General features: G+C 39.2%; 70 protein-coding genes, 1 pseudogene and 1 riboswitch (1 of these 72 cut by a window edge). Of the genes and pseudogenes, 8 read left to right on the top strand and 63 right to left on the bottom strand.

What is annotated here, in order from left to right; translation table 11 throughout:
- Positions 1-26: 26 nt before the first annotated feature.
- On the top strand, positions 27-1796 hold the full coding sequence (locus DHBDCA_RS00895) for an IS1634 family transposase (protein WP_015042137.1): 1770 nt from the start codon (positions 27-29) through the stop codon (positions 1794-1796).
- A gap of 186 nt (positions 1797-1982) precedes the next feature.
- On the opposite strand, the gene DHBDCA_RS00890 is transcribed toward DHBDCA_RS00895, so the two are convergent.
- The 24 genes and pseudogenes from DHBDCA_RS00890 to DHBDCA_RS00770 all read right to left on the bottom strand — a co-directional run bounded on the left by DHBDCA_RS00890 (position 1983) and on the right by DHBDCA_RS00770 (position 19774).
- Positions 1983-2306 carry a carboxymuconolactone decarboxylase family protein gene (locus DHBDCA_RS00890; protein WP_015042248.1) on the bottom strand — a complete coding sequence of 108 codons (324 nt, stop codon included), beginning with the start codon at positions 2304-2306 and terminating at the stop codon, positions 1983-1985.
- Positions 2307-2390: 84 nt separating this feature from the next.
- Entirely contained in the window at positions 2391-3566 is a 1176-nt protein-coding gene (locus tag DHBDCA_RS00885; RefSeq protein WP_015042247.1) for an MFS transporter, read from the bottom strand.
- Positions 3567-3924: 358 nt separating this feature from the next.
- Positions 3925-5295 (bottom strand): radical SAM protein, encoded by a 1371-nt coding sequence (locus DHBDCA_RS00880; protein WP_015042246.1) that lies wholly within the window; start codon positions 5293-5295, stop codon positions 3925-3927.
- A 363-nt stretch (positions 5296-5658) separates the two neighbouring features.
- The gene (locus tag DHBDCA_RS00870; RefSeq protein WP_015042244.1) at positions 5659-6651 is read right to left on the bottom strand and encodes a lipoate--protein ligase; all 993 of its coding nucleotides are present in this window, start codon (positions 6649-6651) and stop codon (positions 5659-5661) included.
- Between the two features lies 1 nt (position 6652).
- Positions 6653-6922 carry a biotin/lipoyl-containing protein gene (locus DHBDCA_RS00865; RefSeq protein ID WP_015042243.1) on the bottom strand — a complete coding sequence of 90 codons (270 nt, stop codon included), beginning with the start codon at positions 6920-6922 and terminating at the stop codon, positions 6653-6655.
- A gap of 37 nt (positions 6923-6959) precedes the next feature.
- Positions 6960-7223, bottom strand: a complete 264-nt coding sequence (locus DHBDCA_RS00860; protein WP_015042242.1) for a biotin/lipoyl-containing protein — start codon at positions 7221-7223, stop codon at positions 6960-6962.
- 66 nt (positions 7224-7289) lie between these two features.
- Complete coding sequence (locus tag DHBDCA_RS00855; RefSeq protein ID WP_015042241.1) at positions 7290-7700, bottom strand: putative zinc-binding protein; 411 nt, start codon at positions 7698-7700, stop codon at positions 7290-7292.
- 5 nt (positions 7701-7705) lie between these two features.
- Positions 7706-8119: a putative zinc-binding protein gene (locus DHBDCA_RS00850; RefSeq protein ID WP_015042240.1), complete on the bottom strand. Its 414-nt coding sequence runs from the start codon at positions 8117-8119 to the stop codon at positions 7706-7708.
- Positions 8120-8187: 68 nt separating this feature from the next.
- On the bottom strand, positions 8188-8535 hold the full coding sequence (locus DHBDCA_RS00845; RefSeq protein ID WP_015042239.1) for an ArsR/SmtB family transcription factor: 348 nt from the start codon (positions 8533-8535) through the stop codon (positions 8188-8190).
- Positions 8536-8678: 143 nt separating this feature from the next.
- Positions 8679-9197, bottom strand: a complete 519-nt coding sequence (locus tag DHBDCA_RS00840; RefSeq protein ID WP_015042238.1) for a (Fe-S)-binding protein — start codon at positions 9195-9197, stop codon at positions 8679-8681.
- 24 nt (positions 9198-9221) lie between these two features.
- Entirely contained in the window at positions 9222-10367 is a 1146-nt protein-coding gene (locus DHBDCA_RS00835; RefSeq protein ID WP_015042237.1) for an aminotransferase class V-fold PLP-dependent enzyme, read from the bottom strand.
- A gap of 28 nt (positions 10368-10395) precedes the next feature.
- Positions 10396-11088: a cytochrome c biogenesis protein CcdA gene (locus DHBDCA_RS00830; protein ID WP_015042236.1), complete on the bottom strand. Its 693-nt coding sequence runs from the start codon at positions 11086-11088 to the stop codon at positions 10396-10398.
- A complete protein-coding gene (locus DHBDCA_RS00825; protein WP_015042235.1) occupies positions 11085-11654 on the bottom strand; it encodes a thioredoxin family protein in 570 nt (189 codons plus the stop codon). The genes DHBDCA_RS00830 and DHBDCA_RS00825 overlap by 4 nt, the downstream gene beginning before the upstream one ends.
- A gap of 145 nt (positions 11655-11799) precedes the next feature.
- Entirely contained in the window at positions 11800-12789 is a 990-nt protein-coding gene (locus DHBDCA_RS00820; RefSeq protein WP_015042234.1) for a lipoate--protein ligase, read from the bottom strand.
- A 94-nt stretch (positions 12790-12883) separates the two neighbouring features.
- Positions 12884-13159, bottom strand: coding sequence for a hypothetical protein (locus tag DHBDCA_RS00815; protein WP_015042233.1), 276 nt, complete (start codon positions 13157-13159; stop codon positions 12884-12886).
- Positions 13160-13209: 50 nt separating this feature from the next.
- Complete coding sequence (locus tag DHBDCA_RS00810; protein ID WP_015042232.1) at positions 13210-13614, bottom strand: putative zinc-binding protein; 405 nt, start codon at positions 13612-13614, stop codon at positions 13210-13212.
- Positions 13607-14017, bottom strand: a complete 411-nt coding sequence (locus tag DHBDCA_RS00805; protein ID WP_015042231.1) for a putative zinc-binding protein — start codon at positions 14015-14017, stop codon at positions 13607-13609. Before DHBDCA_RS00805 ends, DHBDCA_RS00810 begins: the two co-directional genes overlap by 8 nt.
- The gene (locus DHBDCA_RS00800) at positions 14010-14885 is read right to left on the bottom strand and encodes a putative zinc-binding protein (protein WP_015042230.1); all 876 of its coding nucleotides are present in this window, start codon (positions 14883-14885) and stop codon (positions 14010-14012) included. The genes DHBDCA_RS00805 and DHBDCA_RS00800 overlap by 8 nt, the downstream gene beginning before the upstream one ends.
- Complete coding sequence (locus DHBDCA_RS00795; RefSeq protein ID WP_015042229.1) at positions 14878-15171, bottom strand: 4Fe-4S dicluster domain-containing protein; 294 nt, start codon at positions 15169-15171, stop codon at positions 14878-14880. Before DHBDCA_RS00795 ends, DHBDCA_RS00800 begins: the two co-directional genes overlap by 8 nt.
- 2 nt (positions 15172-15173) lie before the next feature.
- Positions 15174-15554, bottom strand: coding sequence for a hypothetical protein (locus DHBDCA_RS00790; protein ID WP_015042228.1), 381 nt, complete (start codon positions 15552-15554; stop codon positions 15174-15176).
- A 19-nt stretch (positions 15555-15573) separates the two neighbouring features.
- Positions 15574-16965, bottom strand: coding sequence for a dihydrolipoyl dehydrogenase (gene lpdA, locus DHBDCA_RS00785; protein ID WP_242824937.1), 1392 nt, complete (start codon positions 16963-16965; stop codon positions 15574-15576).
- A gap of 18 nt (positions 16966-16983) precedes the next feature.
- On the bottom strand, positions 16984-17286 hold the full coding sequence (locus DHBDCA_RS00780; protein ID WP_015042226.1) for an ArsR/SmtB family transcription factor: 303 nt from the start codon (positions 17284-17286) through the stop codon (positions 16984-16986).
- A gap of 150 nt (positions 17287-17436) precedes the next feature.
- Positions 17437-18551 (bottom strand): annotated as a pseudogene (locus tag DHBDCA_RS00775) (cation:proton antiporter).
- Between the two features lie 281 nt (positions 18552-18832).
- Positions 18833-19774 carry a substrate-binding domain-containing protein gene (locus DHBDCA_RS00770; protein ID WP_015042223.1) on the bottom strand — a complete coding sequence of 314 codons (942 nt, stop codon included), beginning with the start codon at positions 19772-19774 and terminating at the stop codon, positions 18833-18835.
- 205 nt (positions 19775-19979) lie between these two features.
- Positions 19980-20107, top strand: a riboswitch (molybdenum cofactor riboswitch).
- Between the two features lie 96 nt (positions 20108-20203).
- Between DHBDCA_RS00770 and modA the strand changes: the two genes are divergently transcribed.
- The 4 genes from modA to DHBDCA_RS00750 all read left to right on the top strand — a co-directional run bounded on the left by modA (position 20204) and on the right by DHBDCA_RS00750 (position 23829).
- Positions 20204-21016: a molybdate ABC transporter substrate-binding protein gene (modA, locus tag DHBDCA_RS00765; RefSeq protein WP_015042221.1), complete on the top strand. Its 813-nt coding sequence runs from the start codon at positions 20204-20206 to the stop codon at positions 21014-21016.
- Between the two features lie 5 nt (positions 21017-21021).
- Positions 21022-21693: a molybdate ABC transporter permease subunit gene (gene modB / locus DHBDCA_RS00760; protein ID WP_015042220.1), complete on the top strand. Its 672-nt coding sequence runs from the start codon at positions 21022-21024 to the stop codon at positions 21691-21693.
- 6 nt (positions 21694-21699) lie between these two features.
- Positions 21700-22785, top strand: coding sequence for a sulfate/molybdate ABC transporter ATP-binding protein (locus DHBDCA_RS00755; RefSeq protein WP_015042219.1), 1086 nt, complete (start codon positions 21700-21702; stop codon positions 22783-22785).
- A 75-nt stretch (positions 22786-22860) separates the two neighbouring features.
- Positions 22861-23829 carry a sulfite exporter TauE/SafE family protein gene (locus DHBDCA_RS00750; protein WP_015042218.1) on the top strand — a complete coding sequence of 323 codons (969 nt, stop codon included), beginning with the start codon at positions 22861-22863 and terminating at the stop codon, positions 23827-23829.
- Between the two features lie 285 nt (positions 23830-24114).
- Here the strand turns inward: DHBDCA_RS00750 and DHBDCA_RS00745 are convergent, their stop codons facing one another.
- Both DHBDCA_RS00745 and DHBDCA_RS00740 read right to left on the bottom strand, forming a co-directional pair.
- The gene (locus DHBDCA_RS00745; RefSeq protein WP_015042217.1) at positions 24115-24744 is read right to left on the bottom strand and encodes a DUF2703 domain-containing protein; all 630 of its coding nucleotides are present in this window, start codon (positions 24742-24744) and stop codon (positions 24115-24117) included.
- A 94-nt stretch (positions 24745-24838) separates the two neighbouring features.
- Entirely contained in the window at positions 24839-25276 is a 438-nt protein-coding gene (locus tag DHBDCA_RS00740; protein ID WP_256364958.1) for a sigma-70 family RNA polymerase sigma factor, read from the bottom strand.
- Positions 25277-25624: 348 nt separating this feature from the next.
- On the opposite strand from DHBDCA_RS00740, the gene DHBDCA_RS00735 reads away from it, so the two are divergent.
- From DHBDCA_RS00735 to DHBDCA_RS14775, 3 genes are all read left to right on the top strand, one after another.
- Positions 25625-26635, top strand: coding sequence for a permease (locus tag DHBDCA_RS00735; protein ID WP_015042215.1), 1011 nt, complete (start codon positions 25625-25627; stop codon positions 26633-26635).
- A 69-nt stretch (positions 26636-26704) separates the two neighbouring features.
- Positions 26705-26947, top strand: coding sequence for a thioredoxin family protein (locus tag DHBDCA_RS00730; protein ID WP_041225758.1), 243 nt, complete (start codon positions 26705-26707; stop codon positions 26945-26947).
- A gap of 86 nt (positions 26948-27033) precedes the next feature.
- The gene (locus tag DHBDCA_RS14775) at positions 27034-27378 is read left to right on the top strand and encodes an ArsR/SmtB family transcription factor (protein ID WP_343205471.1); all 345 of its coding nucleotides are present in this window, start codon (positions 27034-27036) and stop codon (positions 27376-27378) included.
- Between the two features lie 631 nt (positions 27379-28009).
- Here the strand turns inward: DHBDCA_RS14775 and DHBDCA_RS00725 are convergent.
- The 37 genes from DHBDCA_RS00725 to DHBDCA_RS00545 all read right to left on the bottom strand — a co-directional run.
- The gene (locus tag DHBDCA_RS00725) at positions 28010-28747 is read right to left on the bottom strand and encodes a DUF169 domain-containing protein (RefSeq protein ID WP_015042213.1); all 738 of its coding nucleotides are present in this window, start codon (positions 28745-28747) and stop codon (positions 28010-28012) included.
- Between the two features lie 14 nt (positions 28748-28761).
- Positions 28762-29121, bottom strand: coding sequence for an ArsR/SmtB family transcription factor (locus DHBDCA_RS00720; RefSeq protein WP_015042212.1), 360 nt, complete (start codon positions 29119-29121; stop codon positions 28762-28764).
- Positions 29122-29348: 227 nt separating this feature from the next.
- Positions 29349-29567, bottom strand: coding sequence for a carboxymuconolactone decarboxylase family protein (locus tag DHBDCA_RS00715; protein WP_015042211.1), 219 nt, complete (start codon positions 29565-29567; stop codon positions 29349-29351).
- 169 nt (positions 29568-29736) lie between these two features.
- Positions 29737-31479: an arsenical pump-driving ATPase gene (arsA, locus tag DHBDCA_RS00710; protein WP_015042210.1), complete on the bottom strand. Its 1743-nt coding sequence runs from the start codon at positions 31477-31479 to the stop codon at positions 29737-29739.
- 69 nt (positions 31480-31548) lie between these two features.
- Positions 31549-31944 (bottom strand): arsenite efflux transporter metallochaperone ArsD, encoded by a 396-nt coding sequence (gene arsD / locus DHBDCA_RS00705; RefSeq protein WP_015042209.1) that lies wholly within the window; start codon positions 31942-31944, stop codon positions 31549-31551.
- 104 nt (positions 31945-32048) lie between these two features.
- Complete coding sequence (locus DHBDCA_RS00700) at positions 32049-33167, bottom strand: XdhC family aldehyde oxidoreductase maturation factor (protein WP_242824998.1); 1119 nt, start codon at positions 33165-33167, stop codon at positions 32049-32051.
- A 51-nt stretch (positions 33168-33218) separates the two neighbouring features.
- Positions 33219-33632, bottom strand: a complete 414-nt coding sequence (locus DHBDCA_RS00695) for an arsenate reductase ArsC (RefSeq protein WP_015042207.1) — start codon at positions 33630-33632, stop codon at positions 33219-33221.
- 291 nt (positions 33633-33923) lie between these two features.
- Positions 33924-34217 (bottom strand): carboxymuconolactone decarboxylase family protein, encoded by a 294-nt coding sequence (locus DHBDCA_RS00690; protein ID WP_015042206.1) that lies wholly within the window; start codon positions 34215-34217, stop codon positions 33924-33926.
- 264 nt (positions 34218-34481) lie between these two features.
- A complete protein-coding gene (gene arsB, locus DHBDCA_RS00685) occupies positions 34482-35567 on the bottom strand; it encodes an ACR3 family arsenite efflux transporter (RefSeq protein ID WP_015045088.1) in 1086 nt (361 codons plus the stop codon).
- Between the two features lie 14 nt (positions 35568-35581).
- Positions 35582-35920 carry an ArsR/SmtB family transcription factor gene (locus tag DHBDCA_RS00680; protein WP_015042204.1) on the bottom strand — a complete coding sequence of 113 codons (339 nt, stop codon included), beginning with the start codon at positions 35918-35920 and terminating at the stop codon, positions 35582-35584.
- A 40-nt stretch (positions 35921-35960) separates the two neighbouring features.
- Entirely contained in the window at positions 35961-37241 is a 1281-nt protein-coding gene (locus tag DHBDCA_RS00675; protein ID WP_015042203.1) for a radical SAM protein, read from the bottom strand.
- Positions 37242-37459: 218 nt separating this feature from the next.
- Entirely contained in the window at positions 37460-37822 is a 363-nt protein-coding gene (locus tag DHBDCA_RS00670) for a hypothetical protein (RefSeq protein WP_015042202.1), read from the bottom strand.
- Positions 37823-37899: 77 nt separating this feature from the next.
- Positions 37900-38316: an ArsR/SmtB family transcription factor gene (locus DHBDCA_RS00665; RefSeq protein WP_015042201.1), complete on the bottom strand. Its 417-nt coding sequence runs from the start codon at positions 38314-38316 to the stop codon at positions 37900-37902.
- Positions 38317-38420: 104 nt separating this feature from the next.
- The gene (locus DHBDCA_RS00660) at positions 38421-39536 is read right to left on the bottom strand and encodes a permease (protein WP_015042200.1); all 1116 of its coding nucleotides are present in this window, start codon (positions 39534-39536) and stop codon (positions 38421-38423) included.
- Positions 39537-39732: 196 nt separating this feature from the next.
- Entirely contained in the window at positions 39733-40158 is a 426-nt protein-coding gene (locus DHBDCA_RS00655) for a C-GCAxxG-C-C family protein (protein WP_041225757.1), read from the bottom strand.
- Between the two features lie 413 nt (positions 40159-40571).
- Positions 40572-41879, bottom strand: a complete 1308-nt coding sequence (locus DHBDCA_RS00650; RefSeq protein WP_242824936.1) for a radical SAM protein — start codon at positions 41877-41879, stop codon at positions 40572-40574.
- Positions 41879-42232, bottom strand: a complete 354-nt coding sequence (locus DHBDCA_RS00645; RefSeq protein ID WP_015042198.1) for an ArsR/SmtB family transcription factor — start codon at positions 42230-42232, stop codon at positions 41879-41881. The genes DHBDCA_RS00650 and DHBDCA_RS00645 overlap by 1 nt, the downstream gene beginning before the upstream one ends.
- A 172-nt stretch (positions 42233-42404) precedes the next feature.
- Positions 42405-42839: a DUF2703 domain-containing protein gene (locus DHBDCA_RS00640; protein WP_015042197.1), complete on the bottom strand. Its 435-nt coding sequence runs from the start codon at positions 42837-42839 to the stop codon at positions 42405-42407.
- A gap of 78 nt (positions 42840-42917) precedes the next feature.
- On the bottom strand, positions 42918-43502 hold the full coding sequence (locus DHBDCA_RS00635; protein ID WP_015042196.1) for a sigma-70 family RNA polymerase sigma factor: 585 nt from the start codon (positions 43500-43502) through the stop codon (positions 42918-42920).
- Between the two features lie 7 nt (positions 43503-43509).
- The gene (locus DHBDCA_RS00630) at positions 43510-43749 is read right to left on the bottom strand and encodes a thioredoxin family protein (protein ID WP_015042195.1); all 240 of its coding nucleotides are present in this window, start codon (positions 43747-43749) and stop codon (positions 43510-43512) included.
- Positions 43750-43815: 66 nt separating this feature from the next.
- Positions 43816-44640: an XdhC family protein gene (locus DHBDCA_RS00625; RefSeq protein ID WP_015042194.1), complete on the bottom strand. Its 825-nt coding sequence runs from the start codon at positions 44638-44640 to the stop codon at positions 43816-43818.
- A 111-nt stretch (positions 44641-44751) separates the two neighbouring features.
- On the bottom strand, positions 44752-45138 hold the full coding sequence (locus tag DHBDCA_RS00620; protein ID WP_041225756.1) for an ArsR/SmtB family transcription factor: 387 nt from the start codon (positions 45136-45138) through the stop codon (positions 44752-44754).
- A 297-nt stretch (positions 45139-45435) separates the two neighbouring features.
- Positions 45436-45849: a C40 family peptidase gene (locus DHBDCA_RS14770; protein ID WP_081580493.1), complete on the bottom strand. Its 414-nt coding sequence runs from the start codon at positions 45847-45849 to the stop codon at positions 45436-45438.
- A gap of 55 nt (positions 45850-45904) precedes the next feature.
- Positions 45905-47419, bottom strand: coding sequence for a cell wall-binding repeat-containing protein (locus DHBDCA_RS00610; protein WP_015042191.1), 1515 nt, complete (start codon positions 47417-47419; stop codon positions 45905-45907).
- Between the two features lie 98 nt (positions 47420-47517).
- Positions 47518-48498, bottom strand: a complete 981-nt coding sequence (locus tag DHBDCA_RS00605) for a radical SAM protein (RefSeq protein WP_015042190.1) — start codon at positions 48496-48498, stop codon at positions 47518-47520.
- Between the two features lie 71 nt (positions 48499-48569).
- Positions 48570-49301 (bottom strand): hypothetical protein, encoded by a 732-nt coding sequence (locus DHBDCA_RS00600; protein WP_015042189.1) that lies wholly within the window; start codon positions 49299-49301, stop codon positions 48570-48572.
- Between the two features lie 10 nt (positions 49302-49311).
- Positions 49312-50496: a U32 family peptidase gene (locus tag DHBDCA_RS00595; RefSeq protein ID WP_015042188.1), complete on the bottom strand. Its 1185-nt coding sequence runs from the start codon at positions 50494-50496 to the stop codon at positions 49312-49314.
- 15 nt (positions 50497-50511) lie between these two features.
- Positions 50512-51972 carry a radical SAM/SPASM domain-containing protein gene (locus DHBDCA_RS00590; protein WP_015042187.1) on the bottom strand — a complete coding sequence of 487 codons (1461 nt, stop codon included), beginning with the start codon at positions 51970-51972 and terminating at the stop codon, positions 50512-50514.
- 2 nt (positions 51973-51974) lie between these two features.
- On the bottom strand, positions 51975-52748 hold the full coding sequence (locus tag DHBDCA_RS00585) for a hypothetical protein (protein WP_015042186.1): 774 nt from the start codon (positions 52746-52748) through the stop codon (positions 51975-51977).
- A 12-nt stretch (positions 52749-52760) separates the two neighbouring features.
- Complete coding sequence (locus DHBDCA_RS00580; protein WP_015042185.1) at positions 52761-53003, bottom strand: hypothetical protein; 243 nt, start codon at positions 53001-53003, stop codon at positions 52761-52763.
- Between the two features lie 12 nt (positions 53004-53015).
- Entirely contained in the window at positions 53016-53510 is a 495-nt protein-coding gene (locus DHBDCA_RS14765) for an A24 family peptidase (RefSeq protein ID WP_081580543.1), read from the bottom strand.
- Positions 53511-53573: 63 nt separating this feature from the next.
- A complete protein-coding gene (locus tag DHBDCA_RS00565; RefSeq protein ID WP_015042183.1) occupies positions 53574-54098 on the bottom strand; it encodes a TadE/TadG family type IV pilus assembly protein in 525 nt (174 codons plus the stop codon).
- Between the two features lie 12 nt (positions 54099-54110).
- A complete protein-coding gene (locus DHBDCA_RS00560; protein WP_015042182.1) occupies positions 54111-54398 on the bottom strand; it encodes a hypothetical protein in 288 nt (95 codons plus the stop codon).
- A gap of 225 nt (positions 54399-54623) precedes the next feature.
- A complete protein-coding gene (locus DHBDCA_RS15335) occupies positions 54624-54800 on the bottom strand; it encodes a hypothetical protein (RefSeq protein WP_015042181.1) in 177 nt (58 codons plus the stop codon).
- A 19-nt stretch (positions 54801-54819) separates the two neighbouring features.
- Positions 54820-54999: a hypothetical protein gene (locus DHBDCA_RS00555; RefSeq protein WP_015042180.1), complete on the bottom strand. Its 180-nt coding sequence runs from the start codon at positions 54997-54999 to the stop codon at positions 54820-54822.
- A gap of 14 nt (positions 55000-55013) precedes the next feature.
- Positions 55014-55919, bottom strand: a complete 906-nt coding sequence (locus DHBDCA_RS00550) for a hypothetical protein (protein WP_015042179.1) — start codon at positions 55917-55919, stop codon at positions 55014-55016.
- 2 nt (positions 55920-55921) lie between these two features.
- Positions 55922-56195: the 3' portion of a type II secretion system F family protein gene (locus tag DHBDCA_RS00545; protein ID WP_015042178.1), read on the bottom strand. Its footprint extends 683 nt past the window's final position; the window shows 274 of its 957 coding nt (coding positions 684-957); its start codon lies off the right edge, out of view; the stop codon is at positions 55922-55924.

Here is a 56195-nt window from a genome sequence, read left to right as displayed (position 1 = left end):
TATTTTTATCCAGAGGAGCCTTCTGTATGTACGTTGCCATAACAGGCTCGGGCAAGGCCCGGGTCATACAGTTTAGAGAAGATACCCGTATTCCGGGAACAACGAAGAAAAAGACGCATGTCGTGAAGACGATTGGTAACTATGAACGAATGCTCGCTGAGGATCCGGACATTATTGCCAAGCTTAAGGCTGAAGCAGCTGAACTGACAAGGGCAAAGAAGGAAACGAACGCTCCTCTCGCTTTAAGCGTTACCGTTATGGACATCACATCACCTCAGGATGTTGTTCCTTCCTTCAGGTTCGGTCATGCGCTAATCAAACAGCTTTGGAGCACTATGGGGTTAGACGCCTTTTTTCTTGCTAATTGCGGAAAGCGCAATGCTACAGCTGTTGGACAAGCTCTATTCTACCTTGTCGCCCATCGCTGCGCAGATCCTTGCAGTATCCATGCGAGTGCATTGGAACAGAATTCCTATGCGGGTATCCTTTCTCTTGGGATCGATGTCCTTTACGATGTTCTTGATGTACTCTCCCAGCAGAAAGAGGCCATCATAAGCCACCTTGCTGACTTCTTTGAAAAGAAAACCAGCCGCAGTGGTCCTGAAGCATACTATGACGTCACAACGTACGCTTTTGAGAGCACCCGCTGGGGCGAATTACGAATGTTTGGCTTCTCGAAGGATCACAAAAATAACGAAGTTCAGGTGGTCATGGGGCTGCTTTTGGACAACAACGGCATACCCATAACGTATGAACTTTTTCCAGGCAACACGATGGATCAGTGTACTCTGACCCGATCGGTAGAGAAGCTTAAGAGTCTGTACAGGCTGGAAAAGATCACGGTGGTTGCCGACAGAGGACTCAACAGCGGCAGCAATCTTGAGTACCTCTGCAAGGGTGGGCACGACTTCGTCATCAGCTATACTTTAAAGCGTTCTCCTGACTCCTTTAAGGAACTTGTATGGAACGACGAAGGATGGCAAGATAGTGTGGACCTTGCCACAGGGGAGATAACCTCTCGTTCCAAGATCGTAGAGCAAATACTGGAGGTCAAGGTTCCCATAGATCAGGATGAGGAAAGTGCTGAAAAGAAAAAAAGAGGAAGGCCCAGGAAGTACACTATTGAAAAAATTCCCGTAAAGATACACTTAACCTGGTCGGCCAAACGGGCTAACAAAGACAGATCCGACAGGGAACGCGTACTAGAGAAGCTCAAGAAACGCCTTGACAAACCCTATCAGCTTAAGGCTGCAGTAAAACGGGGTTGCAATCAGTTTTTGCAGATGGAGCTTGACACAGAAGATTGGAAGCTGGATGAAGCAAAAATTGAGCAAGCCGCCCGCTATGATGGGTATTATGCGGTCATTACCAACAACCTGAACTTGAGCACAGATGAGGTTTCCAAGATATACGGAGGACTATGGAAGATCGAAGAGAGTTTTAGAATACTTAAGACTGACCTTAGAGCACGACCGGTTTTCGTATGGAATGACGAACATATTAAGGGGCACTTTGCCATGTGTTTCATCGCGTTATGCATACTCCGTTATGCACAGTACTTACTCGAACAATCAATGGGCAAGAGCGTTTCGGCCGCGCAAATCATGGAAGCAATACAGGACCCCCTTGCATTAGTTCAGGGAGAATACCCAAATAATATCGTTACCCCAACCCAAGTTTCCCAGACTTATCTCGATCTCGCATCGATACTCAAACTGACTCCTCTAAAGACAAACATGACACTGACCAAGTTCCGTTCATGCACAAAATTGGATCTAACAATAAACCTAAAATAATAGGACAATTTAAAATCGCTGAATCTCTTGCGCATCAAGTGATTCAGCGATTTTTCGTCTTTTATCTTCTAAAGTCAGGAACAACTACTTGTATAAAACAAAAGAGCGTTACTTTCTTCGTTTATTTAATCTTAGAAAGTAACGCTTCTTCTAATATTCAAATTTATTAATAGTAACTACGTAGAATTATTTTGGACAACCGCAGTCCACATTACCAGCTACGATTTCAGTCCACTCTCCTAAGACATCATGCGTCCAACAATCATCAGCACCTGCTGCTTCCCTCATCACCAAGGCAAAAATATAGGCCAATTCGCGAGGAGTAGCTCCTGCGTCTAAAGCACCTTTAAAATGTTTAATCACACAGGGTTTTGACCGGGCTTTAATTGACACTGAAAAACAAATGAACTGATAAGTCTTTTCATCAATGAGCCGTTTTTCTTTATACAGCTCATCAATCTCATCAAACTTTTGGGCAAATTCCGGAAATAACTCGGCAAGCATTCTCATAATAACGTATCCTCCCTTTATTAAGTAAACTTTTTAATTTATTATAGCATTTTATAATGTAAAATTTGATATATATTTTCTCTATTACTTCAACTCCACGCTGTTAAGCATAAAGCTCTTTTTTACCAGAAGCACTGCAAGGATTAAAACAATTAGCCCTATTCCATAAACAGAAAATAACGTTAGATAGCTGCTGTTCCCAACGATCCGGCTTCCAATCGCCGTTCCCAATCCACCGCCACCCATCATGCAAAATGCGACAAGAGACATAGCTACGCCCCTCCATCTTTCTGCAAATCCGGTAGCGATTGTTAAAAACGTAGAATGGGCAAGCATTAGACCTAAACCTAATAAGCCAACACCGATAATAAAAATAGCTAACACATTTCCCAACAAGATAAAGATCAGATTCCCAACTAATGTACAGATAAGACCGATCAAGATCGTCTTTTTGCGTCCAACTCTGGAAGCAATCTTTCCCGAGATACGTCCGCCTGCCACAGCCATCAGACCAAACACCGTCATAATTAAGCCAATCATGAAGTTATTGAAATCATAGGTTGTTTTAATAAATCCTCCAAGGAAAGAAAATATTCCCATCAAGAGAAAACCTTCAAAAAGTACCAACAGATAAATTTTTAGGCTTAAAGGATTTGTAATAAGGTTTATATAGGGTGTTAAGACCTGACTGGTTTCGCTCTTGCTGGAAGGAATTTTTTTGCCTACTGTCAGTAACAGCACTGTTGCAATAACCGATAATAATGCATATACGGCAAAAACACCCCGCCAATTTAAAAAATAGGCGATAGATCCCCCAAGAAGCATGCTTAACCCCTGCCCCAAAAAAGAAATCCCTAAGAATGTACCAATCGCTGACTGGCGTTCATTTATAGGAAAGATATCTCCGATTAAAGCCATTGATACCGGCATTACTGACGCAGCGAAAATTCCGGTCAGCGCGCGGTAAATAACTAAATCAGTTAACCCAGACCCTAATGCGCATAACGCAGTGGCGATGGTAAAGAATACCATGGAAAAACTGATAACCTGTCTTTTGCCAAATTTATCGGCTAGATAACCAAAAATCAATTGAAATAGACCGAAAGGCACCATATAAGCAGTAATAATCAGAGCAGAACTCGCTATATCCACACCAATATCTTTTGAAATCGAAGGCAGGATAGGTGATACTACCCAATTATCTGCCATGACTACAAATCCAGCTAGGCCAAGTATTAACAGTATTTTTTTTGAATTCATGTGTGCATCCCCTCTACCCTGTTATTAGCAACAGCCTGAACTGCCACAGCAGCCAGAACCACCTTCACAGCAGGATTGTTTCCCGGGAGCGACCCACCCTGTTGTATCTCCTACATATTCGATGGCACCTACAGGACATAGATTACCGCATCCGTGACAACCATCAACGCATCCTTGAGGAGAAACTACGATTGGCCTGTTTCCTTGTAATTCGAAGACTCCATGGCTACATTTGTTAAAGCAAACCCCACATTCTAAACACACTTCATAATTTAATACCGGATACCATTTCTCTGACATCGATAAGCTCCTCTCATTCTTAATTTTTTCGAGTTATAGATAACTTTCTTCGATTTGCTTATGGGCATTGAATGACTCCTTGTCCCCATAAGCATCCCCCGCATGTTGGAAAAGTATTGCCAAAACAATCCTCCTCATTGTTTTCCGCTAAATTGCATGGCCCGCATTGAAGGCAAGGCGAAAAGTCAAATGTGTTAACTTTTTCTCTAAAATCATAATATTCTTTGGAATTCCAGATATCTTTAAGTTTTTTTTCTTCAATGTCTCCCAAAGAATAATTTGATACTTCTCTTTGAATTTTTCCCATACTAAAATAAGTTTTATAGGAATGAAGCAACCCCATGCAAGGACTTACTTTCCCGTCCCATCTTACAAATGTACATCTTTCTTTAATAAATCTGCAGCTTTCGGTTTCTGCCCCAACTTTGTTTTTCATAATACTGATATTATCGCAGTCTCTAAACAGCTCATATAAGGGTTGTTTGGTTATTTCTGTCATATCTATGTTGGGAATGTTTATTGGTATTGAACCTACGTAATGCTTTCGATTACTTTCTACACCCAAATCACATACCATTTCTTCAACCATGTCTTCACTGTAGGGAATTACGTTGCTTACCGACACCATTTTAGCCCCGACCTTCCTGGCAAGGACTCCAAGATTCTTCAATTCATTAATGTTCTTTTTCATCACAACAAAAGCAATCCCAACTTTTACTTTGCGACAACTATTTCTATTTATTTTTTTTAAATGTACCAGGTTTTGAACTACAGCGTCGAAATTTGCCCCTGCTCTAATATCTTCAAAATTCTCGGCACTTGACCCATCGAATGACACCCATAAGGTGTCAAGTCCGCTTCTAATCAATCCTTCTGTCATTTCCTCATTTAACAATGTCCCATTGGTGACCATTTCAACGGTAAGGCCAAGAGATTTAATCCTCGCGATCATATAAAGGATATCTGGATGGAAGGTTGGCTCTCCGAAACCGCCAAACATAACTGTGCGGAGAGTCTTGAATTCTTTAATTTGCTCGACTAAGCTATCAAAGACGTTAATATCCATTGATCCCAAAGGCTCGTTCCAAGTCTCCCTTATACATGTCCGGCAATCAAGGTTACATCTGGACGTTGGTTCAATATATAATTTAGAAAGACTATGAATATTGGGGTAAATCTCTACTTTATTTTCATATAGAACTACCTGTATAGATGATCCATTCTCCATACCCAGCATCTTTACCAATTCTGCCGGAAAAATCGGTTGATTGTTTTCGCCTGCCTGGATTAAATATTTTTTAGGGACATCATTATCTATCATTATTTCCGATTCACTGATCGAGCTACAGCCACAGCCTCCCCCTACCAATTTCTGGTTCACCTGCACCGTCAGTTCATCCTTAATAATCGCCTTATTATCTTCTTTCACTACTCTTCTCCTTATCAATATCTATTAGTAACTGCCCTATTTAAAGCGGACCTTTCATACCATGCTGCTTTATCTCTACTTCCTTTAACAACAAATGTTGCAAGGGCAGCAATGGCTCGCCATCCTCAATTATTGGTTCAATATGGAAAAGACAAGAGGTTTTATCTTCATCTGCCTTATTTATTGTCCTATACTTAAAACAGCTTATTTGACCGTCAGCCTGAGAAATCCCCAGCCCGCAATTAGAACAGTTTTTCACCATCTTTTTAGTCAGCGGACCTGCCGCCTCCTCCTTAACCCCAGTTTCAAAATCTTCAGGAACAGATAATCTATTAAAAATCTACACTCACTTTATTTGTAGGTTTAATAATGATGAACTTCTTCAACAAACCAATTGATGACATCCTTGTACTCTTGTTTCTCCTCGTAATCGTTATACTTCTTTTGTATTGCGTCAGCATCAAACGGCAATCCAGTGAAAAGACTTTTTATGTTTTCTACCAACCGGACATCCATTGCATCTGAATATATCTGAATATTTTTAATCAAACCTTTTTCAACATTTAAATTAATACTTAGTTCTCCCCAATGAAAGCGGTTGGCAAATGATATCTGACATTCGGGGGTATCTCCAAATCTCCAATCCCACGAACAATGTTTTCTATAAATAGAGTCCAGTTTGTGCATATCGAGCTCAGCGTCAGTGATTTGGACATAGTCCACCCCATAGTTCAGCGCAAATTGCTTCTTTATACTCTCTTTTAAGGCATTAATTGTAATACTGGAATTCAAATCTTTGAGATTAATTACCCTAGCTCTGATAGATTCAATTCCTTTAGATTGGATTTTTTTCTCCGAGACCTGCAAATATTTCGTCATTTCAGTAAAATCACAATCCACTAATAGGGTTCCATGATGCAAGACTTTATTTGCATTATGATAAAAGGCATTTCCGGAAAATTTTTTACCATTGGCCAGAATATCATTTCTGCCCTTAAATTCAGCTATAATCTGATGATCAGCTATGGCATCCGTGATGATTTTGACCTGTTTGTCAAAATCATAATTAGCCTGATCTATTAATAAGCTAAAATTCAGGTTCCCCAAATCATGATAAACCGCGCCACCGCCTGAAATCCTGCGGGCCAGCCTGCCGCCATCTTCCTCAAAAAGCCTAATGTTGCATTCTTTCCAGGGATTCTGATTGGCGCCTATGACAATGGTCTTATCGTTTTGCCATAACAATAAGATGATTTCTTCAGAGGTCTTAGAATTCAGTAAATATTCTTCTGTTGCCAGGTTTAGCCAGGGGTCGTTACCCTTCGGTTCCATAACTTTCAATTTTATCTTTGGCATATTATTTTTGCTCAACACTAAGATGCTCGGATTCTTCAATTACTTTACCATCAACTGTGAGTACAACCACTCCTGGCTCCAAGTATTCCCCTCTAGTCAGGTTGATGTCTAAGACCTTTCCTTCAAAATTAGCCTTAATTACCGTACTAATTTTTTGGGACTCCACATTAAATAAATTGTCTCCACATTTGACGAAGTCTCCTTCATTAACAAACAGGCTACCCACATTGCAGACTGAGGCTATATAATCTTTTACTTTTATTTCCAACATTTCCAATTACCTCCTGAATATGTTTATTAAAGTTTTCTTAATTTGCTATGATTGTCTTAGATTCTTTTACCACCTGTCCATCCACTGTTAAGATAATACTGTCCGGCTTAACTACATTCCCACCTGCTAAGTTCATGCTGATGATTTCACCTTCAAAATTAGCATAAATTGCTGTGTTTATTTTATTAGCCTCTATCGTAAACAGTCCCTCACCACAATGGACCGAATCCCCTTCTTTGACAAACACTCTGCCAACTTTAAAGATTCCACATAAATTCTTGTTAAGTTTTATTTCTAACATTATTGGTTACCTCCAGCATGCGGTCATTTATCTTCGGCAAGCACACGCTACATTGCCATTCACAATTTATTTATTCTCATCAACCAGGCGATCGAGCTTCACCCTGATTTGCTCCGCTACTTTATCCACCATTTCCAAATGTTCCTTGGATAGATTCCGGGTGGAGAGAACAGGACTCTCCGCTGCTTCTTGACCAATAATATCTGAAACTTGAACCGTATCACTGACTTTTCCGCTCAATTCTTCCGTCGCTCTCTTGGCGCACCATTTACCGCAACCGTCGACTGTAATGGTAGGAAAGAGTGTAGCAAAGACTCTTTCTTCTTCCCCTCCGGCTATAAACAGCGGCAGGCAAATGGTAACCGATTCGCCTAACCGGATGCGTTCCAGGATTTTTCTCGTAGCTAAACGCGAGATCGTACCGCCCAGACAATCCTCCCCACTGCAAGAAATTACTCCTACTTTAACTGGTTCCATTTTTTTCATACCTCGCTTTCATATACTTTTTGAACTCGGTCCGCAACTTTGAGTGCCGCCTCGTCCACAATTTTCCAACCATCATCGTTTAAAGCAGTAGCATTCCCCGGTTGAATTCCCCGGTAGTCTTTCAGTATCTCCAGAATCCGAATCTCTTCTGCGACACTACCTCCTGCATGCGCTACGCTTTTAGCCGCACACATTTTGGGACAGCCATCGATGGTTACACATTTTCCCTGGGCAATTTTCTCTTTGATTTCTGGGTCTTCGGTTACAATGTAGGCTAAACAGGGGGATTCCGTTTCTGCCACGCAAAGCTCGCTTACGATCTTCAAGGCAATCTCTCTGGCTAAAAGACCGTGAACCTTGCCTATCCCGCTGCAGGGAACTACTTTTACTTTTTCAGACATTAAATTCATCTACCTTTCTTCTCTTAACTTCTTAGTATTGATTAAAATTAAGTTTTTTTCCAAAACACTTGGAAGTCTTATTGCTTCAGTTTTCTTGTACAGGATTCGCCATCAAGATCCACTAATCGCTCATACGCTTCGTTTAATTCCGGAATTTCCTGAAGTGGTTTGGCAATATAATCCATAAACTCTTCCATCGTATTGTTCAGCAAGGCAGTATTTAAACTGCATACTCGACGCTGCCCTTCCTTTCGTTCCTTGACCAAACCGGATTGTTTCAAAACCTTAAGGTGCTGGGATATGCGCGGCTGACTAATTTGCATAATTTCTTCAAGCTCGCAGACGCATAAATCTTTAAAAGATAATAGTTTAATAATATTTAAGCGAGTTGGTTCTCCCAGGGCTTTAAATCGGCTTTCAAACATTTATTTAGCTCCTTATAAACATATAATTATATATTTATATATTATATGACTGTGAAATAGTTAACAATGTTTTTCAGAATTAATATTTAAAAAGTCAAGAAAACATTGTCCTCTTCACTATACAGAAAATGTAAATAATTGAATTAAAAATCTAAAAGTTCAACAATTTCATTAAAGTTTTCTTTTTTATCCTGAAGGGAAAGAGGTGTACATAATTCTATATTTTTAGAGGAAGATATTAGTTTGGCTGCAAATGCCATACAGGATAGCTCCCCGCACATTTTGCAATTGGTTTTTGGTAAATATCTATATATATCCAAGACTGATGGTTTTTTGCGCGTTTCATACATGGGGACAAGCAAATCTTTCGTATCATGTGTTTCGTTGATTAGATCTTTTATAGTATCGCTCATTTCATAAGCCTCGGACTCATTGATAACTTTTGCAACAGCCAAAGAATCCCTGTAGATTGTAATCATTTTAATTCCTTGATTAAATGTAAGGTTTTTTGCTTGGTCGTTATATTGCGCAGTTTTTATCCGACGGTTTAAGTAGGGTAAAATATCTGCAATATCTCTCGAAAATTTTGCTTTAAACCTCATTTTTTCAGTATCGGCTGTACACGGTTCGATAAATGTAATTTGTATTTTCTCTAGGTACATTTTTAACACCCCTCGAATAATATGTTAATTGCTACTTATTGATTTTAGTGCTTCAACCAAATGATCAAGTTCATGTTTTTCATTAAAATAGCCTATCCCTACTCTGCACGTGCCTGATTTTTCGGTACCAATAATTTGGTGTGCACTCGGAGCACAATGTAGCCCGGAGCGGATCATGATGCTGAAGTTTTGGTCTAATTCATAGGCTACTTCATTACAGGATTTATTCTTTAAATTAAATGGGATGACCCCAACTGTTTTACTGCTGTCTTGAGGACCGTAAATTTTTATATCGTCAACTTCTTTTAATCTCATCAAAGCATAATTCACAAGTTCAATTTCCTTTTTAACGATATGATTTAGACCCTCTTTTTGAATAAATTTTAGACCTTCGTGCAGACCAATTATTCCTGGAACATTTAAAGTTCCAGTTTCAAATCTGTTCGGATAATAATCGGGCTGATATTCATAAGCAGAATCACCGCCGGTTCCACCAGACTTTAGCGGGTATATGTCTCCTTCCCAGTTTATAATAAGACCTCCGATACCCATAGGGCCAAGGAGACTTTTGTGCCCGGTAAAGGCCAGCAAATCAATATTTTGCTTGACTATATCAATAGAGTGAGCCCCTGCTGTTTGAGCGACATCAACCAAAAATGGGATGTTATGTATTCTGCATCTTCGGCCAATCTCCTCGATAGGCTGAATCGTACCCAGAACATTTGAAGCATGATTTATGACTACCAAAGAGGTATTTTTTTTTATTAGTTTTTCAATATCATTGGCATTTGTATAACCTTCCTCCGAACAAGGTATTTTAGAAATACTAATTTCTAAATCTCTTTCAACAGTCTTAATACACCGCCATACTGCATTATGCTCCACGCTGCTTACAATGACATGGTCTCCTTTTTTCAGAATACCTTTTATAGCCAGATTCAATGATTCTGTAATATTGGAAGTAAAGATAACTTTTTTGGGGTCGTTAAAATTAAAAAAATTAGCAATTGCTTTGCGGGTTTGATAAACGAGCATGTCGGCTTCAATTGCTTTTTCATAAGCGCCACGACCGGATGTGCAACCATTTTCTATCATAAAATCATACATAGATTGGACAACAGTTTTAGGTTTAGGAAATGATGTTGCGGCATTATCCAAGTAGATGCCCATAATCAACAGCCTCCTTGTTTTTTTATAGCTAAAACGCTAAATAAAACATATAAAATGCAATCAGTAAAATGACCCCACCCATAAAATACTTTAATACTTTACTGAAGATGCCATATCTTCCGCTGGAAGTCACTTTTTTCACCAAGCCCACAGATGTTCCTGCTGCCAATACCAGCACACTGTGGCCAACTGAGTATAAGAGCAGGAGTAGCACTCCCCATGCTACATTTCCACTCCGAGCTACAATACCCAATAAAACAACTAATACAGGAGTTGCACAAGGTGATGAAAACACCCCACCCAATATTCCTGTAACGAATGCTCCTATGTATCCTTTTTTTGTTGTTTTGCTTGTGAGAAATGTAGAGGGAATAAAATTATACACTTCCCAAGTTTGGAGTGCCATCAACACCATTAAAACACCCAGTGCAATGTACCACCACGGACTTGATGTTCCAATAAGTTTCCCTAGCAATGAAGCGGCTGTTCCGAGGGTTGTAAAAGTAACTGCCATTCCAAGGGCAAATGCAAGTGATAATCTGAAGGCTTTTTTAGGATCATTATTCCCTGTACCGCCAACATATCCTATCACAAGAGGAACACTTGTCAGTGCACAAGGAGTGATAGAGGTTAATACTCCCGCAAGCAACGCCAGTATCGGCGCAAGCCAAAAACTTTCAGAAATGAGTGTTGACAATGTTTCCAGCCACAGATTTATCATTCCTTTAACCCCATTTCCTTCAGTGCAGCACGAATCGTTTCCTCTGTCATACCGCCTTCATGAGTCGTAAATACATGCTCGTTCGTATCCTTTAAAGAGTACATCTTCATTTGAGAGGCTTTGGGGTCAGATGGAGTATATGGTTTACCGTCCTTATCAAAAAATACCTGTGTAGGGATCACACTAATTGGATATCCTTCTGCCAGTTCTTGATATTTCCACACATCGACAAATTTAATGATTGCTTTTCCCTGCAGTTCCTCGTTTAGTTTCGCCAAAACAGGGGCCATTTCCTTACACGGGATACAGGAATCAGCACCAAAGTCTATCATAATGGGCAGTCCGTAGGATTTAAGCTTCTCAAGGTCTAGTTTCTCTGTAACATGAAGTGCAAAGTCTGCTGATTCTGCCGTACTGATGTCAGAGCCTACTATATTATCAGCCATTGGCTTTTGTTCATCATTTTTAATGAACCATATCGCACCAATAGCTAGAATAATGAGGATTGGAATGATAATTTTTAATGCATGTTTTTTGAACATGCTTTCTTTTTGGCTGTTTTCCATTGTAATTAATCCCCCAATAATTTTTTAGTCTATTTATCACAGCCTAAGTACTTTTACTAGTCTTATCACCTGGTTTGATCTTCCTATTAATATCCTCAACGATTAACAGTCTCCTCCACATCCGCGACAGTCTTTTCTATGTTTTCTAGAAAAATAATTCTATAAATTCATCATTGCTCAGCTTATGTATATATCGCGAAACATCCGCCTTTTCTATTATGTTTCTGATTACAACAAGATCGTATTTTTCACCAATAAACAAATTCTCTAATATTTCTTTTGGATTTTCCTCAAAGAAATCTCCGTATAATTTTAATTGGGTAATCAAACCGTCCTCTATGTTCATTTCCAGCGATACCATTCCTGAAGTAAATCTCATTTCCTTCTTATAGTTCGACTTTGGCGATTGTCCATAGTTCCAGTCCCATGTACTGTATTTTGTTTTTTCTAATTCGGTAATTGCCGTTATATCCTCAGCTGTCAAATCATAATGCCTGACCGGCTCTTGTTCATAGTCAAACATGCTCCTAATAAGCGTCTGGCGGAACTCCGCTAAGGTAATATCTTTATCAATATAATCACCAATATTGGCAACCCTGCTTTGCATAGATTTAATTCCTTTGGACTCAAACTTATCTTGTCTTACTTTTAATGCTTTGGCTAATACTGTTAAATCACTGGAAAACAAAAGAGTGCCATGATGAAGAACCTTATCTTTATAAAAATATTGCGCATTTCCAGAAAACTTTTTGCCATCAATCAAAATATCATTTCTGCCGCTGAACGATGCTGTTACATCATAGATTTCCAAACACTTTATCACGGGCATAGCAAAAAATGAAAAATCGTTTCTGTATACCTCTGCATTGTTTTTTATGATAGTGAAATTCAAATTGCCCAAGTCATGGTATACTGCGCCGCCTCCGGATAATCTTCTTACGACTTTAATGTTTTTGTTCTCTATATACTCTGCATTGAGTTCTTCATAGGTGTTCTGATTCTTTCCGACTACGACAACCGGCTCATTTTGCCATAGTATCAGGACATCATCTTTTAAAGCTTTGTATTTTAAAAAGTATTCTTCCAAGGCTAAATTTATAAAAGGATTGGTTGAATTGTTAATAACGTTAATCATTTTTGCCTCTCTATGAAGTATATCTTTTATTTTGGCAATGCAGACGCATCATGAACGATACGTCTGCATTTAGCTTAGCTTAGCCTTTCAATCATTAACAACCGCAAGCGGAGCGTTTTACAGCAAAACCATTTTCGGTCTTAATAATTTCCGGAGCCTTTAACGCCGCTGCAAAATCTTTTTCATAAACAAATTTAGTGCCTTCGAACTCTTCAACCACATCGTCTTCTTTCACATGATCAAAAGAAATATCAAACACCGGTCCTTTGCAGCCACATCCTGAAGCATAAAATCTTGCCGCTGTTTTTCCTTCCTTTGTCATAGCATCCTTTAGCTCCGCAAACACTGTTGGTTCAATTTTGATATTCATAATATCCTCCCTCAATAAATTAAAATATATGATCAATAGTCAAGCTTTCCTTATTCAGCCACTATCTTATCAACTTTTTTGCATATTTCTTCCGCTATTTTATCCACCATTGTATAATGCTCCTCGGTTAAATCCCTCGCCGATACAGTCTTATCCAAGGCAGCCTCTTCCCCTAAAATATCGGAAATAACCAAGGCTTCACTCACATCACCGCTAAACCTTTCTGTCGCCTTTTTGGCGCAGCTTTTGTCACAGCCATCTACAGAAATTACAGGATACGCTTTGGCAAAATTGCGTTCCTCCTCACCTCCAGCTATATAAAGCGGCAGGCAAAGTGAAGTTGTCCGGCCTATCCGCAGCTTTTCCATCACTTTGCGCGTAGCAAGTCTGGAGATTGTACCGCCAAGACATTCTTCGCCGCTGCAAGACAGCACCCCAATTTGTACGTCAGGCATTGTTTTTTCCCTCCTCCACCAATTCTGTAACTTTCGCAGAGATTTTTTCAGCCAGTTCATCTACAATGATCCAACCGTCTTCAGAAAGTGCCGTACCCGTTCCTGGATTAACACCCTTATGGTTCTTCATCTCATCAATAACCCTAAATTGTTGTTTGACAATCCCGCCCTCAAATTCCACGCTTTTAGCAGCACAAAGTTTAGGACACCCGTCGACTGTGATACATCTTTGACCTGCTACTTTATCCCTACCCTCGGCATCTCCGGTAATAATATGAGCAAGACAGGCAGTTTCAGCTTCTTTGGGGTTAAGTTTATTGGTCACTTGAAATACAGCTTCTCTTGTCATAAGACCAAAGGCTTTTCCAATACCACTGCAGGGTATTATTTTTATTTTAGACATGGAATTCATCTACCTTTCGCTTTAATATTTTAAAGTAAGTATCAAAGGTATGAAGAAGTTCCTTATCACTCTCAAAGTCTGCTAATTCAAGTTCTGCAATCCAGCCCTCTTCATAAGGATTTTGATTGATAAGTTCAGGTGCTTCTAACAGCTTATAATTCACCGCCGTGACAGTTCCGCTTACCGGACAGACAATTTCAAATACTGCTTTGCCTGATTCAATTGTACCGACTTCTTCAAACTGTTCAATCTGACTGCCCAGAGCAGGCGGAGTAAAAAACATAATGTCCGATAAGCTTTTTTGGACAAAATCAGTTACGCCGACTCGTGCTTTATTACCAATCACATAGGCCCAGCAGTCATTTTCATTGAAGTAAAACCCTTCTTCTTTAGGCAATCGAAATACAAACTTATCCTTGGTATAGCTTTCATACTCGAAGCTTTCAGGAAAAGCCGATGAATCTTCAGCCTTATTCTGCTCGTTCTTTGTTAGCAGCTTATACTCCTCTTTTAACAGGCTATCTGTTACAATTCCAGCTAACCGCAATTCGTTTTCACCCAATACCAAATTTTCCCCGAGGACGATGTTGTTTGTCTTTGCTTCGTCCGCAATATTGATTTTCTTAGAAACCTTAATTCCTTTTTCCGCTGCCAGTTTGCTGGCACATCTTGTGGCACAGCCATCGATAACAATAACAGGATTTTCTTCCGCTAATTTATTATATCGGGCATCCGAAACGCGATAGAATACTGGACATATAATCTTGCTGTCCGATTTTTGAGTCAGTTTTACCGCAACCTCTTTGGTGATGCACCCTGCACATTTATCGAGACCATTGCAGGGTAAAACCGCATAGGCTTTACTCATCACTTACTGCCTCCTGTCTGATTTCCTTGATCCGCTTGGTGGTTTCTGTCTTGTTGGGAAACTCAATCGCATCTAAGCCACAGGTTTTTCCGCAAGCACGGCAGAACACAACACAATTGTTTGGGTTCTTGACACTGAATTTTTGTTCTGCCTCCTCATTCACCTCAAATACCTTATGAGGGCAAAATTCTACACATTCCATACAATAGTTGCACTTCGTGAAGTCTATTCTTGGGCTCCAATCAATTTTTTCTCGGGAAACGCCCATAAATGTTGATTCACTCATGATTATTCATCCCCTTCATATCCCAATTCCTTGAGCGCATTTTTAACTACATCAAAGGCCTTTTCATTGGTCATATCACGGATATCCAACATTACAGCGTCTTTTTCTACATCTAAACCAGCATCTTTAAAAGCTTGTTTGAACATCTTTCTTTGCATATTGGGAGCACAAGCCCCGATGATCACTTTTCTATTTGCTTTTAAGAAGTCGGCAAGAAAACGGTCGCCATCCTCTTCGCAGAGTTGCGGATGAATAAATCCATATTCTACCGGTAGCTCAACTCTTACCTGATTGATGAAATCCCAAATATCCATCGCATGAAAACCGGGACACTTTCCTGTGCATACACACAAAATAAATCCATAACGTTCTTTTTCTCCCATGATAAAATCCTCCTATTTGTTATATTTTATGAATTGCCCTGCCTACAGCATCTGCACAAGCTTCCCACACAGCTTCATTCAAACTAGGGTGCGGATGGATCATGTCGGCTATGGTGTCAGCCTTTGCTTTTAAAGTAATAGCCAGGGTTATTTCTGAAATCATTTCGGAAGCATTCGCTCCCAATATCTGTCCGCCAATAATAGTATTGTCCATCTCGACAACAATTTTGACAAAACCATCTCGTTCACCTAAACATAAGGCGCGTCCATTGTTTCTGAATTGAAATCTGCCAACTTTCACTTTTATTCCTGCACTTGATGCTTCTTCCTCAGTCATCCCTACGGAAGCAACTTCCGGATTGGTATAAATACAAGCCGGAACCGCGTTGTAATTTACTCTACCAGCAATTCCCAAAGCATTTTCAGCGGCTGTCTTCCCCTCCATAAAGGCAAGATGGGCCAAAAGATTTCCTCCTATTACATCTCCTGCGGCATAAACACCTTCGATATTGGTTTCCATGTTTTCGTTCACTACTAAGGCACCATTATTAATGTTCAGCCCTAGTTTTTTAAAGTCTTCACTGTCTGAATTGAGTTTTCTTCCTACAGCCACCAAAATCTTTTCACAGCTGAGGGTTAAATTCTTGTCCTTGTCGATATAGTGTACCTCAAGCCCATCCTCTGTTTGTTCAATTCTTTGAACCGTGGCAGCTAACTTAAAGGAAATTCCTTGTCTTTTCATAATTTTCAATAATTCAGTGGCTATCTCAGTATCTTCAATAGGAAGTATTCGATCCATCATTTCAAGAATGGTTACCTTGCTGCCCACAGCGCTAAACATTGTGGCAAATTCCAAGCCGATAACGCCTGCCCCAATAATAACCATACTTTCGGGAACCTTTTCCAAATGCAGTGCCTCGTTACTTGTTAAAACACCCTCGCTGTGAATATTTTCTATATCAGGAACTAATGGTCTAGCCCCTGTGGTAATAATCATCTTGGCGCAATGAACTTCTATTTCTTCTTCCTGTGTCCATACAGAAATCATCTTTGGATTTTGGATTGTACCTCTGCCTTTGAGCACAGTGACTCCTGACTTGGGCAACAATTGGTCCAAACCTAAACCCAAACTCTTAACCACACGGTTTTTTCGCTCATTGCTGACATCCCATTTTATGTTAATACCTTTGTCTTCAATTCCAAATTCTTTGGATTTCTTTAAGATTGAGACAATCTCTGAAGTCCTGAGCAGGGCTTTTGTAGGAATACATCCTCTATTCATGCATACCCCACCAAGCTCTTTATTTTCAATAAGAACAACATCTGCCCCGAGCTGGGCAGCCCGTATAGCTGCGACATAACCGGCAGGACCGCCACCTAAGACAGCTAGGGTCGTGTCAATCTTCTTCACCACCTAAGACCTCCTCCTTTAACAGCTAAGCTCACACTTATCTTTTACTGTTGTAATTTCAGTTAATAGATTTTTTGCTGTTTCACAGCCCTCTTTATTTAGTGAATAGTGCGTCCATTTTCCGACACGATGACTACCAACAAGCCCTGATTCACATAGTATTTTCATATGATGTGACAAGGTTGATTGCCCGATATTAAGTTCCTCCAATATTTTACAGGCACATTTCTCTCCACTTCGCAGCATCTCAATGATCATTAATCGGTTTGGATCACAGAGTGCTTTAAACACCTTTGCATTTTTCTCATACCTGCTCTCCAATTCTTCCACCTCATATCTATTTTTGTCGATATGTTATATTATGTACAATATATCGATATTAGTCAATATGTTTTCCCATTTTTAAAATTGTTTATATAATACTAAGTACGGCTTAACTCACTTGGTAAAAATTCATAACACACAAGAATCTTATCTACTTCCATCGTCATGTCCCCCTTGTAAAACTTGTTCTTGTAAAACTTTTTTAGGGAAGAAGAATTTTTGGGCAATCAGGGTCGGAATAACAGCGCTTAGAATAACGACTGTTACAATCACGCTATATTGAGAACTATTAATATATTTGTTTGTTATACCGTATAAAGCAGAAATCGTTCCGAAGGTCAGTCCTGTACTCATTAGAAGGGTGGTATAAATCCCTTCCCTCCTTTTGAAATTGAAGAACTTGGTTGCCGGAAGTACTCCGATGAACTTAGCACCAACTTTGACAAGTAATAGGATTACTATCAGCGAGAATGTTACAGTAAGAGTTTTTAAAGAAACAAGAGAGCCTGCTTTGATAAAATAAAACGGCGTAAATGCGACAAAGGCAATAGCCCGCATCTTATGGAGTGTCTCTTTATATTGTAGGAAAAATCCTGCCATAGCCAGACCGATAATGTAAGCGGGTAGTACCGCTTCGCTGCCGGAATAGACCGCAAGGTAACCCAATAATACAAGGATAAGCAAGACAAACTTAATCTCCGGTTCACTGACTTTCCCGCTGTATCTTTCAAAAATCCGTTTGGCCAGCGGGATTCCGGCAAAACATACCACAATGACTGCTCCTGCAAAAATCAACAATTTATAAGAAAAGCCTGTGAAAAGAAGGCCTAACGCCAGAACCGTTCCTAAGTCGGTAATAAAACAAGCCGCCAGGATCGATTGCCCGAAAGAAGTAGAACTGAGTCTACTTTCGACCATCACGGCGTAGACAACAGCAACTGAAGTAGTAGATAAAGCAATACCTGTAATTTTCGAGGCATTTACATCCCAACCAAGCAAATAATACGCTACAAGCATTCCACAAACACAAGGCACACAGGGGATAGGAAACCAATAACAACACTTTGTTTGAGATTTTTCTTTAGGCTGGCAGGGTCAATCTCAGCCCCTGCCAGAAAGGTAAGAATGACGGCTCCAAGGCTGGCCAGGAAATTTACCCAGTCGGTAATCTGGAGGTGTATTACATTCCCCGCAACTACGCCAACTATGATTTCGATTAAAGCTAAAGAGATCCCTAGACGAATTGAGATAAGACTAGCCATAAAGGCTAAAAAAATCCATACTGTCGCAATTAAAAAAGTCTGATCCACTAATACTTACACCCTCCCCTTAAATAAATAAAATAAGCTCCTACCTTGCATAATTGAAAGGTAGGAGCCATTAGCCATAGCATATGCGAGCCCCATCGCAAGTAAGGTTTTGCCTTACTGATTTCTATATTAGCATAATTATTTTCTTAGCACAATAATGGGAAGAATTTACTTTCATTTTGCGCATCTCAGCCTACTTTTGGGAAATGAAATGTTATTGCTACTATGTCACGTTATATTTCTGCAACGATTTTACCCATGTCGCTTGTATCGTAACCACCAATATTTGCAAATTCATTTTTGAAAGCTGCAGAACGGATGATATTTAGCATTGTTTGGACTTCAGGCGATTGAAAATCTTCTTTTTTTACAACTAAATCATAGCGTTCTTTCTTAAGAGGAATGAAATCAATATTATCAACTTGTCTCGCCATCTTTTCGTTGCCCACTGCCACATCAGCTTGTCCGCTGCTTATGGCGCTGGCAACTGCTAAGTGTGACTGGTTTTCTTTCTTATAACCTTTAATTGCACTTCCATATATCCCAAGGAGTTTTAAGTTTTCATCCAAAAGGACTCTTGAACCAGCTCCATATTCCCTGTTAATCATTGTAATGTCATCTCTTCCAAAATCTGCCCATGTCATAATCCCTTTTGGATTGCCTTTGGCCACATACAATCCTTGTATACGGCATGTAAGGTGAATAATCACAGTAGGAACACCAGGAAGCAGTCTTCTGACATAGGGTACATTATACTGATCTGTATCACTGTCCCACAAATGTGTGGAAGCAACGTTAATCTTATTTCTGTATAGGGAAACTAAACTGTCATAACTTCCTATATACGCCCTTAGGGCGGGAATATTGTGCAGTCTCATATAATTGGAAAGAATATCAAGAATCAAATCCTGACCGCATATAATAAAACCCTCTTGTTTTTTTTCGTTGCCGAGCAGGCTGAAGTCGGCTAAGTTATTTGCTGATGAATTAAGGGCAGATTGGCTTTTCTTAGAACGGGATATATAATCCTGCACGTCATTTTCTGTAAAACGAACCTTTCTTCCTACTTTATAAGAGCTGATTTCGCCTTTTCTAATCAGGTCATAAATCGTACTTTTGCTGACATGCAGCATGGCAGCCACATCTTGGGTGGAAAGCGCCTTTTTTTCCGTCATATGCATCCTCCTAAACATTAGATCAATGTGCGAAATTCAATAAAATGCTATATACCAATTATTACTATATTGACTTACTGTTCCAAATAATATAATCTGAGATATAGAACATATATATTATGCATCTATGTTATGTTTCGTATTATATCGCACATTTTATTTTATTTCAAGTGCGAATATGTACGAAATGAAACATAACGGAACTGAATATTATTATCTCCGAGCGGGAATGCCTAATTATTTTTTGGCAGCCGGCCAGGGCTTTACAGCCCTCGGGGTGTATTTGGAAACGAATATGCCTTCACTATGAAAAGGAGGTGGCGATCGATGCTTATTTAGCATGCCGTAGCGCACACTCGTTTGATGCGTTTTTTTAATGTCAATACTTAGGTAACGCAAATAGCAATAAGGCATACGAGGAGAAAAATTATGAATAGAAAATATATAGCTGGAATTTTAGTATTATTCGTTTTTATGGCTGCGCTGACAGGATGTAAGGCATCAACTTCTACAGCGAAGGATACCGCTGATCAAACGGTTGCTAAAACTGGCGTGAAAATCACCGTTGCCGCTGCCGCTGATTTATCTCTTGCCTTTAAAGAAATAGGAGAATTGTACGAAAAAGCCACCGGAAATGAAGTTGAAATCACCTACTCATCTTCGGGGACAGCCAGAGAACAGATTGCCAATGGTGCGCCATATGATGTTTATGCCTCGGCCAATATCAAGTTTGTCGATGACCTGATTGCTCAGGACAGAATCATCGCCGACAGTAAAGAATTGTACGCCATTGGTCGCGTGGGTGTGGCAACACTCCTAAACAGCCCACTTCAGGTTAAAGAAGCAAGCTATTTATTAAATCCGAAATTCAAGAAAATTGCCATCGCCAATCCAGATCACGCCCCCTATGGTTTGGCCGCCAAAGAAGCACTGGTATCCATGGGTTTGTGGGATCAGCTCAAAGACAGATTGGTCTATGGCAAAGATATTCAGGATACCTTGACACTCTTAAAGTCGGGCAATGTTGAGGCAGCTTTTATCTCCCTTTCAGTGGTTAATAAAGATGATGTCAACTTCCTGCTCTTTGATGATAAACTGCATAACCCTTTGAAACAAGCCATAGCCATCGTTAAGACGACGCAACACGAGCAAGTAGCTAGAGATTTTATAAAATTTGTTAACGGGGAGCAAGGCAGGAATATTATGAAAAAATATGGTTTTGTCCTGCCGGGTGAAGTGTAAAAAACATGGAGAACATCGACCTTTTCCCTCTTTTTTTGTCCTTACGGGTGGCGTTTACCGCAACTTTTATCGGAGTTGTTTGTGGTTTGCCGCTAGCCTATCTATTAAGCCGCCGCCAAGGAAAATTATGCGATTTTATCGATACGCTGACAAACCTTCCCATTGTCTTGCCGCCAACAGTCCTGGGCTATTATCTGCTGGTCTTACTGGGCCGTAATTCCTGGGTAGGTAAATTTCTGGAAGAACAGTTCAACATCATGATTGTATTTACAATGACAGGGGCAGTTATTGCCGCCACTGTCGTGTCCATTCCGTATCTGATCAAAGCATCCAAGGCCGCTCTTTCCGAAATCAACGAGGATTACCTGAATGCGGCCAGACTTTTGGGAAGAACTGAATTCAATATATTTGTGACCATTATGATCCCGATTGCCTGGAGAGGTATTATCTCCGGCATCACCATGTCCTTTGCCAGAGCTTTGGGGGATTTTGGCGCAACATTAATGGTTGCCGGTAGCATACCTGGTAAAACTCTCACCATGCCAATTGCCATTTATGACTCTTTGCAGGCCGGTAATTATAATATGGCCAATTTTCTCGTTCTGATCATGACAAGTGTTGCCGTTGCGGTTTTGTATATTGTCAATCGGCTGGAAAAAAAGATGAAGAAGGGGTGAGGAAAAATGCTCGAAGTATCCATTGAGAAAACACTGGGTAATTTTACGCTGCAATCATCTTTTGCCAGCGGCAAAGGCGTTTTGGGAATTCTCGGTTCATCCGGCTGCGGCAAAAGTCTGACTTTAAAATGTATCGCAGGGCTCTATCACCCGGACAAAGGAACAATAAAGCTCAACGGAAAAGAGTTGTTCAATTCAGGAACAAAAGTCAATGTGCTTCCCCGGCATAGAAATATTGGTTATGTATTTCAGAATTATGCCTTATTTCCTCACCTGACTGTTTATAAAAACATTGCCTATGGTATACAGCACCTAGATAAAGCCAAATACCATGAGAAAGTCAGTGAGATGATCCAGAAAATGCAGCTGAACGGTCACGAAAACCAATACCCTTCTCAATTATCAGGGGGGCAGCAGCAGCGTGTTGCTTTAGCCAGGACCTTGATTACCGAACCGGAATTATTGCTTTTAGACGAACCTTTTTCAGCCTTGGACAGCCATGTAAAGCAAATACTGGAAAAAGAATTACTGAGTATTATTAAAAAGAACTATCATGGTGTTGTTCTATTGGTTACGCATAATATTGAAGAAGCCTACCGACTTTGCGACAGGATTTTGGTCTTAGATAAGGGGAAATCTGTGCAAATTGGGGAAAAGGAAGAGATCATCCGTTATCCAGCGACCGTATCTGCTGCCAGGATCACCGGCTGCAAAAATTTTTTTGAGGCAGAGGTTAGCGGTGAGGATGGCGGATCGCTGCTGATTAAATCCGGAAGTTTATGTTTGAAAACATCAAAAAGCAATACCGAACTTCAATCAAAGATGATGGCGGGAGTACGGTCACATGATTTGATATTGTCACTGGAGAATACCAAAGAATCCAACACCTTCGAATGCCAGGCAACAGAAGTGATTGAAGGCGTTATTTCCACCACCGTGATCGTGAATTGTCAGGGAAAATCTTTGCAGGCCGAAATCTCCAACAACGACTTTCTGCGTTTAAAAAATACTATTGGTCAAAAACTATGGCTTCGTATTCCTGAGAACAAGGTTTTTTTAATGAACAGGGAGCCTGCGCATCGTTTTAATTAAGATTAGCGCAACATTAATTCAAAAGAGTAAATAATGAGCATTTTATGCTCTGACTGATAAAAGGAGATTGATATTATGCATTTCCCGGTATCCGGTGTCGATGTGTTTCCGCTGATACCGCCGTTGGTCGCTATGATCGTATCTTCGATTTCTGCTTCTGCGGGGATTACCGGCGCATTCCTGTTACTGCCTTTCCAGGTTAGTGTTTTGCATTTTAATAGTCCTGCTGTTAGCCCCACAAATTTAATTTACAATGTCATAGCTGCTCCCGGCGGCTTATATCGGTACATAAAAGAAAAACGAATGGCCTGGGCTTTGACAGGTATCATCTCTATTGGCACCCTTCCAGGCGTTTTTGTTGGCGCCTGGATCAGAATACATTATCTTACCAATCCTAAAGCCTTCAAACTGTTCGTAGGAATTGTGCTTTTATACTTATCCTATCGTCTTCTTTCGGACATCTTTGGCTGGAACAAAAAGACTAAGGAGCAGAACGCGCTCTTAAACAAAAAATTTGCGGAACAAGTTGTCCTAAGAAAAGAAGCGAATCAAAACCGTCTGACTGCCGGGCTGCCTGCTGAAGCTGTGGTCAAGACAAAATATCTTTCATTTTTGAAAGTCGAATATGAGTTTTGGGGAGAAACCTATTCATTTAAGACGATACCCGTTTTTATTCTTGCGTTAATAGTTGGCCTTATTGGTGGAATATATGGGATTGGAGGAGGATCAATTATTTCACCGGTTTGCGTTTCTCTGTTTGCCCTCCCGATATACACTGTGGCTGGTGCTGCCTTGGCAAGCACGTTTATTACCTCGATTGCGGGCGTAGTATACTATCAAATATTAGCCGTTACGACGGTATCTAGTTCCGCTGTTTCCCCAGACTGGCTTTTGGGATTGATGTTGGGAGTAGGTGGAATTATTGGAACTTACTTTGGCGCTTACCTACAAAAATTTCTACCAGAAACATTTATAAAAAAAATACTTTTGGTTCTTACTTCTATTCTTTCGATTTCATACATTTTTCAATATTTCTTTATATAGCAATAAAATCTTTATACTAAATTTTTCGACGCTCCCCCTTTCTTTTATCTTATCAAGTACTTCTAACGATGGAAATACAACTTTTTTCTTCAATATTTTTAGGTAACAAAAAAGTGCCCTGACTTTTCGGAGCCTTTTGGGAAATTTATTTTATTAAATTGATTCTATACTGATTTAGAATATTCGAATGATAACATAAGAGGTTGAGAGCAATTCTCAACCTCTTATGTTATCATTAAAAGTATATAAGTTATTCTTTTCCGAAGTGATTCTTTTAAGAGTTAATTAGCAGCAGCTTTTTGAGCCAGAAGAATTGCTTTTCATTGCAGCATAAAACTGTTTTAGATTCTCAGGCATGACATATTCCTGTTCCACGATATTGCTGCCCTTATCTCCTCCATATACTTCTTTAAGAATTGCTTCCATGATCATCGCTTTTGGAGGCACAGTATACTCCTTACCTTGATAAACCCAGACACGGCATTCTACTTCATCACCGCATAAATCCCCGCAAGATTCGCAAAGGCTTTCTTTGACATCCATTTGAATATCCTGTCCGTTAATACGAATCGTGGGTGAACTAACAAACTTGTGGGCAATGGCTATTTCTTCACTGAGGACATTGATTTTATTAACAACAACATTAACCCCCGTCGCCTCAAGTACCTTTGAAACTTCAGCCAAACCTTCACAAAGGCTTGAATCCGCACCCTGACAGCGTGTACATACACTCAAATCCAGATATAAAAAGTCGATAACGATCAGCCTTTTTTCAGCATTGGTATCCTTTGTGGCATCACAGCAGCCGGGACCACAGGAGCAGCCACCTGCACCATTCGCTTGGGTATCCTGTGAATCATCTGCACAATCCGAGCAGCAGGAACAATCTGCAAAAATATTGTTTTCGGCAACCATTATAAAACACTCCTTATATATTTCTTAGTCTATAGACTTTACATATATAAAGACGAAGTCTATGAAAAAAGGATGCAAATTTATGACCTTTTGCTTAACAAAACTTACAGTCCTTTGTCTTGTGTGAATACTCAATGATATTTCCCAATCGGTCGAATTCAAGATGGCAACAACCTAAAAGCATTTCTTTAAGCAGTCCCCTTGCCCGTTGTACTTTGGATTTTGCTCCCGACAGGGAAAGGCCAAGCCTTTCGCTTAACTCCTTCTGCGTTAGTTCATAAAATTCCGTTAACATAATTGCTTCTTTATACTTTTCAGGTAAATGCTCTATCATTGTCTTTAAACATGATGCAATTTCCCCACTTGCTGACAAATCTTCGTCCTCCACATTGGTTAAATTCTCCGTAAACTTCATTAATGCGATGGACTTGTTTTGCTTTCGGTAGTAGTCAACAATTGTATTTCGGGTTATCCGGTATATCCATGCATTGATTTTGGCATCATCCTTTAAACCACTCATATTGCCATGAATTTTATTGTCACCACAAATCTATTTTCATCCATTATAAATTCTATCTATCATATCGATAATGATTTTGAAAACCTTGAACAGTTAGATTCTTGGTTGAGCCACAATAAATATATATCAAGTTTTTTTGATGTATTGACATGCGGTTATGACTAGCATACAATGAATATATCAAATAAATTTGATATATTCAACAAATTTATTTGATATGCAAGTACCCATAAACTAAGTTAGTCTGCTTATTCTTTCCACACATTGCTCTCACCGATCTGAGATATTTAGGGCTTTGACGGGTATTGATAGCAGCAATGAACAGTAATTTAAAATGCGAATATGAAAGGTGTGAAATACGTGTTTTCAGCAGTTGGTTGGATAGCAAATATTTTAGGCTATATACTTACGACATTTTTAAGATGGATTTTGGACTTATTGGGCCAAAATCCTGCATTTTTAGATTCAGCACGTTATAAAGAATCTGTTGAATTCTTCTTCACTGATACGATTATAATCTTCCTGATGCTTATCATTATCATATTTATCGTATCAATTATACGAAGTTTTTTCCCTCCAGAGAGGACAAGGAAACTTCTAGGGGAAGGCGGAAGAACCAGAGGTTTTATCGGCAACATATTTGCTGCTCTTCTGGGTATTGTTACCCCCTTCTGCTCTTGTTCGGCTGTTCCCGTCTTTATTGGATTTTTAGGAGCAGGAATACCCTTAGGCGTAACATTCTCATTTCTTATTGCTTCACCGATGATAAATGAAGTTGCTGTTGTTATGCTTTGGAGTTTGTTCGGTTGGAAGATCGCCTTGTTATACATGGCAACCGGATTAACTGTAGCGATTGTTGCAGGAGCCATTATTGGCAAACTAAAGATGGAAAAATATCTTGAGGAAGATGTATGTAACATTAAGATGGGTGATGTTGAGATAGTAAAGCCTACCTGGAAGCAGCGGATTACAGATGCATGGAGTTATGACCTAAACCTAGTTAAAAAAATCTGGCCCTATATTATTATTGGTCTGGTCATTGGAGCTGCCATACACGGTTGGGCTCCAGGTGACTGGCTTGCAAAATATGCAGGGAGGAGCAATCCTCTGGCAGTTCCACTTGCTGTTCTTATTGGTATACCTCTTTATTCCAATGCGGCAGGTACACTTCCTATTGTGAGTGAGCTTACCAAGGTTGGCGTGCCCATGGGTACGGCACTGGCATTTATGATGGCGGTAACAGCTTTAAGTCTTCCTGAAATGATCATTCTCCGTAAGGTTTTAAAGCCGAAACTACTCGCTGTATTTGTAGGTATAATGGCAATCACGATTATATTTATTGGTTACTTCTTCAATATAGTTCTTGTTTAAAAAGTTGGAAGTACCGATCACTAGGAGATTATTAAAGTTCTATATAAAAAATGAAAGGGTTGATTGTTAATGAATATCAAAATTTTAGTATCGTGCTGTTCAAACTATGGTCTACAGAAGACAACAGAGGAGGTAATTAAGGAACTGGGTATAACGGCTACGGTTGAGAAGGTTAGCGACATGAAAAAGATAATGGAATATGGCGTTATGAAGGCTCCTGGCGTTGTCGTTAATAACAAAGTTAAGGCCATGGGCAGAGTCCCAAGTAAAGAAGAAATAAAGAAATATATTCAGGATGAAATGAATGCATGAATGGAATCATTAACTGCTCATAAAATTTTTTTAGAGGTTGAAGAGAGTTTTCTTTACGTCTTAGTGCATTGTTCATATAATTAACTATATCAAGCAAATTTGATATAAAAGGAGGCATTAACATCGATACTTCAATCTCTAATTATGCAGATTACTTTAAATCATTATCCGATGAATTCCGGCTTAATATTCTTTTCTACCTTTTCCAAAATGGAGAAAAATGTGTATGCGAATTAACCGAATACTTTAATACATCACAATCAGCCCTTTCATATCATTTAAAAATACTTTCAGAAAATGGGCTGCTCATAAAACGTCAAGAAGCAGTTTGGAATTTATATTCTTTGAATAAAGACCATTTTATGTTTCCAATGTTAAAAATGGTTTTTAAAAACCTATCAAGACAACTTACTAATGCAGGTGGTAGTTAATATAGGCAAGTTCTGTTTCAATTATTGGCTACCGTTTTCATACCACCCTTGCTATTTGCGAAGGTGGTCGCTTTTTTTGTGGTGAGAAATCGTTCGTTTGACCGTGCTGCGGAAGAGCTTCATCTCCTTGGCAGATGATACCAATCACCGAGTAATAAATGAGCGCCCCCTACTCAATGCATACAAGTGCTTTCTTCTTGGTCGCAGATTCCAGTACTTCCGCCGTCGGATACACCATGCCACCCTGTGTCGATAGTGCGGGAGTTTCCGATTCTTCTGGTTCTTCCTCACAAGTATTGTATACAAAGACCGTTTTTCTATGTCACTACCAATTCATCGTCTATTCATTTTTTCAGCTACAGAGAGTGCTGTTCCGGCCCCCTGCAAAGCAGTCAAGAACAAAGTCACCTTACTAGGTATAACATTTAACATTTAATTATACGCTTTCATAGTTCTTCTGGATTTTCCGTTGGATAGATGCTTAAAAAAACATAGCCTTTTAGATTAAAAGAACCTGGAGCGCAGGCTCCAGATTCTTTTAATCTAATTTTCAGAAGAGTATTTTGGGATGGAAAGATTGGCTTTTTGACTAGATTACAATTTGTTAAGCAACCTAACCCCTAATTAACCTCTACTCTCCGCATCCGCTGAAAGAGTGAAAGGCTTCTTTCACTCTTGTCTTTTTCATAGCCTTTTCGGATAACTTCTCCAAATTATCGATGACCTCTTCCAGCTTCTTATAAGGCAACCCAATAAGGCATTCTGAATCTTCAATATCCGTTGCGTCTCTGCATCCATAACAGCCCAGACTTGAATTAATTGTATCCTTGGCAAAAGGTATTACCGTAGAATCTACACAAGTTGCCTGAAATATGGCAGAACTAAACGATAACCTGTCCCCTGTTTTAAAAATATAAGCAAGCGCTGTCCACATCAAATGCTCAGGTTTTGATTCAATTACAACCACATCCGGTTCTATTTCAATACTATCTAACGGACTTAGCAAAACAGCTTGATATTTTCCTTGTTCAAGCCGCGTCATGCCATCCATGGCTTTCTTACCAGCTTCAAGGCTCTCAAACAGCCCCATATTTAAAAGCATTTGCCCTGTCTGCAACATTTCGGGCAGTGGCTTTATTCCAAAAGCGGCTGCTGATGCAGGACAGGAAACATTATCTTTCGTAATAATTATATTCTCACCTTTGCCTGCCCGCATGAGAGCCTGACAGTACCTGGTCTTCGTTTCACTATCGTATTTATTTTTTAAATCTGACCGGCCTTTTTCATCCAAAAACTTTACCCCTACAGGCTCCCTATTCAAACCCAATATTTCTTTAAGACGATCAGCCAGCCCTTTCATTGTTGACATCAATCCACACTCCTTTATTTTTCTTTATTTTCCCTATGACACATTTTATGCTCTTCAATCCGGTTTTTGAGCTTTTGGTAATCCGTCTTCAATGCCGGATACTGTTCTTTGTTATTTACTATTACGGATAACAAATCTTTCATCACATTGTCTTTCACATTAAGGTAATAAAAAACCCACTGTCCTTGCCGGGAATCTATGACTATCCCTGCATCCCTAAGCTTGGAAAGGTGTCTAGACACCTTTGGCTGTGATAATCCTAGAATCTCGCACATCTCACAGACGCAAAGTTCTTTCTGATTTAAGAGACCAATGATCCTGAGACGGGTTTCGTCTGCTACAATACCAAAGAAATCCAGAAGCTTATCCATCATTCATTTTCCTTTACTAGAAAAATACTCTTTCATGAGTCTTTGTACCTTTGCGTTTACTTCGTTAAGTTTTGTATTACCATTAAAGTTTTTATTTTTTTAACCTCCTCTTAAAACAATAATATATGCATATACGTATATGCATATATTATTGTTTTAAGACCTTCTTGTCAAGAATAGTTATTCGTACCATCTCTCTATAGAAAGTACAAATAACTATCTTAGACATTTTATTTTAGAGTACCTGTAAGTTTTTCCGCCAGTTCATCAATTTTTTTAATAGGCACTTCCTTGACCATTCTTGCCATTTCGATAGCTTCTTTCACATCCTCAATTGGAATGCCTAATTCAATGCATTTGTTATAATGCCACTGAAGGCAGGGGATACAGTTTCCAGCAACAGCTGCGCCAACGGCAACTAATTCTTTTATTTTTACATCTAAAGCCATAAGTATTCTCCTTTCAACTCATCCGCAACAACCGGACCCACTGCGGCATCCACTTGGACCGGTTTTACCGAACTTCTTCCACTTATGCTAATACCAAAATGTATTTGCGCAGTACCTCCAACTTTTGATCGTAAAACATCTTAAAATGAAGGCGATAATTGCTTACATTTTATATTATCAACTTTTTTAGCTTATCGCCTTTTATTTCATCGGGACTCCAGGGAATAACAGCAAACTTACCATTTGTATGGGAATCAACCTTGTTAATCCATTCAACCTCGTTGCTTGCCTTTGCGGACAACAATCGGTTTGTCGTACCTGTTTGATACATTGAGGAATTGATGACCCACCATTTTGCCGCAATACTGGCGCGCTGCAAATCTTCTTCCAGACGCATTGCTTCATAGACAGGTGTAGCTTCAGCCAGCGTTACAATAATGACTTCTGTTTCATCAGGATTTCGCAGCCGTGGCAGCAATTTTTTGGCAGATTCCGGAATATCGCCTTGCGAACGCTTGATTTCATTGTTATAGCTTTGGGTCGAGTCGAGCAAAAGAAGCGTATGCCCGGTCGGTGCAGTATCGATGACCACAACTTCCTCATCCGCCTTGTCTACAATCTCTGCGAAAGCACGGAAAACAGCAATTTCCTGGGTGCAAGGGGATCGCAGATCCTCCTCAACATAAGCAATATCACCAGCGGACAGGGTCTCTCTCGCTCTGGAAAGCACTTCTTCTTTGTATTTTTCGAGCTCGGCGTGTTCGTCAATGCGACTCATGCTGATTCCGCTGCTTTCAGCCAATACGAATTTCAAATGCGCTGCAGGATCAGTTGTCGTTAGATGCACTTTTTTACCTTTGGCCGATAATCCCAACGCTATAGCTGCCGCAATCGTGGTCTTTCCCACACCGCCTTTGCCCATGGTGAAAATCACTTTTTTGTTGCTAAGATACAGATCGTCAATCACGTCTTTCAACTTCAGAATTGTCCGGGCTGTTATTTTTCCATCACTTACAATGCAGTTATCTTTGGCAAGCAAAGCACGCACATTGTCCACACCTGTAATATTGTAAGCTCTGAGCGGTATCATGTAGGCGGTAATCCCCTTTAAGCCCTGGGGCATTTCTGTAAGTGCCTTTTGCTGTTTCTGATACAAACTTTCGGAGATGCTGTCATCGTAAGAAGTCAGTACACCGTTGATCACCATTGTCTGATTGTTTATACCGATGTCGGCAAGCTCCTTAGATGCTCTTTCTGCTTCCTTGAGAGGAGCTTCTTCCGGGCGGGAAACAAGGATTAACGTTGTCAACTTGCTATCGGCTAAGGTGTTCACAGCCCTTTTGTATACTCCCTTCTTGCTTTCTAAACCGGACAGCTGTCCCAGGCAAGATGCACCATGGGTGTTTTCGCTGATAAAATTGCTCCAGGCTGACGGCAATTGCAGCATTCTGAGGGTATGACCTGTCGGCGCAGTATCAAATAGGATATAGTCATATTCTTTTTGGGCCTTTTCATCGGTGATGAAATGAGAAAACTCATTAAACGCAGCAATCTCGACCGTACAGGAACCGGATAATTGCTCCTCCATGTTGCTCAGCGCCGCTTCGGGAAGCAGCCCACGATAAGGTGCAATTACGCTCTCTCTGTATTCGGCTGCTGCCTGTATCGGATCAAGGTTTACAACAGTAAGGTTTGGCACCTCATTAATTATAACACCTTTATTATTCAAGTCGGCATTAAACACATCCTGCAAATTTGAGGCAGGATCAGTGCTGATGAGCAGCACTTTTTTCCCGCTGTCGGCAAGGGTGACTGCAGTGGCACAGGCAGTGGAGGTTTTCCCAACGCCACCCTTCCCTGTATAAAATAAATATTTTGTAAGTGCAATTTTTTTGGGGTTAAAATTATTCATATGCTGCGCCTTTCTATTGATACAGATTCTACTGCTACCACCCCTTATCAATCAGACAGTAGCTTGAAATCAGCAACAGTTATCACCAGAGCACCCGCAATCTCCTGATTTGCTTTTTACTTTTAATTTTAAAGTCTTTGGTTGTTCTCCCAAAAAACTGCTTGGAACATTTAACAGTTTTGCAAATTCTTCATTTGTAGGATATCTGCCTGTTATCACGATTTCATCATCTAAAACAGTAACTGGCAGCTCATCAACACCTTTTTCAGTTATAAATTTATTGACTGATTTGTTGTTGACAAACTCCTGCGGCGAACTTGAGAGATTAAACCTTTGCACCTCAATGCCGTTCTTCTTTAATGAGTCTAGGACAGTAGAAACTCTAAGAAGTTCAGGATCAACGCTTACTCCGCAAAGCCCAGTAGGGCAGCACATAGCCGGTTCATAGATTTGCATTCCTTTCATAACCAGACCCTCCAATCGTTTTATTATTTAGATTATATCTCAGTTAAGTTTCAAACATCCCACACTTTTTAAGAGTCGTTAGATGTCTTGACGGTATTTATGGTTCAAACTCCAGCATCCGGGACTAGTATTCTGCAGCAAGTACTACCATCACCATCACCGCTTCTTTGTTTTGGGCCGATATTTTCTCTTTCCGCCCTCACCTTGATTAATTCGCCAACAATACTTACCGCTAATTCCTCTGGTGTTTCAGCATTGATGTTCGTGCCGATCGGCGCATAAACACTGTCAAGTTCTTCTTTTTTATATCCCTGATTCATCATTTCTTTGAAGATTTGTCCTGTTTTGCTTCGGCTGCCAATCATGCCAATATACCGCGCACCGCTCCTCAGTACCTGCTCCAGGACAATTCTGTCATACAGATGGCCTCTGGTCACTATAACAAGGTAACTGTCTCCGTTAATCTCCAAAGAAGGAAATTTCCTAAATGAATCAATTACCATAATCTCCACAGGCCTAGAAAACCTTTCACGGTTAGCATAGTCGGCACGGTCATCCAATACTACCGTTTTAAAACCTACTGTTTCAGTTAATGAGGCAATTCTTTGTGACACATGGCCTGCGCCGAAAATGTAAACCGTCCCCGCCGGTCGTAGTGGTTCTGCCAAAAAGCGTTGATTATCAATCGCTTCGGTATGGATGGAAATCTTAGCTGGCCCGGCTATTAGCTTCTCCAAAATGTATGGATCACAATCAACTCGGCCAATAAGAGTTTTATCCGGTTTTACCAGGCATTGTTGCCTTGATATCCCAGAAACACCCGGAATACTACTACCCAGCACGGTTATTAACCACGCTTTCTCCCTCCGCTCCATAATTTGTGCTGCAGACTGGTAGATCATTAGGTTATTTTTATCGTCAGCATCGATGAAATCTAACAATAGTTCGCCCTTTCCGCCGCAAATCATGTCCGTGGAAGCGACATCCTTGCTGGATAAATCAAAGGAATGCATTACTGTTTGCTTGGAAGGCAATGTCTCCAAAGCGAGATGTATGGCATCTGCCTCCATACGTCCTCCCCCAATTGTGCCGACAATTGAACCATCCGCCCGAACTATCATTTTTGCTCCTGCGGTACGTGGGACTGAACCGGTTTTATCAAAAATAGTTGCCATCACAAAGCTTTGTCCTTTTTGCAATAGTTCCACCGCTTCGCGACACATGTTTTTCACTCGGAATCCCCCCTCTAAATTTTATTAAATACTTTTCCAATTTTATATTTTTAGTTTCCCACTTTTAATTCTATCTTTAAGGTCTCTCAGCTTATTTTCTATTAATTCAGCGGTTTTAATAAATTCTGTTTTATCTTTCCCTGTCGGATCTTCCAATCCCCAGTCTTCTCTATATCTACAAGGAAGATAAGGACAATCAACATTACATCCCATAGTAACCACTATATCAACAGGTGGAATATCAGAAATCAGTTTGGATTTTTGGCTCTGGTTCATATCTACACCATAAAGCTCATGTATTACTGCAACTGCCTCCTGGTTAAGTTGTTTAATCTCAACACCTGCGGAATAAGCCTCAAAACTATCAGCAGCTATCAATTTTGCAATAGCTTCCGCCATCTGGGAACGGCATGAGTTATGAACACATACGAATGCTATCTTAATTTTTTCCTTCATGCTTTAAGCCCTCTGTCCCAACTTTTTGGGCAAGCCACTTTCCTTAAAATATTTTTTAAATAGGTGCTGCTACAAGTCCTCTCATTACCGGCTCAACGCCTTACATCATTTTACTTCTTTCATGATATGATCCCCGTGCTAATTCAGCTCATGTAATCAAGGAAAATAACTCCCAGTATGGGCTGGGAGTATACGGAATGCATTTTTTAGTTTGCTAAGTCTTATAATTACATCAAATATTTTTTTTAGATTACGCAACTATTCTCTTCTCTATTATTTTTTCTGGAGAGCTTAAAGTTTATTCCAATCCCCAAGTACATCATGTGTCCAATCGTCATCCTGCCCTGCTGCTTCTCGCATAGTTAAAGCAATGACGCTGGTGAGGTCTTCTATCGTAGCACCTGCTTCCTTGGCTCCCTTAAAATGCTTAATCACACAGGGCTTAGAGCGTCCTCTTATTGCTAATGCAAGGCAAATATAGTGAATAGTTTTTAAATCAAGTTTACCTTTTCCAAACAATTGAGCGTCAAGTTCTCCCAATTTTTCCGCATATTCCGGAAAATATTCCTCATACATCTTTTTCATTAGAAAACCTCCCCTAAATATTATCTAACTGAATAACGTTTAACCCTCGTCAAAGGTATTCGGGGCATGAACAATTATGTGATAAATACAATCATGTTTTTGTCCCCCCTTCGATTTATAGTCAAAATATATTAAATATATTTGTCCTTGTAGTAATAGAGCCCTTTCCTGCCCTCATCAGCAATTCAAACGATAAATTGGTTAAATAACTTTATTATCCATCTGAGGCAATCTATAGCTTCCGCCATCTTGAATCAGCATGCGTTAAGCCCTCTGCTCCATTTTTTTGGGCAAGCCACTTTCATTAAAGTATTTTCTTTTAAAATAGAGTGCTGCATTGACCAGAGCGATCATTACCGGTACTTCGACCAATGGACCAATAACTGCCGTAAAAGCAACATCGGAAGCTATTCCAAATACTGCTACGGCCACAGCAATAGCCAGCTCAAAGTTATTGCTTGCTGCTGTAAAGGCCAACGTTACAGTTTGATCGTATCTGAAGCCACCTCTATATGCCATATAAAAGCTGACAAAAAACATAATTGCAAAATAAATCAACATCGGGATTGCAATCCTAACAACATCCAGAGGATTATTAATAATTTGTTCGCCTTTGGTAATAAACATAATAATGATTGTGTATAGTAACGCTATCAACGCCAAGGGAGAGATTTTGGGAATAAATACTTTTTCATACCATTCTTTGGTTTTCGCTCTTATCAGGGTGAATCTGGTGATAAAGCCGGCTACAAAAGGTATTCCCAAGTAAATGAGCACGCTTTTGGCTACATCTAACATAGAAACATCAACGATTTGTCCACCCCAGGAAAGTCCCAGCCATTTGGGAACAAGGGTAACGAACAAATAAATATATACTGAGTATAAAAGTATCTGAAATATAGAGTTTAGCGCTACCAAGGCGGCGCAATATTCATTATCCCCTTTGGCCAGGGTATTCCAAACAATAACCATTGCAATACAACGTGCCAACCCGATGATGATCAGACCAATGGCAAACTCGGGCTTATCCCCCAAAAATATTATGGCTAAAACAAACATTAATATTGGTCCGATGATCCAGTTCTGAATTAAGGAAAAGCCAAATACCTTTTTGTTTTGTGCTACTTTACCAATCTCTTCATATTTTACCTTGGCAAGCGGCGGATACATCATAACGATAAGCCCAATGGCTATAGGCCATGATATTGTACCTGTACTGAAGCTCCCCAGTGATACCGCCAGGTTAGGAAATAAATAACCTCCTAAAACCCCGATAGCCATTGCTATAAATATCCATAGGGTTAAGAACCTGTCTAAAAATGATAGTCTAGTTTTACTTACATTATCCATTTCAATCAAACTCCTTAATCACATTTAATATTTTTCCGTTTCAACCACTCTTTCAAGTTTTCCATATCCTTTTTGTATTGTTCGATATTTCTTAGGTTATCATAAACCAAGCTGTCTAAAAATTTCATTTGTTCATTTCTAGGCAATGAATAATACACCCATTGAGCATGTTTGCGGTCTTGCACAAGACCGGCATTTTTCAAATAAATTAGATGCCTTGATGCCTTCGTCTGCGATATTTGCAGTGTTTCTGTAATATCACAAACACAAAGCTCTTTTTCATATAATAGATTTATGATTCTTAATCGAGTCTCATCTGATAGTGATTTTAAGGTATCTAATAGTTTATCCATAATAAACCACCTCCTAAAAAATAAAAACGTTTGTTTTACTTTATGGACACTGTATTACGCCCTGAGCCCATAGGCAGTCTCCACAAACAGGGAAAGTATCGCCATAACAGTCTTCTTCATTCGATTCGGACATATCACAACCACCGCAGCAAGTACAAGGTGCAAAATCAAAACGCTGTACCCGTTCCCTGAAGCTTACAAAATCGGGTTTCTCCCATAAATCTTTAATTGTATCCTTGGCTACATTTCCAACTGTGTATTTTTTAATGTCTTTTTTGCGATCCAATACGTAACAGGAATAAGAGCGCATTAAAGCGACACAAGGACTCACTTCTCCATCCCAACTTACCACCAAGGTTCCTTCATCAACAAAACGGCAGTATCCGTCTCCCTTTTTCAAAGTGGTGTGAGATAGATCTAGGGGACCGGAGACTTTAATTATATTTTCTCCCTCATCACGCCTATTATCGATAGGGGGAAAATAGATACGTGGATTATCGTTCTCGCCGGTTCCCATCCGTACACTATCCAAGTAGAGAATGTCATCTTTCATTTCACTGCTATATGGTAAGAGATTACTAATAAAAATAAAGCTAGCTCCCAACTCATTAGCTAATATTTTTAAATTGCCCAATTCTTTCACGTTGCTTCGGGTAACTACGAATTCTATCCCTATTTCCGGATTCATCTGGCTTTTTCGTTCACGTATCAGTCTTAAATATTTAACATTTTTCTTTATTGCATTCAAATCTGCACCGGATCTGATGTCAGCCTGGACTTCCTCACTAGTACCGTCTATGGATACCACAATGCTATCCAATCCGGCCTGCATCAAACCTTCGGCCATTTTTTTGTCTAATAACAGCCCATTAGTTATAATCTGTGTTTCTACTCCTAATTGCTTCGCCTGGGCTACCATTTCAACTATATCGGGATGTAACAAGGGTTCTCCAAAACCCCAGAAGCTTATTTTACGAAGTGATTTAAATTCACTTGCTTCAGCCAACAGTTTTAAATACACTTCCCTACTCATAAACCCTTCCGAATCCTTCCAAGTATGGCGGATACAGGTCCGGCAGCTAAGATTACAGGTATTGGTAGGTTCAATATATAACTTGGACAGCTCAGGATTTGTACTTCTTAATAACAGTCCGTTTGAAGAAGCACTAATAAGTACTTTACTCCCCGGCGTTACCCGTAGTTTTTCCATTACTTCCGCAGGAAGATGTAAACTACCGTCCTGGTCGGTTTGCTTTTCTGTTTTAAGGCTCACTTCTCTTGGTTTACTATCACCAGACGAACATCCACATCCGCAACCCATTCAATTTTCCTCCTTGTACATTCATAACTGCCTATAATCTTTTAATCGTTTAATCGTTTAATCGTTTAATCGTTTAATCGTTTAATTGCTTACGCATATATTATATCTTTTATCGGTATTAATTTACAACCCGTTTAGGAATATTTTTTTTATAGCAAAAAATCCTTGTCCCTTCCTGAAACAAGGATAAATGTGGCTGGAATTTGCATTTTCTATATCTACATTGAGGAAGAGCTTTCCTTTCTTATTTTTTCCAAACCGACTCTGCATATAAGCATAATTACAAAACCAATCAAAATAACAATTCCAGAATGTATCGCATTAAAACGAATCATCTCTATGCTGGCTCCTGTTAATAAAGAAATCCAAAAGAATGGGCAGAAAACACCAATAATTGCAATGTATTTTCCCATTTTTATCCCTCCGATCAGATTTTTTTCCTTCTCCGTCGGATTATTTTTTTTCTTCAATTTATTTTTTCCACTGGCAACCTGTACAACTTTTTTTCCTGCTAAACAGTACGGACAATATGTTGCGAAAGCTTTGAGCAGAGCAAGCACTTTTTTAAAGAAAAAAGTCATATAATCCACTCCTTGTTCTCTATTCACCTTTTGATAATTGAACCTGTTAGAAATAAATATGTTGGTCAAGGCTCTTATCATCCGTCATTTCTAAGTTCAGCCCATTCATCACTTTCAGAACCAACTACGCATTTGCCATCAACGCGCATGGCTAAACGTTTTTCACAACGGGATACCGCATCCGTCATCCACTCTTTCGGAATAGTTAGTACAGTTATTCGAATTTCTGTATCAAAAGCGTCCTCGCTGCTTAGATAGTGGTAAAAAGTCCATCTTCCCTCTTTTTTTTCAAAGATGAGTCCTGCATTCTTCAAAATCTTTAGGTGTTTAGAAACGTTGTATTGGTTTTCCCCCAAAACGTCTATAATCTCAGATACACTTATTTTTGAATCAACAGAAAGCAATAACCACATGATTTTCAGCCTTGTCATATCAGACAGGGCTTTAAATATAATAGTATAGCGCTCCAAGGGATTAATTTCATAGTTTTCCATGTGAACCTCCATAAGCTCTACATATGCCATGTTACGCATATTTAAAGTATATGGCTCCAATAAATATCTGTCAACGATACTGGGAAGCAATCCACCGTCTTGCATTATAATATGAGCATAAACAGAACTCCACCCAATGTTGCAATTACAAAAACGGTCAACACAAAGGCAACAAGTGCTTTGGGCTTTAACATGGACGAAAGTATAGCAATTTCGGGCAAACTCGCCCCAGTACCGCCTATTAGAAGTGCCATAGCCGCACCCATACTCATGCCTTTTACTAGCAATGCACTAAGGATAGGTATTGCCATTTCTATCCTCAAATATAGCGGTACGCCAATAGCAGCTGCTAGAGGTATAGCGTACCATACGTCATTTCCAACATACTTTTCTACAATACTAGTGGGAATGAATGCAAGTGCAATTCCGCTTATCGCTGCCCCAATAATAACGTAAGGAATAATTTGTTTAAATAACGCCAGTGCAAACTGAAAGGCACCCTTAATCTTTTCTTGATGCCCACCGTTAGACGATGCTGGTGCGCAGCAAGAAGTATTCTTGTTAGTTTTATCACTGATATTGATAGGACTAGCATTACAACAGCTTGTACTAGCAAGTTGTACAGTACAAGTTGGAGTTGGCGTTGGAGCACAGCAGGCACTGGCAGAGTCATCACTGCAACTTGCAGCAGCAACTTGAGTAGAGCATGCCGGTGGTGCTTGGCACTTTTTGCTTTTTCCTTCTGTTTTTGCCTTCATTTTATCTGCGGCTATTTCCGCTAAGTTCTTCACATGATTTTTGACCTTACTGCGACCCACGGTAAGTCCTGCAATGATAGCACAACAATAAGTCCAAAGGAAGTAGATTAATGCTATTTTCCAACCGAATGTTCCAAATATGATGCCGACCACAACAAAATTACAAAGCGGGGCTGAAATAAAAAAGGAAAAAACCGTTGAAAATGGTACCGACATTTCTATCATGCCCATGGCTACAGGTACCATTGAGGCACTACAAAAGGGCGTAAGCACACCAAGACTTGCCCCCATAATCGGTCCTAATATTTTGTTTTGATTCTTCATTCTTTTTTGAAACTTTTCTTGAGGGATATACTCTCTGACAAAACCTGTAAGGACAGAGATAGCTGCAATTAAAAGCACCAGTACCCATGCCACATGCCAAAACTCCGCAAGAGCGATTCTTAATTGTTCAGCAAACATTTTTAACCTCCATAATTATATAGTGAGCAGATAGTTTATATGCCTATATGCACTATTGTGCATATTATGTCTGTAACCCTTTTCATTGTCAAGAGTTTTTTATCTAAGTGCAGATTTTCAAGAGAAAAGCAGAAGGAGTATTGCTAACTACTTCAAAAAAGTAGTTAGCAATACTCCCTGTTCGCTCATAAGCTGTTTACAATTTATTTAATACCATTTTTGTAGCTTCGCCAGTAACATTAATGCAATGTTCAAGGTGTTCAGGACTCCCGAAAGTAAAATCCTTAATGATGACACGGCAACAGGTACTGCCAAATTTCTTTTTGAACTCATCATGTAATTCTTTACTTAAACTTATAATTTCCTGGTTGTCTTGTTTTGGACCAGTACGACCATACTTTAGCCCTAAGGCCACAACAGCACCGTTGAGAGCCCCGCATGTACACCCTGCATGACCTATTCCAACAGGAAAACCGGATGTAATCCGAACTGCTTCAGGAGGTAAAGGCCGCCCGAGATAATCATTGACTACAGTAAATACTGCCTCCGAGCAAAGGTAGTCACCACTTCTATATAACTGTTCAGCATTCTGTTTTAATTCCTGAATTAATGTATCGTTCATAACAACCTCCATTTCGCCGCCTGCTGCGGGCGACACAATTAGTAATGAAAAGGGGTGTTCAGCGGTCATCCCCACGTTACAATGTTTCTGAGGAAAAGGCACACTACAAAGCACAGTGAGGTGAGTTGCAGACTGCCTCTTTGCTTAAATCAGTATAAAAACCAGTGTAAGGATCGCCTTTCAAGCACAAATAAGTGGTGCCACGAGGCCGTACGCTAATCATTGTTTTAGCTCAGCGTTAAATGTTCGGCAATCCAGTCACTGTCTTATCCCTCACGATTTCATTGCAAGGAGGGAGAAATTTGAAAATCGTTTATCCCATCTGTTGTGGCGTCGATGTACACAAGACATTTCTCGTCGATACGATCATTACGTGAAACAAGTACAAATTTGATCTTCGTCACACTGAAAATTTATGGGCACTGAATGACCCCTTGCGCCCATAGACAGTCTCCGCAAACTGGAAATGTATTGTCATAGCAATCCTCTTCATTGGACTCAGCCATTTCACAACCGCCGCAATGCGTGCATGGAGCAAAATCAAAACGTTGTACCCGTTCCCGGAAATTAGTAAAATCTTGATTATCCCATAAGTCAGTTATATTATCTTGTTCGATATTTCCCACAGTATAACGTTTGATATCTTTTTTTCGTCCCAAAACATAACAGGAATAAGCGTGCATCAGTGCTGCGCAAGGACTAACCTCGCCGTCCCAGCTTATCACCAAGGAACCTTCCCCAACAAAACGACAGTAGCCATCCCCTTTATTCACAATGGTATGTGACAAGTCAACCGGTCCTGAGATTTTAAATAAGTTTTCGCCTACTTCTTCTCTTCTATTATCCATCGGCGGAAAAGTAATCTTAGGCATAAATTCACAACCCTGCTGGGGTAATTTCATATCTACACTTTGCCAATAGAGAATCTCATCTTTTAATTCACTGCTATAGGGTAATACATTTGTCACGAAAATAAAATTTGCCCCGAGTTCACAGGCCACGTCTTTTATGTTACCCAGTTCTTTTACGTTGCTCTTCATCGCAACAAACTCTATCCCTATTTCCGGTGTAGCGCTTTCATTATGATAACGGACTAATCGTAATTGTTTTATATTTTTCTTCACTAAATTCAAATCTGCACCTGACCTGACATCCGCTTGAGTCTCCTCACTCGATCCATCGATGGACACGACGATACTATCCAAATTTGCGGCAACTAAACTTTTCGCCATTTTCAAATCTAATAAAAGTCCATTGGTTATTAACTGTGTTTCTAAACCCAATGTTTTTGCCCGAGCAATCATCTCCACGATGTTAGGGTGTAACAAGGGCTCTCCAAAGCCCCAGAAGCTAATCTTCGTTATCGATGGTATTGTGGAAACTTCTTCTAACAATTTGATATATGTTTCCATCTTCAGAAATCCAACCGGATCTTTCCAGGTATGACGGATACAGGTTCGGCAATTCAGATTACACGTATTTGTCGGTTCAATATAGATTTTTGACAGCGCCGGATTTATATTCCTCAGTGAGAGTCCCGAAGGGGAACTGCTGACGATAACTTTGCTCCCCGCGGTTATTCCCAGTTGTTCCAAAACCTCTTCGGAAAGCGGCAAACTCCCGTCTGGGTTAATTTGCGTCTCTTGTTTGATTGTTCCTTCTTTTGTCTTTTTTCTTTCCCTGGATGATGAACCACATCCACACATTGCGCCTACCTCCACTATCTATCGCACAGAATATTTTTTTGTTTTAACCATTCCGTCAAACTTTCCAAATCATTTTTATATAGTTCGATGTTTCTTAAATTGTTATAAACCAGATTGTCTATGAATTTCATTTGTTCATTCTTTTTTATTGAATAATATATCCATTGGGCATGCTTTCTATCGTCCACAAGTCCTGCATTTTTTAAATACTGTAAATGTCTGGAAGCTTTAGTTTGGGTTATCTTCAATGCCTCATACAAATCACAGACACAAAGCTCCTCCTTTTCATACAGTAAATTGATGATCCGTAATCGGGTTTCATCTGCTAAGGCTTTCAGGATATCTTCAATGTTTTTAATTTTATTCACTCCTTTTATTCGTTTATTCGGATATGCGTATATGAGATTATTATATACTATATCATTTTTTTGTGTAAGTCTTTTCACGCTTTTTTAATAAAAAAAGTCTTCCGACCAATCCCTTTGGCAAGAAGACCTCATAAAAACCCTTGACTGTACAAGGGAGAGAATTCAATTGGTGTTAGCAGCAACCGCTACTATTGCAGCTGCAGCAAGATTTTTCTGCTGGGGGTTCTTCGTCTATGCCCATTACCTTGAGTGCCGCCTGCCGGATGGCTTTTGCCGGAATATCTTCATACTCATTGCCTTCATACCTTACCGTTCTACAGTAGGTTTCAGCTCCCAGTAAAGTTGTACAGGAATCACAGTAGTTCTCTGATACCTCAATATTCAGAATATCTTCAATGGGAACGCCATTAAAAAGGAGCATATTTGATTGAGGAATTTGGGTATCATCAAGCTTAGTTTCGATCCATTCGACCTCAATGCCCTTTGACTGTAAGGCCCTGTTTAATCGTTTTACTTCATTAGCCAGATTCTCGCCCGTATCATAACAGCGATCACAGGTCTCTCCTTCTACGTCAAGGTGTTTCCATTCAATTTTCAGTGTTTTCATTTTTATGCCTCCCTATGATATTGTTTTATACATGTTTCAATAGTTAAGACGGCACTCTTAAAAAAAGGACGCACAATTTTAACACTTTAAACAGGAAAACTCCGTTCCAGTATGGTCTTTATTATTAAACTCAATTATATTGCCAGCGTGGTCTTTTTTAACTTCACAGCAGCTCTGCAGCACAGCAGTTAATCTTTTTCGCGCCCGCTGAATCCGGCTTTTACTCCCCGATTTACTTATTCCCCATTTTTCCGCCAGTAAGTTTTGTTTGGTCCCCTTATAATCGCATTCCAGAATAGCTTCTTGATCGGTTATTGGTAGGTATTCCACGAGTTTAAGCAAGCACTCCGCTGTTTCATTATTGTAGTTTTCCCGTCCTGTGGCATCCCGTTCAGCTAAATTAGCTATATCAGCGATATCACCGATATCTTCCGTCAACGCATACTTTCTTGCACTTCGGTAATAATCCACAATCAGATTATGCGCGATTCGATACAACCAGGCTTCCACATTCGTGATCTCCTGGATTTTGCTCGCACTTTTTTGTATCCGAAGACCTACTTCCTGAAGAATATCCTCTGCTTCATATTGATCCGAGACCTGTTTCATAATATAGTTCTTAAGCTTGGGACTATAGATAATCCATAGTTCTTCCGGAGCCATTTGTTTTCTACCTCACAGTTTCTAAAATCTTAACGATTTCTTTTGGTTTTAGAACTTTTCCAAAAGATACCACCTTTTCATCGATAACCAGGGCTGGTGTGGACATCACGCCATAGGCCATGATGTCTTGGATATCTGTAACTTTCATTACTTCGCCAGAAACTCCCGCTTCTTCCAAAGCAACTTTAGTATTTTCAGTAAGAGTAACACAATTTTTGCAGCCTGATCCTAAAATCTTAATAATCATGTTCAAGACACTCCTTTATTTTATTAAAACCCTAGGTAAAACATATAAATTTTTATATTTGAATTTCTACAAATCCACCTTTGTTGTTGGCGCTGCCTTCAGATCCCTGCGGGGTTTACCCGTGCCGCCATTTTTTAGCATTAAAATCTCTGCCAATACGGAAAAGGCAACTTCTTCCGGGGACATGTCACAGATATCCAGCCCGACGGGCGAGTGTACTTGCTCAAGCAAATCCTTGCTGATGCCTTCCTCCTCAAGCTGGCGGTACATCTCTTTGGTTTTTTTGATGCTGCCTAGCATTCCCACATAGGCAAAGCGCTTCTGCAGTGCGCCTTTAAGGGCAGATTTGTCCTGAGTGTGCGTGGATGCGCAGCATAGATAGTATGCTCCATCATAGATATCCGCACCTGAAATACCTTCTTCAAATGTGTTGCATTGAATGAAACGATCCGCTATATCTATCTTCTCCTCAATATGACCCGGAAAACGGTTATCAATCAGTGTCGTCTCAAAATTCAGTAGTTTTCCTAAACGCAGCACAGCACTGCCTACATGCCCTCCTCCGCAGACCACAAGCTGTAAACTGGAACAGACCACTTCCACCAGCAAACTCGCCTTAAAACTACACCCCAAGCCAGGTTCTTCGTATGAAGGAGTATTTGTGTATCTCCGAAAAAAGTTCTGTTTCTCTTTTATTGCTTGAGCGGCCTCTTGAAGTACCTGGCGTTCTAATTCTCCGCCGCCAATGGTCCCATAAGTCGTGCCGTCTTCCAGCAGAAGCATCTTCTTACCTATCTTCCAAGGAGAGGTGCCTTCTGTCTCCGCCACTGTCAATACTGCATAAGAAATACCCGCCTTTTTTGCTTTCAACTGTTCTTGTAAAAATTCCATTTTTTTATCCTCCTCTTTATGAACTGACTTGCCTACAGGTTACCAAAACCAAATGCAGAGTTTTTAAAATCGTTGCTCACATTCATCACGATGCTCAGGTTGCAGCATTCATTATTCCCCAATGTTTTCACTTCTGGGCAAGATACATTCACAGCTCTCCAACTTATTTTTCAAACAAGAAATCTTATTCAACATTGTTTTGTCATTCTTGAATTCCGAATCATCCTTTAACCAATCCGGCAGAAGTGAAAGTATACGCATCAAGTATCTTGTGTCGGCATTTTCTTCAATTCTATAATATATCCATTTGCCTTCCCTTCTGTCTTTGATCAGTCTTACCTGCTTTAATATTGCCAGTTGTCTAGATACTCTGGGTTGGGACATTTCAAGAGCTGCAGAGATTTCACATACGCACAATTCATGTTCCAACAATAATAATAAAATGCGTAGTCTCGTTTTATCTGAAAGCATACTAAACAAATTTAATAAATCATTCAAAATAATACCTCCTCGCAAGAATTAACATATACATATATAATTATATGATTATTAAATAAGATTGTAAATATTACTTTTAATAAAACTCGCGAAGATAGAAGCCATCACAATAGGCTACTTGCATCATTTCTTAATGGATCTGAGAAAGCTAGAGCCCATTCAGATCGGCATTATTATATTATGAAGTTTCGCAAAACTTTATCGCTTCTAGCCAGGTATCAGAATCTTATTCATAAAACTCAGGTCTGCCAATCATATAAAATCCTGATGAGCTCGAACCGGACACGCAGGATACCACTACATTGTTCTGGCTGGCGGCGGAGCAATCAGCAGATTCCCATTTCCCTTACCTACAACAATACCCACATGGCTTAAGTCGGAATAAAAGGCAAGATCTCCCGGCTGTGCATTGCTCCAGTTTACTGGTGTACAGGCAGCATACTGGCTTGACGTACCGGTTCCGATGATCTCTGCCGTATCTGAATTTCCCGCCGCGTTAACGAATACCCGTGCCACATAGCCGGAGCAGTCCAACCCAAAGGGATGCACTGTTCCGATGGCGGGACTCCCCTCGGCTGTTACCTTGGTAAGTGCTCCACACCGGCCGTCCCAGCCGATGAACTGAAGGCTTATCTGAGTGCGCGATACTAGATCTGGGCGACAGAAGAATTGTTTCTTAGTTCTTGGGCATTCCAATAACAACCAGCTCATGTAACCGTGGAATACCTATCAAATTCAAAAACATACGCTCCTTTACGAATTTCAACTATCTTATACTATCAATCTCCCAATAGCCTCGAACATTATAAAGCAAAATCATTTGGTATTCGGTACCATGAAAAGACCCTCCTGTATTTGCATCATGGCCCTGCACATCAGCAGCAATACGGAAGAAAGTATAAGGAGTATCTTTTAAAATATAAGCCGTGCCATAACTTGATAATGTGATTTTATTTATTTGATGTACGTATTTTCGTTGGATAAGCGAGGATTTAGTATTTAAAAGATTTTGTTTTTCCCCGTCAGCAAATCTATCTGTACAGTATTCATATCCATAAGATGTGTTATCAAGATTTTGATAGTTAATCGATTTCCATGAATTATAGAATTTCACCGCTGTAATCAAAGCTATCTGTTGTTCCTCAGACAAACTTCCAGTACCTTCAACAAAATTACCGTTATGACTAAATTGGGGATCTTTTGTAAAAGCATAACTGAAATTTACCGGCTGCCCAAGGCTGGTCAAATTAATTTTACCCATAAGGTCATTAGCTAATTGAAGCACTTCATTCGGGACAACGGTAATACCTCCAAGAGCAGTTAAATTCTTACCTACTTGCTTTCCCCTTAACTCTACCAAAAGATGCACTACGCTCCCAGGAATAGATCTTTTTGTATTTGGATTTATTAAAATAATGGAGCTTTGGCTCTTAGCTGCTAAGACACTTCCTGCTAAAGCATCTGGATAATCAAGACCTGAAGCTAAATAAATATTCTCTGAAGAAGAAAAAAACTGATCTACGATAAGAGTAGACGTCTCATATCTGTCACTACCGGCAAACCTAATGATTGTAGAGTTTGGCGCGATACTCTTTATCTGATCTTCAATAGAATTTGTTACAGCAGCTATTCCTCCGGTAATATATATCTTTTGCGGCTGCTTTTCAGTAATTATTGATTTAATATCGTTTGATAATGTACTTCCGTCTGTGAGTAAAATAGGCCAACCATTTGATGAAGCTACACTGGATATTGCCAATGCATCCGGGAAGTTTACTCCAGAGCTTATAACCATGGGCGTATTATTTGGAACATTTAATTCTTTGGCAATTAAGTAATCAGTATTATAAATATCAGAGCCAGAAATCTTAATTATATTGGTATAACCCATGCCATTAAGGCTTGTAATAAAATCATTTCCAATAAGGTCATTATCTCCAACAAGATATATTTTCCCTGTCGAAGATAAATGAGATTTTATATAATTAAAAGCTTCGATGGTATTACTTGCCGTAGAATTTATTAATAACAAAGGGGCATTACTTTTGTAGGCCAGCACACCGGCTGGTAAAGCATTGGCATAACTATTGCCGGGGGCTAAAACTACACAATCGACCTCCTTGCTATTAACCGTATTTGCAATTGCCTCTGCTGTTTTATATCTATCCGCTCCGCATATCCTTTCCGAACTATCCGTGGATGCTAATACAGGACTAGCCAAAACCAGCATCAAAAGAACTATAGAAAATATACCTTTAATACCAAATGTCATTTTTCTCATAACAACCTCCAAATATATTAATCAACCGGGTCATTTTATTACTGTAAAATCATACCACAATTTTGGAAGAATTTCCTATTCTGTCACCATGAAGAAAGCTATCCTGCACAGCATGTGGATGATTTTCCCCTGATACTATACCCTAAACAACCGCCGATACATTTCTTTTCTTCCCAAAACCTGCATCCGGGGCATTGGTTAAACGGAGGATTATTATATCTTTTACTGTCTATCTCTGTTAGAAAAAAATCATTGACATCTTGAACGGTATTAAAATCTTTAATGTTTACACTTAGATAATCCTCAAAAACGAAACATCGAGCGACGCTCAAGTCGGGCCTTATATCCATAACCGGCGAACATATTCCCTTGCGAATAAGATCAAAACCTGAGTAAATGAAATTCACAAGTTGTTCATTAGAAAAAATACACTTAGGCGGATTATTGCAATCAACATGAGGAGAAATCTCATTTCTATAGCAATCATCTAAAAACTCAACTAATTTGGAAACAAAACTTTCATAATGTTCAAGACTGCCATTCTGAGTATCTTCTGAGGGTACCGTAATACTGTATCTGATGGTCTTTAATTTTAGTTTTTTGCTTTGCTCAATAATATATTTATAGTTAAAATTCGGCTCAAAGATATTAATGCCGAGAGTAACCTGAGGTTCCATATTTTTTCTCCGATATTCAAATACCAGGTTTTCTACATTGTCTATTGTCTTATTATATAGATTCTCACCGATTACATTAGGCCCATTTAAATTAATCAGAAACGAAACCTTATTATCCACTATATATCGGCTCAATGTATTATCTAAAGCAATAGCATTGGTAAAAATCTGAATTCTCCGGAAAAATGGATCATCTATTCCTTGATTAACCCATTTTTCAAAGTTTGGATGCAGTGTCGGCTCCCCACCCAGTAATCTTAAATCAACATGCGCCGATTTCTTAAAAAAATTGATTATATATTCATAATTATCATCAGAAATATTGACCATGTTCTTAGGATCACAACTTGCAAAGCAATAAGAACATTTTAGGTTGCAGTAATTATTTAACATAATATTCATGGGAACACTCCTTTAAAAGAAATATCTTAAAATATTCAGGTTAGGGAAAAGAATAGAAATTATTACTTAAATTACCGAGTAATTGCATTTTGGAAGTGTTTTACGTTTGTGATTGCAACAGCATTACTCGATCCAGTACTATTACTAGCTGTAACATTAAAGGTTATCGGTTGAACAGTTGTACCGGTAGGCACATTAAAATATCCAACCCATGTATTTCCACCGGTATTAGTAAAGGTAATTACTGTTGAATTTAAAGTATTTGTAGCAGTAACAGAAGTGGTGGTCCCGGTTGTTGTTGCTGTAATCTGAATTGTTGTGTTTGGAAATGCGACGGCTTGTACACTTGCCACAACCGATGGAGGTGGTGTCCAATTATTCCAATTACTATAGTTAGAATAATTGCTATAATCACCCCAGTTGCCATAATTACCATAATTACTGTAATTGCTATAATTAGAATAAGCAGTCCAATTAGAATATTGGTTCCATGTTTCGCTATGATTTTCCCATTGATTATGAGCTTCCCACACGCCGGCATTATTATATGCAGCATTCCAATTTACATAATTCCCATATACACTTTGTCCCCAGTTAGGCCATACCCAATCAACCCAGGCAAAAGCTTTTTGGGGTACAAGTTTTATTTGTGTGCCGAGTAAGTATTTCCCATCCTTTGGCTGAGGTTTATCTAACGGCTGTGATTGATCGATAACCAAGTCATTTGTTATTGAAGAATAAAGGATGCTTAAAGATAGAAAACCTTGGATTAACCTTTTGATTTTGTTATAACTTCTTGCCATATCATCACCTCTAACCTATACAACCGACATTTGTCAGGATATTTTTAGATTTTATATATTCATTAATTTTATCAGCACATCCGTAACAATACTTGCATACGCTCCCGCACTGACTAGAACATTGAGGTTTATGTTCAATAAAAAACTCTAAATTGGGCATATACTCCATTATTTCATTCATCTTGGTTGTTCCATAAATATGGAATTTTGAATTTAGAAACCGTGAATTGTAGGTGTTGTAAAATTCGTTCTGACCGTATTCAATATCAGTTGCCCCGATCATATACGCACGAATTTTATTCAATAATTCAGGTTTTGGGTGATCCCTGCCTACAAGCTTAATAATATTCACACCGCGTTCTTCATAATATTTTAGTTCCCACGGGAAGATTACTCGGTTCATAGACATTTGCAGGGCTGGATTTTTTTGAGTAATTTCATCACAGATAAATTTGGGGAATTCCCTGAAGACAGGGCTGCATTTATGAATATTTTCTTGTCTGCCGAACAATGAATAATGAATGTTTTTTGTTGGGCAGGCAAAAATACATCCCTCGTCGGCCATAAGCTCTAAAGTCGTATTCTGAAAATATTTTTTAAATGCTTCAATAAAGGTAAAGTCCTTATTTAAGTCTGAAGCCGGTATTATATTCGAGATACCAAGATTTTCAACGACATATTTAGCCTGCGTAATTGACCTAATATCCATCATTGTTGAAGCGTTTACAGATAAATCCCTAAATTCTTCTTTGAAAAAATCCGCAAGGAGTTGGCTGCCCACTGTGATGCTTCTTACTCCAATATCAGCTAAATGGTTTACAAATTCTTTTAACTGAACTATTTGCAGTTCAAAATCGTACAAAGAAACCGTTGAAATATTATTCATTGTATATACAAAATCAATACCATTCTCCGTAAGTTTCTCTACATAAGATTTAAGGTCAGCCAGTGTCTTTATTTTATTACTGTCTTCTTGTACATTGACTGACCGTCCATGCTCGAATCCTGATTTCGCGTAGGATGATGAAGGAAGACTGTTATAGACACTGCGAACCTTATATTTGGTATTTTGGTTATTAAGTTTAGCCAATTCATGTATATACCCATAGTCATATAACAATGGTACAGAAAAAACCATATCCTTTGAGGGGATATGGGGATTAAATTTTTGTTTTCTTTTAAAAATATTTATCATAAAAAAGAGACCCTCCTAACCTACAAGAAATTCTTTGAGTTTATCTTCAGCCTTCACCGGCACTTCAATTTGCCGGATAGATTCATCCAAAATATTGTTTAGCATCTTGGCGCTTCTAAATTGAAACTTAAATAGAAAATTTAAAAATATAGGGTTATAACTAGGCATATCATCAAAATCTATTTCATTAAGTGTTTTAATAATATGACTAATGACGTGTTTATGGAGATAACAGTTGCTTGGCTCAGGCTTATTCAAGGAAGGATCATATTGCACATTGTCGTTATAGCAGCCGGAATGACAGGAATAGAAAAAGTCACAACTACTGCAATTTTTAAGCATCCTTCTTGTACCTTCGTACCAGCGTTTATGATTTGGGTGTTCTATAATATCTGAAACAGATTCTACATCAAAAATATTACCGAAACTAAGCGAATTTTCTTCAGGCCAATCACGCCCACAATGATAAATATCTCCATTAGGCTGAACAGAGAACCAATAATTTTCCCCGGCACAATCAGTGAAACTACATGATCCACCAGCATCTAAGGCTGCAAAAAGATATCTTTCACAAATATCGGAACTGACAGGGCCTTGAGTATCTTTTATCCAGTAATCGAAAAAATCACAAAGCTTTTCAGCAGCCAATTTGCCATCTAAATTGTAAGTTTTGTCATTTTTATTTGCTGCAAAAATTAAGTTCATCTTACAATGCAGCCTTAAACGCTTAAAATACTCATATTCATCTATCAGCTGATTGATATTATCGCTGGTTATCAGCATTATTGCCCCACTAAAGATTCCGTTTCTTTCCGCAACCAATAAAGAGCGCATAAGATCACCCGTGTTTTTTCTGGTCAAATGATTTGTCAGACCGTCAAATGAAAAACCAGGCCGTACATCCCACTTTTTGAGCATCCGGGCTTTTTCGTCATTTAATAAAACAAGATTGGACTGCATATCAATTGAAGCTTTCGGGAACTGTTCATTAATCAAAGAATTCGCTTCTTCGTAAAAAACGTTATCAACTAACAACGGTTCGCCGCCATGCCATATCCATTGACCAATATCCAACTCCTTAAATACTTTTAGAATTTGTTTTACAGTATCGATCGTTAATAAATTCCCTTCAGCGTTTAAGCTTTTGCGATACATAAGGTCATAACAATAAGGACAATGCAGATTACAAGCATGAGTTACCTTAATAATCAATGTAGTCCGCTCAGGGTATTTAATATTTTCAACAAGGTCCATTTTGCCAAAGTCCAGATCCTTCTTAAATAAATCAGGGTGCCTGTCAAACTGTTTTATTGATGAAGAAAACAATGCTGTTTTATTATCATTAACCACGCTAATAATTTGTTCCGGATTCATAGCAGGATCAATAGACCATAAATTAGTCTTGCGTAATTCTCTTTCAAATCTGTTATTATATTTTCTGAATTGATGCAGTTCTTTCCGGGATAATAAATTCATCTTTAACCCTCCTTGTGATAAACATTCAATTGTTCAAACGTCTCTGCGTCTACTTTCCATGCGCCTTGCTCATAGATTAATATTACTTTTTCTTTGCATTGAACCACAGCATATCCCCCGTTCAACTGAGATAGTTTGTAGTCCATTTGAAATTCTAAAAAAGCACCCTCTTGATTATCGAGTTGAGGAATCGCCTGAAATCCAATTTCCTCTAAGTATAAAGTCAGTACTTGCTTGGTATCGTTGTTTTTTATGACCTCGGATTTAAGCCCTGGCAGAGAACCATCAATCATTTTTTGAAAGTGGCTTGTTGTATATTGACTTCCGGGTGTCGTATTTAGGTTATTAGCATTTTTAAAATCAACAGTTCTCATTTCATTGATCCAAGATGCTGCGATTTTAAAAACAGTCATTTCCTTCTCCGTTTTGACAACATAATTTTTAATATCAACAGGACGGCCAAGACTGCTTAAAGATAAGTCCCCTTTGCTATATTCCTCCTTTTCGGTTGGGGCAGGATCAGTTCCGACGGTAAGCTCTTGATCTCCCTTATCATTAGCGTTACCATTTCTGTCCTTTGGTTGGATAATAGGATCTAAGCTTTTCTCAGGATTAGAATTATTTTGAGATTCAGAATCTGATTTCTGAATGGCAGTATTGGGATTTGTATCATTTGTCCCGGAATATAAAAAAACTCCGCTATTTATTAAAAAAACAGCGGAAACAACAGCTATTGCAACTGCAATAGAGATGATCAAAATATATATTTTTTTCATGATAATTCCCTCTTATTTATTATTTTCTAACGGCACTATTTTGTCTCCCATTTCAATATAGCTAGTTTCAGAAATTATCGATTTACTGGCTGGACTGCCGTTTTTTCTTCTTTCATCCATCATGGCTTCCATTTTTTCTAACTGCATAAGAACTGCAAATTTGATGAATTCCATTTTATCCATCCCTATTGATGCGCTGAATCCTTCCGTTCTTTGATTTAAGTTCTCTGAAACATCTAATTCCCATTTCAACATATCCATATCTCCTCATAAAAATAATTTTATATTAAACAATAATGAAGTAACTATATAGCATAAAGAAATTAAAGCGGCTCCGCCTCCGGGAAAAAATGTACTTTTTACGCCATTTGCAAAGGAATTATTATTTTCTCCGATAGCGATAAAAACAAGTGAATCTGTTTTTACATCATTAACAGTTTGGGATAAGCCTTTAACCCGTACAGTTTGAAAAAAGAAATAAAAAAAAGCTGAAAACATAAAGAGCGCTAAATTGAAAAAGAAGGCTCCGGGTGTTAAAAACAGGCTCAGAGCCAATAGCAATTTAACATCCCCTCCCCTCATTGCCCCATGGGAATAAACTAATAGGAGAATTAAGAAAAGGAAAAATAAAGAAACGCAATAACTTGCGGAATATGTTTTGACGTATATTACATAAATTATCCCGAGAATAAACCCGGGTGTTGTCACCAAATTATATATTTTCCGCTTCCGCCAATCCGTCACAACACAAATTGACAGCATAATTAAAGGTATCAGTAATGCTATATAGTTAACCATCTATTTAATCACTCCTTACGTTTGAATTTATGGTGAAATTTTTAAAGCAGCGTCTTTCGCTACTTTAATTGTCCAATAAGGGGTTGAATTTACTATTTGCGTTAAGCCTCGCCTTACCCTAACTTCGATATAAACCACATAGGATGGCTCAGTGATAGCGTGACTGTCTATCGGGCTTACTGCCGGCAAAACATCAGAATTGTAGGTTTTATAATAAAGCGTTGCTTTATTAACATAAATCACCGGCGAGCCCGGAAGCGGATTCAGGTTATTGTCTAAAGATAAATTTTTCTTTAACATCTCTAAAAAAACAACATCCGCTTGCGTTGAGTCTATAGCTAAAATACCTTGATTTAATTTTGCCTGGTCGGTTTGCTGGCTGGCTGCTAAAGCGGCAAATTTTATACTGTCTGTTATTCCCCGTTTTATGTTTATTGCGTGGTAGTAATCCGTCGCCCAGCCAATAAGGGCAAGAGAAATACCTAAAAAAATCAGCAGTTCAATTAAAGATGAACCCCGGTCGTCTTTGATTATTTTATATAGCTTCTTCATAAATCACCTCATTTAGGGCAAATATTGGCTCATTATCGTTTTGGTTACCGTAACCGTCTCCGATTTAGAAACCGGATGCCCGCTTGACCAATCGGTAAATTTCCGGGGGCCGGTTATGGAAATTGTTATATATTGTCCGTAAGCAACGCGGCTGGCATCGCTGCCCGATCCGGTAATCATAAATAAACTGGTATTGACGCCGGTGTGTTTAAGCTGATCTTTAATTAGATTTTGGATCTCTGTAGTAGTTCCTCCAACAATAGCAGCCCTTTCCAGGCCAAGATTCACGGCATTAACCATTGAGCCCTGTAAGATATTAAGAAAAAACATAGATATAAAGGTGAAGAATATCGCGATCCATAAGGCAAAGACAATCAAGAATTCAATCAAGGTAGATCCGCGTTCATTATCAGGGTTTTTCATTTGTTTTATTAGTAATTTAAGCATAATTTTAAGCGGATAGTATACGTCTAAACATATACTATCCGCCCTCTCCCTTCCTCCTCACGGTGAGGAATATTTTAATTAAGGAGTGGTGATATTTGTTATACTGGTATTCATATCAGTCAATTTGCCCCGGATTGTAACAAACAACACCGACACGGCTGCAACCGTCGCCAGAACACCACCGAAGATCCAGATGATGTTTTGAACTAAATCACCGCCTTCATCCTGATAAAGGCTTTTTAGAGTTTTTCCCATAAAAAAATAACCCCCCTTCTTAATTAAGTTTGCTCATTCCGGCTGAGTCATTGGCTATTTTAGCTGTTATTGTATTGTAAAGAATCACTGCAATGCCTATCGTTGCCAGAATGCCCCCGAACAACAAGACGATATTTTGAACAAGATCCCCCCCTTCATCACGCAGCACTGCTGCCAGATAGCAGACATTTTTTTTCACATATAGCCACCTCCCTACATTATTTGGCCAAGGCTTTGGTTGGCCTGGTATAGCAGCGGGACAAGAATTATTACCGGGATCATAATAAAAGGAATTGCGGTTAATGCTTCGACAAGTATTTTTTTGTTTTTATACCGCCTTATTTCTTTTAATCCCTCAATATATTCAATGTCCCGTGACCGGCTTGCTAAATATGCAACCATATTAGAACTATCAATTGTGATAGATTGCATTAAAATATCCGCTAAGTTTTTCAATTCATCAATATCAGTTTCTTTACTCAATTTTGCGAGTGCCGGTTTTGACCCTGTTATTGACATCTCTTGCAAGAGTTTTTCTAAGTGAGGCCGTAATTTATTTGTTGCAAATAAGGCACCGCGAATAGAATCGGGTATTGTTTGCCCCGCTTTTCTTAAATCAACGATATATGTCATGATTTCCGACAACTCATTGATGAGATCATTTTTGTATTGGTTGTAAAAATACGAAAGAATGGCTGTAGGTGCTATTATCCCCACAAAAAAGCCTGCACAGATCAGCCCTATTATCATCAGAAAATCTTTCGTGGAAAAGCCTGCAAAGCCGAATAAGAGCGCAAATATGAAAGGGGATAAATTTTTAAAAGTCTTATATTCCGCATATTCAATCGGCATCGGTTTTCCAGGCTGTTTAAGTATTTCTAGCATGTAAGCTGAACGATTATGCCCTGGCTTTTTGCTTAATAATTTTGAGATATAATTTGCCGTCTTTTTGCGAATTTTTTCTAAAGCAGTATCCTGGGCTTGCCTATATGAAAGTACAGTAGTGCGAAGAGAATTTATTCTCTTTGACTCCTTGCGGTTTGTCCTAATAAAAAATGCCGCAAAAAGCAGCATTAAACCCAGTGAAATTCCTATAGAACAAATCAAAAGTATATTCATACTTAATCCTCCATTGATAAGAATTTTAGTAACAGAGCAGCCTCAATTAAAATGGAGATTATTATAGAGTTGATATAAAGGTGTCCTATTGAGGATTGTTTTACCAGGGCTATTGAATCCGGCCAAACAAGACTTACGCCTAAATACGTAAGAATCATTACCAGCGTAAAAGCCACCGCTTTTGAGATTAGAGGATTAAGATCCTCTTTAATTGATTGCGCCCTGTTTTTTCTTGATCTGATTTTATCCGTAAGCCTGTATAAAAGATCTTCTGTG

The organism is Dehalobacter sp. DCA (assembly GCF_000305775.1).
Classification (GTDB): Bacteria; Bacillota; Desulfitobacteriia; order Desulfitobacteriales; family Syntrophobotulaceae; genus Dehalobacter; species Dehalobacter alkaniphilus.
Note: the sequence above shows the minus strand (reverse complement) of the source record. Positions and strands in the feature narration are given on the sequence as shown.

Bases quoted from the DNA above. Each gene is read 5' to 3' on its own strand.
- DHBDCA_RS00800 (WP_015042230.1), bottom strand. From the start codon at position 14,885: ATGAGTAAAGCCTATGCGGTTTTACCCTGCAATGGTCTCGATAAATGT.
- DHBDCA_RS00815 (WP_015042233.1), bottom strand. From the start codon at position 13,159: ATGAATATCAAAATTGAACCAACAGTGTTTGCGGAGCTAAAGGATGCT.
- DHBDCA_RS00610 (WP_015042191.1), bottom strand. From the start codon at position 47,419: ATGAGAAAAATGACATTTGGTATTAAAGGTATATTTTCTATAGTTCTT.
- DHBDCA_RS00895 (WP_015042137.1), top strand. From the start codon at position 27: ATGTACGTTGCCATAACAGGCTCGGGCAAGGCCCGGGTCATACAGTTT.
- DHBDCA_RS00840 (WP_015042238.1), bottom strand. From the start codon at position 9,197: ATGTACCTAGAGAAAATACAAATTACATTTATCGAACCGTGTACAGCC.
- DHBDCA_RS00660 (WP_015042200.1), bottom strand. From the start codon at position 39,536: ATGTTTGCTGAACAATTAAGAATCGCTCTTGCGGAGTTTTGGCATGTG.
- DHBDCA_RS00640 (WP_015042197.1), bottom strand. From the start codon at position 42,839: ATGAAAACACTGAAAATTGAATGGAAACACCTTGACGTAGAAGGAGAG.
- DHBDCA_RS15335 (WP_015042181.1), bottom strand. From the start codon at position 54,800: ATGGGAAAAACTCTAAAAAGCCTTTATCAGGATGAAGGCGGTGATTTA.
- DHBDCA_RS00675 (WP_015042203.1), bottom strand. From the start codon at position 37,241: ATGGGTTGCGGATGTGGATGTTCGTCTGGTGATAGTAAACCAAGAGAA.
- DHBDCA_RS00655 (WP_041225757.1), bottom strand. From the start codon at position 40,158: ATGAACGATACATTAATTCAGGAATTAAAACAGAATGCTGAACAGTTA.
- DHBDCA_RS00600 (WP_015042189.1), bottom strand. From the start codon at position 49,301: ATGGCAAGAAGTTATAACAAAATCAAAAGGTTAATCCAAGGTTTTCTA.
- DHBDCA_RS00700 (WP_242824998.1), bottom strand. From the start codon at position 33,167: ATGTGTCGCGAAGCGGTGGAACTATTGCAAAAAGGACAAAGCTTTGTG.
- DHBDCA_RS00795 (WP_015042229.1), bottom strand. From the start codon at position 15,171: ATGAGTGAATCAACATTTATGGGCGTTTCCCGAGAAAAAATTGATTGG.
- DHBDCA_RS00590 (WP_015042187.1), bottom strand. From the start codon at position 51,972: ATGAATTTATTATCCCGGAAAGAACTGCATCAATTCAGAAAATATAAT.
- DHBDCA_RS00665 (WP_015042201.1), bottom strand. From the start codon at position 38,316: ATGGAAAACTATGAAATTAATCCCTTGGAGCGCTATACTATTATATTT.
- DHBDCA_RS00860 (WP_015042242.1), bottom strand. From the start codon at position 7,223: ATGTTAGAAATAAAACTTAACAAGAATTTATGTGGAATCTTTAAAGTT.
- arsA (WP_015042210.1), bottom strand. From the start codon at position 31,479: ATGAATAATTTTAACCCCAAAAAAATTGCACTTACAAAATATTTATTT.
- DHBDCA_RS00595 (WP_015042188.1), bottom strand. From the start codon at position 50,496: ATGATAAATATTTTTAAAAGAAAACAAAAATTTAATCCCCATATCCCC.
- arsD (WP_015042209.1), bottom strand. From the start codon at position 31,944: ATGAAAGGAATGCAAATCTATGAACCGGCTATGTGCTGCCCTACTGGG.
- DHBDCA_RS00790 (WP_015042228.1), bottom strand. From the start codon at position 15,554: ATGGGAGAAAAAGAACGTTATGGATTTATTTTGTGTGTATGCACAGGA.
- DHBDCA_RS00830 (WP_015042236.1), bottom strand. From the start codon at position 11,088: ATGATAAATCTGTGGCTGGAAACATTGTCAACACTCATTTCTGAAAGT.
- DHBDCA_RS00635 (WP_015042196.1), bottom strand. From the start codon at position 43,502: ATGGCTCCGGAAGAACTATGGATTATCTATAGTCCCAAGCTTAAGAAC.
- DHBDCA_RS00885 (WP_015042247.1), bottom strand. From the start codon at position 3,566: ATGAATTCAAAAAAAATACTGTTAATACTTGGCCTAGCTGGATTTGTA.
- DHBDCA_RS00745 (WP_015042217.1), bottom strand. From the start codon at position 24,744: ATGGTTGCCGAAAACAATATTTTTGCAGATTGTTCCTGCTGCTCGGAT.
- arsB (WP_015045088.1), bottom strand. From the start codon at position 35,567: ATGGATAATGTAAGTAAAACTAGACTATCATTTTTAGACAGGTTCTTA.
- DHBDCA_RS00855 (WP_015042241.1), bottom strand. From the start codon at position 7,700: ATGGAACCAGTTAAAGTAGGAGTAATTTCTTGCAGTGGGGAGGATTGT.
- DHBDCA_RS00845 (WP_015042239.1), bottom strand. From the start codon at position 8,535: ATGTTTGAAAGCCGATTTAAAGCCCTGGGAGAACCAACTCGCTTAAAT.
- DHBDCA_RS00680 (WP_015042204.1), bottom strand. From the start codon at position 35,920: ATGGATAAACTATTAGATACCTTAAAATCACTATCAGATGAGACTCGA.
- DHBDCA_RS00725 (WP_015042213.1), bottom strand. From the start codon at position 28,747: ATGTCAACAATGAAAGGGCTGGCTGATCGTCTTAAAGAAATATTGGGT.
- DHBDCA_RS00560 (WP_015042182.1), bottom strand. From the start codon at position 54,398: ATGGTTAATGCCGTGAATCTTGGCCTGGAAAGGGCTGCTATTGTTGGA.
- DHBDCA_RS00585 (WP_015042186.1), bottom strand. From the start codon at position 52,748: ATGAAAAAAATATATATTTTGATCATCTCTATTGCAGTTGCAATAGCT.
- DHBDCA_RS00825 (WP_015042235.1), bottom strand. From the start codon at position 11,654: ATGGAAAACAGCCAAAAAGAAAGCATGTTCAAAAAACATGCATTAAAA.
- DHBDCA_RS00820 (WP_015042234.1), bottom strand. From the start codon at position 12,789: ATGATTAACGTTATTAACAATTCAACCAATCCTTTTATAAATTTAGCC.
- DHBDCA_RS00805 (WP_015042231.1), bottom strand. From the start codon at position 14,017: ATGTCTAAAATAAAAATAATACCCTGCAGTGGTATTGGAAAAGCCTTT.
- DHBDCA_RS00770 (WP_015042223.1), bottom strand. From the start codon at position 19,774: ATGACGGAAAAAAAGGCGCTTTCCACCCAAGATGTGGCTGCCATGCTG.
- DHBDCA_RS00835 (WP_015042237.1), bottom strand. From the start codon at position 10,367: ATGGGCATCTACTTGGATAATGCCGCAACATCATTTCCTAAACCTAAA.
- DHBDCA_RS00865 (WP_015042243.1), bottom strand. From the start codon at position 6,922: ATGTTGGAAATAAAAGTAAAAGATTATATAGCCTCAGTCTGCAATGTG.
- DHBDCA_RS00810 (WP_015042232.1), bottom strand. From the start codon at position 13,614: ATGCCTGACGTACAAATTGGGGTGCTGTCTTGCAGCGGCGAAGAATGT.
- modA (WP_015042221.1), top strand. From the start codon at position 20,204: ATGAATAGAAAATATATAGCTGGAATTTTAGTATTATTCGTTTTTATG.
- DHBDCA_RS00750 (WP_015042218.1), top strand. From the start codon at position 22,861: ATGCATTTCCCGGTATCCGGTGTCGATGTGTTTCCGCTGATACCGCCG.
- DHBDCA_RS00550 (WP_015042179.1), bottom strand. From the start codon at position 55,919: ATGAATATACTTTTGATTTGTTCTATAGGAATTTCACTGGGTTTAATG.
- DHBDCA_RS00690 (WP_015042206.1), bottom strand. From the start codon at position 34,217: ATGAAAAAGATGTATGAGGAATATTTTCCGGAATATGCGGAAAAATTG.
- DHBDCA_RS00870 (WP_015042244.1), bottom strand. From the start codon at position 6,651: ATGCCAAAGATAAAATTGAAAGTTATGGAACCGAAGGGTAACGACCCC.
- DHBDCA_RS00755 (WP_015042219.1), top strand. From the start codon at position 21,700: ATGCTCGAAGTATCCATTGAGAAAACACTGGGTAATTTTACGCTGCAA.
- DHBDCA_RS00695 (WP_015042207.1), bottom strand. From the start codon at position 33,632: ATGAAGGAAAAAATTAAGATAGCATTCGTATGTGTTCATAACTCATGC.
- DHBDCA_RS00670 (WP_015042202.1), bottom strand. From the start codon at position 37,822: ATGACTTTTTTCTTTAAAAAAGTGCTTGCTCTGCTCAAAGCTTTCGCA.
- DHBDCA_RS14765 (WP_081580543.1), bottom strand. From the start codon at position 53,510: ATGCTGTCAATTTGTGTTGTGACGGATTGGCGGAAGCGGAAAATATAT.
- DHBDCA_RS00720 (WP_015042212.1), bottom strand. From the start codon at position 29,121: ATGATGGATAAGCTTCTGGATTTCTTTGGTATTGTAGCAGACGAAACC.
- DHBDCA_RS00580 (WP_015042185.1), bottom strand. From the start codon at position 53,003: ATGTTGAAATGGGAATTAGATGTTTCAGAGAACTTAAATCAAAGAACG.
- DHBDCA_RS00730 (WP_041225758.1), top strand. From the start codon at position 26,705: ATGAATATCAAAATTTTAGTATCGTGCTGTTCAAACTATGGTCTACAG.
- DHBDCA_RS00850 (WP_015042240.1), bottom strand. From the start codon at position 8,119: ATGAATTTAATGTCTGAAAAAGTAAAAGTAGTTCCCTGCAGCGGGATA.
- DHBDCA_RS14770 (WP_081580493.1), bottom strand. From the start codon at position 45,849: ATGAGCTGGTTGTTATTGGAATGCCCAAGAACTAAGAAACAATTCTTC.
- DHBDCA_RS00565 (WP_015042183.1), bottom strand. From the start codon at position 54,098: ATGAAGAAGCTATATAAAATAATCAAAGACGACCGGGGTTCATCTTTA.
- modB (WP_015042220.1), top strand. From the start codon at position 21,022: ATGGAGAACATCGACCTTTTCCCTCTTTTTTTGTCCTTACGGGTGGCG.
- DHBDCA_RS00630 (WP_015042195.1), bottom strand. From the start codon at position 43,749: ATGATTATTAAGATTTTAGGATCAGGCTGCAAAAATTGTGTTACTCTT.
- DHBDCA_RS00605 (WP_015042190.1), bottom strand. From the start codon at position 48,498: ATGAATATTATGTTAAATAATTACTGCAACCTAAAATGTTCTTATTGC.
- DHBDCA_RS00715 (WP_015042211.1), bottom strand. From the start codon at position 29,567: ATGGCTTTAGATGTAAAAATAAAAGAATTAGTTGCCGTTGGCGCAGCT.
- DHBDCA_RS00625 (WP_015042194.1), bottom strand. From the start codon at position 44,640: ATGGAATTTTTACAAGAACAGTTGAAAGCAAAAAAGGCGGGTATTTCT.
- DHBDCA_RS00890 (WP_015042248.1), bottom strand. From the start codon at position 2,306: ATGAGAATGCTTGCCGAGTTATTTCCGGAATTTGCCCAAAAGTTTGAT.